General features: G+C 61.5%; 55 protein-coding genes, 1 tRNA gene and 1 other RNA gene. 33 read left to right on the top strand and 24 right to left on the bottom strand.

Features of this window, described 5'->3' with window-relative positions; genetic code table 11:
- The coding region (locus tag ACYP01_RS26685) for a multidrug effflux MFS transporter (RefSeq protein WP_459683127.1) at positions 1-1,021 on the bottom strand (1,021 nt) is incomplete at its 3' end.
- Positions 1,022-1,028: 7 nt separating this feature from the next.
- Positions 1,029-1,880, bottom strand: a complete 852-nt coding sequence (locus tag ACYP01_RS26680) for an alpha/beta fold hydrolase (protein ID WP_459683126.1) — start codon at positions 1,878-1,880, stop codon at positions 1,029-1,031.
- Between the two features lie 101 nt (positions 1,881-1,981).
- Between ACYP01_RS26680 and ACYP01_RS26675 the strand changes: the two genes are divergently transcribed.
- From ACYP01_RS26675 to ACYP01_RS26605, 15 genes are all read left to right on the top strand, one after another.
- Positions 1,982-2,467: a hypothetical protein gene (locus tag ACYP01_RS26675; protein ID WP_459683125.1), complete on the top strand. Its 486-nt coding sequence runs from the start codon at positions 1,982-1,984 to the stop codon at positions 2,465-2,467.
- Entirely contained in the window at positions 2,464-2,862 is a 399-nt protein-coding gene (locus ACYP01_RS26670; RefSeq protein WP_459683124.1) for a hotdog family protein, read from the top strand. The genes ACYP01_RS26675 and ACYP01_RS26670 overlap by 4 nt, the downstream gene beginning before the upstream one ends.
- An 81-nt stretch (positions 2,863-2,943) precedes the next feature.
- On the top strand, positions 2,944-4,233 hold the full coding sequence (locus ACYP01_RS26665) for an aromatic ring-hydroxylating oxygenase subunit alpha (protein WP_007731634.1): 1,290 nt from the start codon (positions 2,944-2,946) through the stop codon (positions 4,231-4,233).
- Positions 4,234-4,355: 122 nt separating this feature from the next.
- Positions 4,356-5,699 carry a M20 family metallopeptidase gene (locus ACYP01_RS26660; protein WP_428691699.1) on the top strand — a complete coding sequence of 448 codons (1,344 nt, stop codon included), beginning with the start codon at positions 4,356-4,358 and terminating at the stop codon, positions 5,697-5,699.
- Positions 5,699-6,655 carry a DODA-type extradiol aromatic ring-opening family dioxygenase gene (locus tag ACYP01_RS26655; protein ID WP_459683123.1) on the top strand — a complete coding sequence of 319 codons (957 nt, stop codon included), beginning with the start codon at positions 5,699-5,701 and terminating at the stop codon, positions 6,653-6,655. The genes ACYP01_RS26660 and ACYP01_RS26655 overlap by 1 nt, the downstream gene beginning before the upstream one ends.
- A gap of 30 nt (positions 6,656-6,685) precedes the next feature.
- Positions 6,686-7,558 (top strand): alpha/beta fold hydrolase, encoded by an 873-nt coding sequence (locus tag ACYP01_RS26650; protein WP_019746500.1) that lies wholly within the window; start codon positions 6,686-6,688, stop codon positions 7,556-7,558.
- Between the two features lie 109 nt (positions 7,559-7,667).
- Positions 7,668-8,624 (top strand): NAD(P)-dependent oxidoreductase, encoded by a 957-nt coding sequence (locus tag ACYP01_RS26645; RefSeq protein WP_459683122.1) that lies wholly within the window; start codon positions 7,668-7,670, stop codon positions 8,622-8,624.
- A gap of 204 nt (positions 8,625-8,828) precedes the next feature.
- On the top strand, positions 8,829-9,812 hold the full coding sequence (locus ACYP01_RS26640) for an ABC transporter substrate-binding protein (protein ID WP_138871460.1): 984 nt from the start codon (positions 8,829-8,831) through the stop codon (positions 9,810-9,812).
- Positions 9,809-10,672 carry an ABC transporter ATP-binding protein gene (locus ACYP01_RS26635; protein ID WP_459683121.1) on the top strand — a complete coding sequence of 288 codons (864 nt, stop codon included), beginning with the start codon at positions 9,809-9,811 and terminating at the stop codon, positions 10,670-10,672. Before ACYP01_RS26640 ends, ACYP01_RS26635 begins: the two co-directional genes overlap by 4 nt.
- The gene (locus tag ACYP01_RS26630; protein WP_138871461.1) at positions 10,669-11,505 is read left to right on the top strand and encodes an ABC transporter permease; all 837 of its coding nucleotides are present in this window, start codon (positions 10,669-10,671) and stop codon (positions 11,503-11,505) included. The genes ACYP01_RS26635 and ACYP01_RS26630 overlap by 4 nt, the downstream gene beginning before the upstream one ends.
- 13 nt (positions 11,506-11,518) lie before the next feature.
- On the top strand, positions 11,519-12,304 hold the full coding sequence (locus tag ACYP01_RS26625; RefSeq protein ID WP_054188628.1) for a class II aldolase/adducin family protein: 786 nt from the start codon (positions 11,519-11,521) through the stop codon (positions 12,302-12,304).
- A gap of 150 nt (positions 12,305-12,454) precedes the next feature.
- Positions 12,455-13,465 carry an NAD(P)/FAD-dependent oxidoreductase gene (locus tag ACYP01_RS26620; protein ID WP_007731607.1) on the top strand — a complete coding sequence of 337 codons (1,011 nt, stop codon included), beginning with the start codon at positions 12,455-12,457 and terminating at the stop codon, positions 13,463-13,465.
- 3 nt (positions 13,466-13,468) lie between these two features.
- Positions 13,469-13,789: a DUF362 domain-containing protein gene (locus ACYP01_RS26615; protein ID WP_459683120.1), complete on the top strand. Its 321-nt coding sequence runs from the start codon at positions 13,469-13,471 to the stop codon at positions 13,787-13,789.
- Positions 13,789-14,613, top strand: coding sequence for an alpha/beta fold hydrolase (locus tag ACYP01_RS26610; RefSeq protein ID WP_063315224.1), 825 nt, complete (start codon positions 13,789-13,791; stop codon positions 14,611-14,613). The genes ACYP01_RS26615 and ACYP01_RS26610 overlap by 1 nt, the downstream gene beginning before the upstream one ends.
- 167 nt (positions 14,614-14,780) lie before the next feature.
- Entirely contained in the window at positions 14,781-15,683 is a 903-nt protein-coding gene (locus tag ACYP01_RS26605; protein WP_007731601.1) for an IclR family transcriptional regulator, read from the top strand.
- An 11-nt stretch (positions 15,684-15,694) separates the two neighbouring features.
- On the opposite strand, the gene ACYP01_RS26600 is transcribed toward ACYP01_RS26605, so the two are convergent.
- The 5 genes from ACYP01_RS26600 to ACYP01_RS26580 all read right to left on the bottom strand — a co-directional run bounded on the left by ACYP01_RS26600 (position 15,695) and on the right by ACYP01_RS26580 (position 22,477).
- A complete protein-coding gene (locus ACYP01_RS26600) occupies positions 15,695-17,218 on the bottom strand; it encodes an AMP-binding protein (protein WP_007731600.1) in 1,524 nt (507 codons plus the stop codon).
- Between the two features lie 15 nt (positions 17,219-17,233).
- Positions 17,234-18,181 (bottom strand): quinone oxidoreductase family protein, encoded by a 948-nt coding sequence (locus ACYP01_RS26595; RefSeq protein ID WP_007731598.1) that lies wholly within the window; start codon positions 18,179-18,181, stop codon positions 17,234-17,236.
- Between the two features lie 50 nt (positions 18,182-18,231).
- Positions 18,232-20,568 carry a CaiB/BaiF CoA-transferase family protein gene (locus ACYP01_RS26590; protein ID WP_228232382.1) on the bottom strand — a complete coding sequence of 779 codons (2,337 nt, stop codon included), beginning with the start codon at positions 20,566-20,568 and terminating at the stop codon, positions 18,232-18,234.
- Between the two features lie 119 nt (positions 20,569-20,687).
- Positions 20,688-21,659 carry an ABC transporter substrate-binding protein gene (locus ACYP01_RS26585; protein ID WP_459683119.1) on the bottom strand — a complete coding sequence of 324 codons (972 nt, stop codon included), beginning with the start codon at positions 21,657-21,659 and terminating at the stop codon, positions 20,688-20,690.
- Positions 21,660-21,685: 26 nt separating this feature from the next.
- Positions 21,686-22,477 (bottom strand): enoyl-CoA hydratase/isomerase family protein, encoded by a 792-nt coding sequence (locus ACYP01_RS26580; protein ID WP_459683118.1) that lies wholly within the window; start codon positions 22,475-22,477, stop codon positions 21,686-21,688.
- A gap of 192 nt (positions 22,478-22,669) precedes the next feature.
- Between ACYP01_RS26580 and tgt the strand changes: the two genes are divergently transcribed.
- Complete coding sequence (gene tgt / locus ACYP01_RS26575; RefSeq protein ID WP_030535742.1) at positions 22,670-23,959, top strand: tRNA guanosine(34) transglycosylase Tgt; 1,290 nt, start codon at positions 22,670-22,672, stop codon at positions 23,957-23,959.
- Here tgt and ACYP01_RS26570 read toward each other — a convergent pair.
- The 3 genes from ACYP01_RS26570 to ACYP01_RS26560 form a co-directional block, all read right to left on the bottom strand.
- Positions 23,950-24,684 carry a queuosine precursor transporter gene (locus ACYP01_RS26570; protein ID WP_030535741.1) on the bottom strand — a complete coding sequence of 245 codons (735 nt, stop codon included), beginning with the start codon at positions 24,682-24,684 and terminating at the stop codon, positions 23,950-23,952. The genes tgt and ACYP01_RS26570 overlap by 10 nt on opposite strands.
- Before the next feature lie 117 nt (positions 24,685-24,801).
- Positions 24,802-25,767, bottom strand: a complete 966-nt coding sequence (locus ACYP01_RS26565; protein WP_223304518.1) for a DUF2189 domain-containing protein — start codon at positions 25,765-25,767, stop codon at positions 24,802-24,804.
- Positions 25,768-25,775: 8 nt separating this feature from the next.
- Positions 25,776-26,495, bottom strand: coding sequence for an RDD family protein (locus tag ACYP01_RS26560; RefSeq protein WP_346772466.1), 720 nt, complete (start codon positions 26,493-26,495; stop codon positions 25,776-25,778).
- Between the two features lie 130 nt (positions 26,496-26,625).
- Between ACYP01_RS26560 and ACYP01_RS26555 the strand changes: the two genes are divergently transcribed.
- Positions 26,626-27,279 (top strand): DUF4190 domain-containing protein, encoded by a 654-nt coding sequence (locus tag ACYP01_RS26555; RefSeq protein WP_047271551.1) that lies wholly within the window; start codon positions 26,626-26,628, stop codon positions 27,277-27,279.
- A 12-nt stretch (positions 27,280-27,291) separates the two neighbouring features.
- Here ACYP01_RS26555 and ACYP01_RS26550 read toward each other — a convergent pair whose 3' ends face one another.
- The 6 genes from ACYP01_RS26550 to ACYP01_RS26525 all read right to left on the bottom strand — a co-directional run bounded on the left by ACYP01_RS26550 (position 27,292) and on the right by ACYP01_RS26525 (position 31,525).
- Complete coding sequence (locus ACYP01_RS26550; protein ID WP_003943863.1) at positions 27,292-28,032, bottom strand: EAL domain-containing protein; 741 nt, start codon at positions 28,030-28,032, stop codon at positions 27,292-27,294.
- 255 nt (positions 28,033-28,287) lie between these two features.
- Positions 28,288-29,184, bottom strand: coding sequence for a tRNA glutamyl-Q(34) synthetase GluQRS (gluQRS, locus tag ACYP01_RS26545; RefSeq protein ID WP_042447725.1), 897 nt, complete (start codon positions 29,182-29,184; stop codon positions 28,288-28,290).
- 1 nt (position 29,185) lies between these two features.
- On the bottom strand, positions 29,186-29,794 hold the full coding sequence (locus tag ACYP01_RS26540) for a TetR/AcrR family transcriptional regulator (RefSeq protein WP_019746515.1): 609 nt from the start codon (positions 29,792-29,794) through the stop codon (positions 29,186-29,188).
- 51 nt (positions 29,795-29,845) lie between these two features.
- Positions 29,846-30,406, bottom strand: a complete 561-nt coding sequence (locus ACYP01_RS26535) for a TIGR03086 family metal-binding protein (RefSeq protein ID WP_003943871.1) — start codon at positions 30,404-30,406, stop codon at positions 29,846-29,848.
- Between the two features lie 51 nt (positions 30,407-30,457).
- Positions 30,458-31,129 (bottom strand): Lrp/AsnC family transcriptional regulator, encoded by a 672-nt coding sequence (locus ACYP01_RS26530; protein WP_459683117.1) that lies wholly within the window; start codon positions 31,127-31,129, stop codon positions 30,458-30,460.
- 9 nt (positions 31,130-31,138) lie between these two features.
- Positions 31,139-31,525: an Lrp/AsnC family transcriptional regulator gene (locus ACYP01_RS26525; protein ID WP_459683116.1), complete on the bottom strand. Its 387-nt coding sequence runs from the start codon at positions 31,523-31,525 to the stop codon at positions 31,139-31,141.
- 111 nt (positions 31,526-31,636) lie between these two features.
- On the opposite strand from ACYP01_RS26525, the gene argE reads away from it, so the two are divergent.
- Complete coding sequence (gene argE / locus ACYP01_RS26520; RefSeq protein ID WP_459683115.1) at positions 31,637-32,824, top strand: acetylornithine deacetylase; 1,188 nt, start codon at positions 31,637-31,639, stop codon at positions 32,822-32,824.
- Between the two features lie 26 nt (positions 32,825-32,850).
- The gene (locus tag ACYP01_RS26515) at positions 32,851-34,140 is read left to right on the top strand and encodes an MFS transporter (RefSeq protein ID WP_030535736.1); all 1,290 of its coding nucleotides are present in this window, start codon (positions 32,851-32,853) and stop codon (positions 34,138-34,140) included.
- Positions 34,141-34,162: 22 nt separating this feature from the next.
- Here the strand turns inward: ACYP01_RS26515 and ACYP01_RS26510 are convergent, their stop codons facing one another.
- Both ACYP01_RS26510 and ACYP01_RS26505 read right to left on the bottom strand, forming a co-directional pair.
- Positions 34,163-34,942 (bottom strand): helix-turn-helix domain-containing protein, encoded by a 780-nt coding sequence (locus tag ACYP01_RS26510; RefSeq protein ID WP_459683114.1) that lies wholly within the window; start codon positions 34,940-34,942, stop codon positions 34,163-34,165.
- Positions 34,943-34,981: 39 nt separating this feature from the next.
- The gene (locus tag ACYP01_RS26505) at positions 34,982-35,653 is read right to left on the bottom strand and encodes a response regulator transcription factor (protein ID WP_007731581.1); all 672 of its coding nucleotides are present in this window, start codon (positions 35,651-35,653) and stop codon (positions 34,982-34,984) included.
- 134 nt (positions 35,654-35,787) lie between these two features.
- Here ACYP01_RS26505 and ACYP01_RS26500 point away from each other — a divergent pair, with 134 nt between their 5' ends.
- Positions 35,788-36,096, top strand: coding sequence for a DUF6191 domain-containing protein (locus tag ACYP01_RS26500; protein ID WP_007731580.1), 309 nt, complete (start codon positions 35,788-35,790; stop codon positions 36,094-36,096).
- A 22-nt stretch (positions 36,097-36,118) separates the two neighbouring features.
- Here the strand turns inward: ACYP01_RS26500 and ACYP01_RS26495 are convergent, their stop codons facing one another.
- From ACYP01_RS26495 to ACYP01_RS26485, 3 genes are all read right to left on the bottom strand, one after another.
- Positions 36,119-36,937 (bottom strand): pentapeptide repeat-containing protein, encoded by an 819-nt coding sequence (locus ACYP01_RS26495; RefSeq protein WP_459683113.1) that lies wholly within the window; start codon positions 36,935-36,937, stop codon positions 36,119-36,121.
- Positions 36,938-37,165: 228 nt separating this feature from the next.
- Positions 37,166-38,293 carry a Fic family protein gene (locus ACYP01_RS26490; protein WP_459683112.1) on the bottom strand — a complete coding sequence of 376 codons (1,128 nt, stop codon included), beginning with the start codon at positions 38,291-38,293 and terminating at the stop codon, positions 37,166-37,168.
- 496 nt (positions 38,294-38,789) lie between these two features.
- Positions 38,790-38,877, bottom strand: a tRNA-Ser gene (locus ACYP01_RS26485).
- Between the two features lie 136 nt (positions 38,878-39,013).
- Between ACYP01_RS26485 and ffs the strand changes: the two genes are divergently transcribed.
- The 4 genes from ffs (at position 39,014) to ACYP01_RS26465 (ending at position 42,501) form a co-directional block, all read left to right on the top strand.
- An RNA gene (ffs, locus tag ACYP01_RS26480) (signal recognition particle sRNA small type) lies at positions 39,014-39,113 on the top strand.
- Positions 39,114-39,154: 41 nt separating this feature from the next.
- Complete coding sequence (locus tag ACYP01_RS26475; protein WP_019746524.1) at positions 39,155-40,447, top strand: aminotransferase class I/II-fold pyridoxal phosphate-dependent enzyme; 1,293 nt, start codon at positions 39,155-39,157, stop codon at positions 40,445-40,447.
- A gap of 98 nt (positions 40,448-40,545) precedes the next feature.
- Positions 40,546-41,901 carry a glycosyltransferase 87 family protein gene (locus ACYP01_RS26470; RefSeq protein ID WP_459683111.1) on the top strand — a complete coding sequence of 452 codons (1,356 nt, stop codon included), beginning with the start codon at positions 40,546-40,548 and terminating at the stop codon, positions 41,899-41,901.
- Between the two features lie 18 nt (positions 41,902-41,919).
- Positions 41,920-42,501: an HhH-GPD-type base excision DNA repair protein gene (locus ACYP01_RS26465; RefSeq protein WP_003943868.1), complete on the top strand. Its 582-nt coding sequence runs from the start codon at positions 41,920-41,922 to the stop codon at positions 42,499-42,501.
- Between the two features lie 7 nt (positions 42,502-42,508).
- Here ACYP01_RS26465 and ACYP01_RS26460 read toward each other — a convergent pair whose 3' ends face one another.
- Positions 42,509-43,417, bottom strand: a complete 909-nt coding sequence (locus tag ACYP01_RS26460) for a LysR family transcriptional regulator (protein WP_003943906.1) — start codon at positions 43,415-43,417, stop codon at positions 42,509-42,511.
- A gap of 101 nt (positions 43,418-43,518) precedes the next feature.
- Here ACYP01_RS26460 and ACYP01_RS26455 point away from each other — a divergent pair, with 101 nt between their 5' ends.
- A complete protein-coding gene (locus ACYP01_RS26455; RefSeq protein ID WP_081305321.1) occupies positions 43,519-44,565 on the top strand; it encodes a YeiH family protein in 1,047 nt (348 codons plus the stop codon).
- Here the strand turns inward: ACYP01_RS26455 and ACYP01_RS26450 are convergent.
- Positions 44,558-45,562 carry an AraC family transcriptional regulator gene (locus ACYP01_RS26450; RefSeq protein WP_007731570.1) on the bottom strand — a complete coding sequence of 335 codons (1,005 nt, stop codon included), beginning with the start codon at positions 45,560-45,562 and terminating at the stop codon, positions 44,558-44,560. The two genes, ACYP01_RS26455 and ACYP01_RS26450, sit on opposite strands and share 8 nt — an antisense overlap.
- Before the next feature lie 200 nt (positions 45,563-45,762).
- On the opposite strand from ACYP01_RS26450, the gene ACYP01_RS26445 reads away from it, so the two are divergent.
- The 7 genes from ACYP01_RS26445 to ACYP01_RS26415 all read left to right on the top strand — a co-directional run bounded on the left by ACYP01_RS26445 (position 45,763) and on the right by ACYP01_RS26415 (position 52,816).
- Positions 45,763-46,737: a quinone oxidoreductase family protein gene (locus tag ACYP01_RS26445; RefSeq protein ID WP_058227143.1), complete on the top strand. Its 975-nt coding sequence runs from the start codon at positions 45,763-45,765 to the stop codon at positions 46,735-46,737.
- A 30-nt stretch (positions 46,738-46,767) separates the two neighbouring features.
- Positions 46,768-47,667: a TauD/TfdA dioxygenase family protein gene (locus ACYP01_RS26440; protein ID WP_007731564.1), complete on the top strand. Its 900-nt coding sequence runs from the start codon at positions 46,768-46,770 to the stop codon at positions 47,665-47,667.
- A 52-nt stretch (positions 47,668-47,719) separates the two neighbouring features.
- Positions 47,720-48,772 (top strand): beta-keto acid cleavage family enzyme, encoded by a 1,053-nt coding sequence (locus ACYP01_RS26435; protein ID WP_003943988.1) that lies wholly within the window; start codon positions 47,720-47,722, stop codon positions 48,770-48,772.
- Positions 48,773-48,869: 97 nt separating this feature from the next.
- Positions 48,870-50,231, top strand: a complete 1,362-nt coding sequence (locus ACYP01_RS26430) for an MFS transporter (protein WP_007731563.1) — start codon at positions 48,870-48,872, stop codon at positions 50,229-50,231.
- Positions 50,231-50,854 (top strand): RBBP9/YdeN family alpha/beta hydrolase, encoded by a 624-nt coding sequence (locus ACYP01_RS26425; RefSeq protein ID WP_125050223.1) that lies wholly within the window; start codon positions 50,231-50,233, stop codon positions 50,852-50,854. The genes ACYP01_RS26430 and ACYP01_RS26425 overlap by 1 nt, the downstream gene beginning before the upstream one ends.
- On the top strand, positions 50,847-52,436 hold the full coding sequence (locus tag ACYP01_RS26420) for a long-chain-fatty-acid--CoA ligase (RefSeq protein WP_459683110.1): 1,590 nt from the start codon (positions 50,847-50,849) through the stop codon (positions 52,434-52,436). The genes ACYP01_RS26425 and ACYP01_RS26420 overlap by 8 nt, the downstream gene beginning before the upstream one ends.
- A gap of 8 nt (positions 52,437-52,444) precedes the next feature.
- Complete coding sequence (locus tag ACYP01_RS26415; RefSeq protein ID WP_003943892.1) at positions 52,445-52,816, top strand: carboxymuconolactone decarboxylase family protein; 372 nt, start codon at positions 52,445-52,447, stop codon at positions 52,814-52,816.
- A gap of 6 nt (positions 52,817-52,822) precedes the next feature.
- Here ACYP01_RS26415 and ACYP01_RS26410 read toward each other — a convergent pair whose 3' ends face one another.
- On the bottom strand, positions 52,823-54,136 hold the full coding sequence (locus tag ACYP01_RS26410) for an ammonium transporter (RefSeq protein WP_003943791.1): 1,314 nt from the start codon (positions 54,134-54,136) through the stop codon (positions 52,823-52,825).
- Positions 54,137-54,298: 162 nt separating this feature from the next.
- Here ACYP01_RS26410 and ACYP01_RS26405 point away from each other — a divergent pair.
- Positions 54,299-54,622 (top strand): AAA family ATPase (locus ACYP01_RS26405; protein ID WP_459683109.1); only part of this gene is annotated, 324 nt, incomplete at its 3' end.

The raw sequence follows: 54,622 nt of genomic DNA, 5'->3' as shown, positions 1-54,622 counted from the left end.
CGGCTTCTCCGTGGCGGGACAGTGCAACCGCCGGTGCGTTGGGCATGACAAAACCCGTTGCGCAGAGCATCAGCAGGATGGGGACGGCAAACCCGACGAAGCCCCACGAGTCGGTGGCGGCAACAACAACAAATGCAGTGCCGACGGCACTACTGCCCCACATCGCCCAGATCGTGATGGAATTCGGCGACCACCGGCCGAGGAGCACGACGTTGAGCTGGGACGAACCGATCAGAACGACGGCACCGCCGGCAAAGGCAAATCCGTATGCGGTGGCGCTCAGTCCGAACTGTTCCTGCATCACGTAGGACGACGCGGCGATGTACGACCACAGAACGCCGCGGCCGAGACCGCACACAAGTACCAACACCATGAAGTGGGCATCACGGCCGAGCGCAATGTAGTTTCGCGCGATGGCGCCGATGCCCTTGCCCGACCGATTCTCGGGTGGAAGTGTCTCCGGAAGCGATACCGCCGCGAGCGCGATCATGGCGATGCCCAGGACGAAGAGAGCGAGAAAGACTCCGCGCCACTGTGTTACGGACATCAGTGCCCCACCGATGGAGGGGGCCAGGATGGGCGCTACGCCCATGACCAACATCAGTCGCGAAAGTACAACCGCCGCATCGTGTCCGGTGAAGAGATCACGAACGATTGCCATCGCGATCACGCCCGTCGCGGCGGCGCCGAAACCTTGAAGGGTTCGCAGCGCAGTGAGGACTTCGATGGACGGAGCAAAGAAGCAGGCCAACGACGCGCCGACGTGAATTACTGTGCCCACGAGCAGGGGACGTCGACGTCCGTAGATGTCGGACAGTGGGCCGATGAGCAACTGGCCGAAAGCCAGACCCAGCAGGGTGCCGGTCAGGGTCAGCTGAACCATCGTGTCCGACGTGCCGAATTCCTGCGTGATCTGCGGCAGCGCAGGAAGATACATGTCGACGGTGAGCGGCCCGAGGGCGGTGAGAATTCCGAGAAGCAGTACCAATCGGATCCGTGCACCGCCCGTCGGGGCGATCACCGTTCGTTCAGTTGTGCTGTTGGTCAAGGAAACCCGAAACTACACTGTAGTAGTCGTATGGTCGCTCTTCCTGAAGATGATGCGACGCCTTGTCCATGATGTAGAGATGGCCATGGGGAATCATCCGCGCCAGCATGAGCGGGTAGTCCGGGGTGAGGAACGCGTCGTGCATGCCCCAGGCGAAGAGCGTCGGCGCCTGGATCTGGCCGAGTTCAGCTGTGAGATCCTGCCAATCGCCACGAGGTGAGTCCGCCGAGGCAGCCAGGGCCATTTCTTCGGGGTCGAGACTTTGCTCGTATCGCATCTGGAGAGTTTCGGTGGGCAACTTCGATCCGTCGAACCATTCGAGACTGGTGATCAAGGTGCGGAGTTTTTCGAGGGTGGGGCCGGTGCCGCCGTAGTAGACGTCGCGGGCGTTGCGGCCACGACGGCCATCCTCGGGGAGCGGCGCGAGTGGTCCGTAGAAGACGGGCATGCTGCCCGTGATCACCAGGGAGCGAACGCGTTCCGGGTACTTTGCCGCAAGATTGAGCGCTATGGTGCCGCCCCACGAGTTGCAGACGAAGTCTGCGCGTTCGATTCCGAGCTCGTCGAGCAGGGCAACCATCTTGGCGGCGTGGAAGTCCCACATGGGGCCGGTGATGGTGCACTTGTCGGACCGACCGTATTGCAGGAGATCAACGAGAATCGCTCGTCGATCCGAGGCGAAGAGCGGTGCCACCGGCCCGAAGTCGGACCACGCAGTGCAGCCGGGGCCGCCTCCGTGCAGGAAAATCGTGGGGTCGCCCTCGCCGAGGTCGTAGTAATGGAATGTGACGCCATCTGCTTTGGCGTACAAGCTCTTCGGTTGATCAGCCATGGCTATACCTGACCTCGAGGTGAGCGGTATGGGAAGTATTGCGGTCCGGCAGGCGAACCCGGTTCGTGGCTGTGAGACTTCCGAATGCCTAGCGTGCTGGCATGAGAACAGAACTCGAGCATGCGCGTGATCGCGCGGAGGCGATGATCGGTACGCGGGAAACGAGAGAGCTGGGAACGGTGCGTCCGGCGGAGTCGGTTGCGTTTGCGGTTGCCGCCGCCGAGACGGACTCCCGGTTTCTCGACCCGGAGCACCCGGCATTTGCCGTCCATCCGATGTATCTGCCTTCGCTTTTGCGAGGACCGCAAGGCGGCTCCGATCGAGAGTACCGAGCAGACGGCATGTTTCGTGACGAAGTGCCGGGCACAGACGGTATCGACGTGCGCTTGATGGCGGGCGGGCAGAGTGTGACGTTTTTGCGACCCGCCCCGTTGGGTGAGGATGTCGTCGTAGGGCGAGTACTCGATACCGTGACGACCAAGGGCCGGGCTCCGGACGAGTTTCTGCTGCTCTCGGTCACCAAGACTTACCGGGGTGCGCAGTCCGGCGCATTTGCCGAGGTCGTCGAGAAGTTCATCGTCCGATGACCGAAACAGTAGTGGTGGGCACGCCGATCGAATCGGTGACCTTGGTCTGCGATCCGGTTCGGATCCTTCGATTCGGGGCGTCGACGCACAATTCGCACCGTATTCACTACGACGCCTCTTATGCGCAGACGGAGGGGTTGTCCGCACCGGTGGTCATGGCCCAGTTGCAGGGCACGCTGTTCTTTCGTGCCGCGTCACACTTTGCCGGTGGATACGAAGGAGTTGTGTCCGTCTCCTGGCAGAATCGTGCGCCCGCGCCTGTCGGAACCACGCTCGAGGTGTCGGGTGAAGTATCCCAAATCGACAGTGACCAACTGACTTTGGCGTTGCGGGAGTATTCGGACGATGGCGTGCTGTGTGCCGTCGGAACCGCTGTGGTGGTCCGGGTCTGCTGAGCGAACCGAATCCGTTGGCGTAGACCGCAATCTCACCCAAGATCTGTTTCATTCAAACGTTCAGTGTCGAGAGGACTTCACATGACTGGTGTCGAGGCGTCGGAAGCCACGTTCGCGCTGCCCGAGCGGCCACGAGCGGCCGGTCGGCAGGATTGGACGGCATGGCCGGGTTACAACGCAGCCGGCAGCGGATACCGCGGTTACTGGTACCCGGTCACGTGGTCGAACCACATCACCAAAGACCCCAAGAGCTTCACCATCTGTGGTGAAAAGCTGGCGATCATCCGCGACGCAGGCAAGGCATATGCCCTGCACGATCGGTGCCCGCACCGCGGCGTTCCGCTGTCCGAGGGCGATCAGCAGTTCCCGGGAACCGTCAGCTGCCCGTACCACGGCTGGACGTACCGGCTCACCGACGGCAAGCTGGCCGCGGTCATCACCGACGGTCCGGATTCCAAGATCTGCGGCAAGCTGAACGTCCAGACCTATGCGATCGAGGAGCGACTCGGTCTGGTGTGGGTGTACATCCCGATCGCCAACGAGCCGGCGCCGTCCATCGACGACCAGTTGCCGCGTGAGCTGGTGGAGAACAAGGGTATCGTCGGTGGTCGGATTCAGCCCCGAGAAGGTAACTGGCGCTTCGCATGTGAGAACGGTTTCGACGAGGGACATGCGAAGTACCTGCACCGCACCGCATTGTGGCGTCTGTTCAAGCCGATGCCGACGTGGAACATCACGAGCATCGTTCCGGAGGGACGCTGGATCTACCGCGTGCAGGAAGAGGTGTACTGGGAGGCGGAATTCCCGGGCGTGGGAACCTGGACGAACAAGCGGTGGTGGAAGAAGAAGCCGGACGAGACGCAGATTTCGCAGATCGGAAACGTCGGCGCCGGTCTGGACGTCAATCCTGTGATCGCAGCTCAGAACTTCCCCGGTTTTGCTTCACTGTCCATGCCGGGTGTCCTGCGCATCGCGTACCCCAAGTTCATTCACTACGAGTTCTACGTCCCGGTGGACGAAGACAACCACAAGTACGTCGGCCTCATGGTCAACTTCGTCTCCGGCGCAGCAAAATTGGGCTTCTACGCCAAGTACCTCGGCGCGATCCGCTGGCTGTTCCACGGTCAGTTCTCGGGTCAGGATGCGTGGATGGTCGAGGTCACCGACGCGCCGCCGGAGAAGCTGTACCGACCGGACGTGTCGCTGACGACGTGGCGAAATCTGGCAGAGGAAGAGTACGCCGAGAAGATCGCCGACGCGGCCAAGCACACCCCCAAGGCGCCGGTCAGGCCCACCCGAGAGCGCCGGACGCCAACGCCCCGCTCGGCCCCTGTCGCCGACGCTCAGATTCCCACCGGCACCAGCGAATAGGAGAGATACATGTTCAAGATTCTGACGGCTGTTGCTATCGGTGCCGCTGTTGCAGTGGCAGTTCCCAAGCTGTGGCAGCTGGCCGGCGAGCGCAGCAATACTCAGGTACATCAGGTCAATCCATGACCACTGCGAGGGCCGATGCTCTCGCAGGCCTAGGCGACGAGCGCCGGGAATGGGTCGAGCGAGCCTACGCCCATGTCGATCGTGCGCGATTGCGGGATCTCGCCACTTCGGTGGTGAACATTCCCAGCCCGACGGGTGACGAAGCACCGCTGGCCCGCCACATCACGGCGGTCCTGGCAGCGTCGGGCATCGAGGCCCACACAATGGATCTCGATGATCGGCAAGCGAACTCGTGGGGAAGGCTCCGCGGTGACGGGTCCGGACCGGACCTGTTGCTGTATGCGCCGATCGACACCGTCACGACGGGCGATCCGGCGGAAGACCTGCCGTGGGTGGGAAACGAGCTGCGAGCGGATCTGACGCCGCACGCTCAGTTCGACGAGAACTACGTGATCGGATTGGGTGCGTCGAACCCCAAAGGCCACGCCGTCTGCATCGTCGCAGCGGCCGAAGCAATTGCCGCAGCGGGTATTCCGCTCCGCGGGGACCTGGTACTCGGATTCGGCGCCGGCGGTATGCCGACCAATGCCCGCCCCGGTGTCGGAAACCCCCGACGCAACACCGGCCAGGGCGTCGGCTGCTCGTTCCTCCTGGAACAGGGAGTGTGGGCGGACTGCGCGTTGATCGCCAAGCCCGGCTGGACAGTTTCCTGGGAAGAAGTGGGACTGGCCTGGTTCGAGATCACGGTGCACGGTCTGCACACCTACGTCGGCTCGCGCCACCGGTTGCCGTACCGCAACGCGATTACCGCAGCCGGCGAGGTGGTCGCCAAGTTGGAGGAATGGTTCCCGAAGTACTCGGCGGCGCATCAGGACGGTTTGGTTGCGCCGCAGGGGATCGTTGCCAACATCCGCGGCGGGTGGGAGCGAACAGCGTCGTTTACCCCCGAGCAGGTGCGCCTTACCGTTGATCTGCGGCTCAGCCCGCGGACGACGCCCACCGCAGCCAAGCGTGAACTCAAAGCTGTCGTGGCGGAGATTGCACAATCGTTGGATCTGCAGATCGACGTCGAACAGGTTCTTGCCATCCCCGGTGAGGGTTCCGACCCTCGAATGTGGTTGCGCCGTGCCGCAGTCGACGCGTGGGAAGCTGCCGAAGGAGAGCCGCATCAGGACTTCTTCGACGCGAGTGGAGCCACCGACGCAAACATCCTGCGCAGCCGCGGCATCCCGACGATTCGGGTGGGTATGCCCAAGGTGGTCGACGCACCGTTCGAGGTGGACTTCGCGATGGGGATGAACACTGTGGATCTGGCTGCGGCGGAGAGATTTACGAAGTATCTGATCCGAGTGGCCCTCGACACCGTCACCCGCTCGCTCGAGGAAGTAGGAATCGACTGATGGCGAAGATAGTTCTGGGTATCGGTGCCTCCCACAGCACCTTGATGAACACCCATTGGGAAGAGACGACGCACAAGGCGGAGGCCGAACGCTTCCGGGACGCGCTGTATCTGAGCCGGGAGAAGATCGCGGCGTCGAAACCCGATGTTGTCTTGATTCTCGGCTCCAACCACTTTCGTGGTTTCTGGCTGGATCTGATTCCGGCGTTCACTCTCGGCGTCGGAGAGTGCATTTCCAGTGGCGAGTCAGGAACACCCAAGGGGCCGCAACGGGTCGACGTGGAGTTCGCCAGGCACCTTGCAAACGAGCTGATCGAAGGTGGCCGGTTCGATCTTGCCTACTCGGCGCGATTGCAGATCGATCATGGTCAGTCTCACGCGATTCAGTACCTTCTCGACGGAATCAACGTTCCGATAGTTCCGTTGGTGGTCAACGTATTCGCACCGCCTCTCCCGACGTTCAAGCGATGTGAGGAAGTGGCGAAGGCCCTGCGCGATGCCGTTGCGTCGTATCCGGCGGATACCCGCGTCGTGGTGATCGCGTCCGGCGGACTGTCTCATCGTCTGCCCTGGCCGGACTGGCGTGATCCGCACGGTGAGGACGAGGATTTCATGGTTCAAGCCTGGCTGGACGGCCGGGAGAACTGGTCCGACTACGACGTCCGGCGACGCCAGATCATCCGCGCAGCCGATGCCGCGATCACTCCGGAGTTCGATGACCGCATTCTTGATCTGTTTGCCAGCGGCAAGGCAAGTGAGCTTGCCGAGTTCACGACGCAGCAGATCGAAGACGAGGCGGGCAACGGTGCGCAGGAGCTGCGGACCTGGCTCATGATGGCCGCGATGCTCGACTACGTTCCGGGTGAACGCCTTGCCTACGAAGCGATTCCCGAGTGGCTCACCGGTATGGGTGTCACGATTCTCGATCCAGCTGGAACGACCAGCGCAACAACATAATCTGCACCTTCAGTAAAGGAAGTTTCTCTGATGACAATCTGGAACGAACTTGCCGGACTCGATTTCGAGTTGACGACCGTCGACGCCGGCGGTGTGCCCACGCGCTCTCTGCAGGCAGGATCCGGTGACGAGGCCGTGATCTTCCTGCACGGCACCAGCGGACACCTCGAGGCATTTGCACGCAATATTGCACCGCACGCCGAGTCTTACCGGGTTCACGCGATCGACATGCTCGGCCATGGTTACACCGGCAAGCCTGACTACCCGTACGAGATTCCGCGCTACGTCGAGCATTTGGTGAACTACCTCGACGCGGTCGGACTGGACCGTGTGCACTTGGTGGGCGAAAGCCTCGGTGGTTGGGTCGCTGCCTACCTGGCCAGCGAGCAGCCCGAACGTGTTCTGTCGCTGCAGTTGCTGGCAGCAGGTGGAACAGTCGCGAACCCGGTAGTCATGGAGCGCATCAAGACGTCGACCGCGAAGGCCGTCCAGAGCGACGACATCGAATTGACCCGCGCACGTATGCAGTTGCTCATGCATGATCCCGCCGATGCAACCGAGGAATTGGTTCAGGCTCGTCACCGGATCTACCATCAGCCTGATTTTGTCGCCAACATCCACAACCTCCTTTCCTTGCAGGAGATGGAGGTTCGCCAGCGGAACCTGCTGCGCCCGGATCGAATGGCACTCATCAAGGCGCCGACTCTTGTGGTCTGGGGTCAGGAAAATCCGTTCGGTGATGTTCCGGAAGCGAAGAAGATGGCCGAGGATATTCCGGGCGCTCAGCTCGAACTCTACTCGGAGTGCGGTCACTGGCCGCAGCACGAGCAGGCAGCGAAGTACAACCCGCTGAGCCTCGAGTTCTTGGCAAAGGCATCAGCCAGCGCGAAGGCAGCTATCTGAGAAGTTCCTGCCAAATATACTGCTGCGTAATGGAGCCGGCCTCTCGATCGGGAGGCCGGCTTCCGCGTTTTCGAAGGTACAGTCATCGTCTTACCGCGAAGGAGTTCTCGTGAAGAAAGTACTTCTGCTGACGGCCGACGCCGATAACGGACTCGGTACCGCAATCCGTGACGCCGTCGGGGGTGAGGCGGAGGTAGTTCGATTACCCGAACGCACCACGGGGGCGCTCCGTGCGGAGTTGCCGACATGCGACGTCGTGGTGGGGGACTGGAGTGGTGATCTGCCACTGGGCAAGGAGGAAGCAGAGCTCGGCCGGAATGTGCTCCTCGTCCAACAGCCCGGTGCCGGAACCAATTTCATCGATGCGGAAGCCTGGCGCGCCGCCGGAGTTCCGGTGGCGAATACCCCCGGTGCAAACGCGAATTCGGTTGCGGAATGGGCAGTGCTCGCGGCAGGTGCGTTGTGCCGCTCCATGTTCTGGGCGCACAACGAGGTTACCGACGGTCGATGGCCACAGGAATCCATCCTGACGCGCGATTGCCGCGATCTGGCGCAGCGCCGGGTCGGCGTCGTAGGTGTCGGTTCGATCGGCCGCCGGTGTGCAGAATTGTTTGCCGCATTCGGTTGCGACGTCTACGTCACCGCGCGTTCGAGACTGCGTGACACTGTGGCTGCGACGTTTGTGTCGCTCGACGAGTTACTACCTCTCGCGGATGTCCTGGTGCTGGCCGTCCCGCTTACGGAATCAACTCGGGGACTGATCAATTCCCATCGAATTGCGCAGTTGCCCACCGGGTCGATCGTGGTCAATGTGGCGCGCGGCGCTGTCGTCGACGACGCGGCATTGGCGCGTGCCTTGCGTTCCAGGCATGTCGGCGGCGCTGCCCTCGACGTGTTCGACGTTGAACCACTACCGATTTCGAGCCCGCTCCGTGGATTCGATTCGACCCTCCTGAGCCCGCACGTCGCCGGCGGCAGCGCCGGAGCGCGTGCGTCGATCTACTCGATGACGGCGCAGAATGTCGCCAGTGCGCTGCGCTCGCAGACAATTCGGTGGACATTGTGATTCGGTGGACATTGTGATCGAAGGCCGTGTTACCGCAGTATTTCGGTCCGCACGTTCCTCCAGGTGCAGTGTTTCGCCGAGGTAAGTTCCTGTCCCCGGTCCGCACGGTGGACCCGGTTGGTTCTCGGGTGTAGGTACGCACGGCTAGGTTTGCTCTCCACGACCCGCAACTGCGGCACAGATCACAAACAAAGGTGTGAGTAGATGGCCTCGCTGTCAAAGTTTGGAAGGACTGCTCTTGTTTCGGCTGCGCTGCTGCTGACCGTTGCAACCGGCGCATGCAGCCGCCCGGCGACGCAAAGCACAGCTGATTCCGCCGGAAGTGGACCACTGCGTATCGCAGTCGGAATCGATGCTTCCTACGCTCCGTTCTTCGTGGCGGATCAGGAAGGCATGTTCGACGCCGCCGGTTTGGACGTCGAACTCGTCCAGTTCGGTCGTGGTGGCGAGGCCGTCGACGCACTCTCGACCGGGCAGGTCCAGATCGCCGGTAGCTCAGATACGACAACGATCGCCCAGTTGCGTCAGAATCCGTCGTTGCGTGCGATGTACTCGTACGAGGCGTCCGGTGACTACATCAAGGTCGTGCTGCGTAACGGTGTCGACTCACCGGCTGCGATCAAGAAGATGGGCATCGTCCCGGGTCTCAGCCAGATTTCGACGGACAAGTACCTCGCTGCCAACTCCATTGCCCCCGGTTCGGTCGAGATGATCTCGGCGACCCCGACGGACATGCCCGCACTGCTCAGCCGCGGCGACATCGACGGGTTTGTCCTGTGGGAGCCGTGGCCGGCCACCGCCCTGGATCAGGGGACCGGCCACGTAGTGGCAGTAACCGGAGACTACGGCTGGTTCTATCATCATTGGGCGATCACGACGGCTCCGTGGTTGTCGGCCAACGAAGAGACAGCGCGAACCGTCGCGAAGGTGCTCGACGAGGCAACGCGCAAGGTCGAGTCGGATCCGGGCGTGGCAGCGTCCGCGACCAAGGCGGCTGTGAACGTCAGCGAGGATCAGACTATTGCCGCGGTGGACGAGATCGACTTCGCCGTGGTGAATCTCGAAGCTGCGGATGTCGAGTCGGCACAGTCGATCGTAGATTTCTACAAGTCGATCGGTGTACTCAGCGAACAGCCGGATCTCGAATCGGCAATGCTTCTGGATTGGTACAAGGATGGTGCACAGTGAGTATCGCAACAAGTAATTCAACGTCTAGCTCGGCAAATAGCGCGGGCGCAGGTGGTCCAGGCAAAAAGAACACCGGTGTTGCCATCGACGTGGTCGACCTCGGAATCAGCTTCGGCGCGGCGGAGATCGTCGCCGGAATCGACATGCACGTGCAGCCAGGTGAATTCGTCTGTCTGCTCGGTCCGAGCGGCTGCGGCAAGTCGACGCTGCTGTCGTCCATGGCCGGCTTCGTGGAACCTAGCGCCGGCGAGATCGTGTGCGACGGAGATGTCGTCGACGGCAGTAACCGCCACGCAGGCATGGTGTTTCAGAGCTCCGAAGCGTTGTTCGAATGGATGACCGTGAGCCAGAACGTGGCCTACGGCCCCAGGATGCGTGGAGCGAACCGCAGCGAGCAGACGAGTATTGCGGCCGAGTATCTCGCGATGGTCGGCTTGCCCCACGCGGGTGCGAAGTTCCCCTCGCAGCTGTCCGGTGGTATGCGGCAACGTGTTCAGATCGCACGAGTTCTTGCCAACCAGCCGTCGTTGGTTCTCATGGACGAGCCGTTCGGTGCGTTGGACGCTCAGACTCGTCAGGTTCTGCAGACCGAACTCGACCGTATCTGGCGGCACACCCGCTGCACCGTGGTGTTCGTGACTCACGATATCGACGAGGCGCTGACGTTGGCTGACCGTGTGATCGTGATGTCGGCCGGCCCGCGGGCCCGGATCAAGAGCGTCTACGAGGTCAATGCGGCTCGTCCGCGAGACCGCAACGATCCCGAGGTGATCGAGCTCTACGAGAAGCTGCGGGACGACATTCGGGCAGAAGTGGTTGCGTCGCTGCGGAACCAAGGCATTGAGGAGGACGAGCTGTGACGGCTGTAGTGACCGGTGGTTCAGCCGGCGTGAGAACAGCGAAGGTGGCGCAGACAAAAAAGCGTTCGTCGGCGCGGCGATCCAAGATTGTCAAAGCGACGCTGATGTATGCAGCCTCAGCGGCAATCGGTTTGGGTATCTGGTCGTTCCTGGCATGGTGGTACGGGCCGACCACCATTGCATCACCGGCCGAAGTATGGTCGGCGGCACAGGAACTGTGGGAGAGCGGCGTTCTGTGGTCGTCGATCACCGCATCGGGTCAGCGAATTCTCATCGGCTGGTTCCTGGGTGTCGTGATCGGTGCTCCCGTCGGAATTCTGATGGGCCGCATTGCCATCGTGCGACAGCTCCTCGATCCGTACATCGAGTTCTTCCGGTTCATTCCTCCTATTGCGTTTGTCACTCTCGCCGTCGTGTGGTTCGGCATCGGTGAGACGTCGAAGGTTGTTCTGATCTTCTACACCTCGGTATTCATCGTCACGGTCAGCACGATTGCCGCGACTGTTGCGATCAGCGAGAACAAACTTCAGGCAGCGGCAAATCTTGGTGCCAACAAACTTCAGATCATGAAGACGGTGGTCCTGCCCTCGTCGATCCCCGGCATCGTCACCGGCGCTCGCCTGGCGATGGGCAACAGCTTCCTCACCATCGTGTCGGCGGAGATCGTCGCCGCCGACCAGGGTATCGGTTCGATGATCTGGCAGGCTCGAAACTACGGCCGGATCGACTGGACGTTCGTCGGCATCATCGTCCTGGGCATCATGGGCTTCATCTTCGACCGGATCCTCCGCATTCTGTCCTCGCGGTACCTCGCCCGTTACGGCGTCAAATAGTCAGGAGCGCAGCATGAATCACCCGCTGAGCATTGCCGAGCAGGCCGGAATTCCGGGACCGCCCGAGTTCACCGATATCGAGAGTGAGCGGCGTCGTCGCAAGACCGCTGTCATCGGCGGGTATCGGATTTTGTCGAAATTCGGTTTGGACGAGGGAATCTCGGGACATATCACCGCCCGAGACCCAGAAGATCCGGAGACTTTCTGGACTGCGCCGTTCGGGCGGCACTTCTCCCAGGTTCAGCCGGAGGAATTGCTGCATGTGGCGTCGGACGGCGCGGTCATTTCCGGAGACGGACCGCTCAACCGAGCAGCGTTTGTCATCCACAGCAAGGTTCACGAGGCTCGTCCCGACGTCATCGGAGCTGTTCACGCTCACGGTTTGAACGGTAAGGCGTTCTCCTCGCTGCACACCCGCCTCACGCCGATCACTCAGGACGCGTGCGCCTTTCACGAGGATCACTCGATCTACGAGGAGTATCACGGGGTGGCGCTGGACGAAGAGGAGGGGATTCGCATCGCGGATGCCCTCGGATCGAACAAGGCCGTGATCCTCACCAACCACGGTCATCTGACCGTCGGAACTTCCGTGGAGAGCGCAGTGTGGTGGTATGTGTCGATGGAGCGGTCGATGCAGGCGGAGTTGACGGCGCGAGCCGCCGGTGATCCGGTTGTCCTGCACGAGAAGATCGCGGCGCAGACCTACGAAGCAGTCGGCACCGAGAAGGTGGGGTGGTTTGCGTACTCGACCATCATCCAGAAGATCGCAGCAGACGAACCCGAGGTATTCGCGCACTGAATTCTTCGCGCACTGAATTCCTGCGAGCATTGGGCCCGTCGACCGAGAGGTCGGCGGGCCCTTTTCGTGTTGTCCCGCAACTGTTACCGAGGTCTGTTGAGCGGACCGGTTTCATTTGCGTGAGTCCGTCGGCGCAATACCGTATCGAGTGTGAACAAAACGTCTTCCACGGCGACCGACAACGAGATCGGCGTCGATATTCTGATCATTGGTGCCGGCCCCGCCGGGCTGTACGGCGCGTACTACGCAGGCTTCCGCGGCCTCTCGGTTGCCGTGATCGATGCCCTTGCGGAACCGGGGGGACAGGTCAGTGCGATGTACCCGGAGAAGGCGATCCTCGACATCGCGGGATTCCCTTCGGTCAAGGGACGCAACCTCATCGAGGGTTTGATGGCGCAGGCTGCCCCGTTCGATCCGGTGTACCTTCTGGGCATGCAGGCTCGTGAGCTGTCGCATGACGACGACGGCCGGGTGCGGATCACCACCAGCACGGGCCAGGTCGTGGTGGCCGGCGCGGTTGTCATCACCGGCGGCATCGGAACCTTCACCCCGCGTCCGTTGGCGAAGGGTTCGGAGTTCATGGATCGGGGGCTGAGTTACTTCGTCCCGGATTTGTCGGCGCACACCGGGAAAGACGTTGTCATCGTCGGTGGCGGCGACAGCGCGTTCGACTGGGCCGTTCACCTGGAACCGATTGCCAAGTCCGTCACCCTGGTTCACCGGCGAGATCGTTTCCGCGCGCACAAATCCACAGTCGCCAAGGTGCAGGAAAGCAGTGTCCAGGTTCTCGTCAACGCCGATGTCTCGGCGGTACGTGGAAACGGGTGGATCGGCGAGGTCGACATCACCCACAAACAAGACAAGAGCACGTCCACGCTGCTCGCTCAATCCGTCATCGCTGCATTGGGATTCACGGCCGACCTCGGTCCGATGATGGAGTGGGGAATCGAGATCGACAATCGCCACATCGCGGTGAACACACGGATGGAGACGAATGTTCCGCGTGTGTATGCCGCCGGGGACATCACGGACTATCCCGGCAAGGTCCGCTTGATCGCCGTCGGTTTCGGCGAGGCCGCGACTGCGGTGAACAACGCTGCGGCAGTGCTGGATCCGGAAGCAGAAATCTTCCCTGGACACTCCACCGAACAGGAGAGCTAGGCAATGGCATTTGTCATCGGTGAAGCATGCATCGACTACACGGACCGATCATGCATGGAAGAATGCCCCGTGGATTGCATCTACGAGGGTGATCGCAAGCTCTACATCAACCCGAACGAATGCATCGATTGCGGCGCTTGCGAATTGGCCTGCCCGGTGGAGGCGATCACCGTCGACCGGAAAGCAGACCCGGATTTCAACGAAGACAACAAGCGCTTCTTCCTCGAGGTCTTGCCTACCCGTAGCGAGCCCGTCGGAAATCCGGGTGGTTCGGCAAAGATCGACATCGTCGGCGTCGATACCCCGATGGTTGCGGCGTTCTGATGGCTGGCGGCCTGCAACTCGGATACGTTGATTCGTCTTTCGGGCAATTGCATTACGCGCAGCAAGGTTCGGGTGAGGCGATTCTCCTGCTTCATCAGGCGCCCCGGTCGTGGGACGAGTTCCGCGAGTTCATTCCACTCCTTGCCGACGACTTCCGCGTTGTCGCGATGGACATGCCGGGGTACGGCAACAGTGCTCCGGTGCCCGGCCCGCAGACCATCGAGACCTATGCGCGAGGCGCGTGGGAATTGCTCGACACCCTGGGCGTCGATCGAGTCACGGTCATCGGTCACCACACCGGTGCGGCAGTGGCGCTCGAGATGGCGGCATCACGCCCCGAGAGGGTGCACGCTGCCGTGCTCTCGTCGTGCCCGTGGACCGACCGCAACTACCGCGAGGGGCACTCGGGACCCGGTGGGATCGACTGCGTCGACCGGGCCGCAGACGGTAGCCATCTGACCAGGCTGTGGGAGATGCGTCGCCCCTACTACCCCGAACCAGGCACCGCACTGCTCGACAGGTTCATCCGAGACGCGCTTGCCTACCGGGTAGATCCGGCGGAGGGGCACAAAGCCTGCGCCCGCTACGTCATGGAGGCGAGAGTCGGTTCGGTGACTGCGCCGGTTTTGCTGATCGGCGCGCAGAAGGATCCCTTCTCGATGCCTAACATTGCGCCGTTGCGTGCACACCTGACGGGTGCGGCAGTGGTGGAAAAGGAGATCGTCGAATCGGGGACCGTCGCACTCGTCGAGGAGCACGCTCCGCAAATTGCATCCGCCGTCCGCATGTTTCTGGAGAATTACGCAGGTAGGCGCCCCGTGTAAACTCTGCGGGACGGGTTCACTGAGCGGACCGTGTGGCGTGCGTCTCATCGTGTCGTCACCATAGTGTCAGTCTCGAAGCACCTGCACCTAACGAGGACCCCGACCGATCTCGGTCGTTGTGGCACTCGGTCTCGGCAGGCTGTCACAGATCGTTCAGGAGGACACTCATGGCCGCTCCACAACAATCCGTCGGGTTCGGATCCGTACTACCCATCGCGTCGGAAACGACCGCTGCATCGCAGCCTGCAGGTGAACTGTCCTCGGTCCTGGGCAAGGCTCGAATGATCTTGGACGCTTTCGACACCGACCACAGTGACCTGTCTCTGACGGAGCTCACCCGGCGCAGTGGGGTCGCGAAAGCGACGGTTCACCGGTTGGCCGGCGAGCTGGTCGAGTGGGGATTGCTCGAGCGCGCGGGTACCAAGTACCGGCTCGGCCTGCGATTGTTCGAGCTGGGCCAATTGGTGCCGCGTCAGCGGATTCTGCGCGACGCGGCGCTGCCGTACATGGAGGACCTACTGCTGGCGACGCAGGAGACGGTTCACTTTGCGGTTCGTGACGGCATCGACGTCCTCTACATCGAGAAGATCATCGGACACCGCGGGCTCAATCAGCAGTCGCGGGTGGCCGGTCGGCTCCCGCTGTACTGCACCGCCACCGGCAAGATCATCCTTGCCTTCTCCCCGCAATCGGTCTTCGACGAGGTAGTCGAGCAGGGTTTCACCGCCTTGACCAGTCGAACGACGATGTCCGTCAGCGTGCTGCGCCAGCAAACCGAGCGGATGCGTAAGGAACAACTCGCGGTGGAGGTCGAGGAGACACGGCTCGGGTACATGAGCGTCGCAGTGCCGGTGTTCAGCGGCCCGCGCACTCTGGCCGGCGCGTTGTCTGTGACAGCGCCGACGGCTCGCCTCAACGTCAGCCGCATCACCGGGGCCCTGCGCACTGCCGGCGCCGGAATCACCCGAAAACTTCATGCCATGAAGTGCACACATTCGCCGAGCGACCCGCTGGCTCTGCGCACGATCTGCAGTCCGGTGATGTGTTCGTTCAACGGTTGCGGCAAGTAGCGAGGCGCGGTCTATCGCCGGGCGCGGAACACGCTCTTCTCGCAGTCCCAGGTGTGTGGGCCGACGCCCCTCTCACGTAGCACTGCTTTCTGTACCTTGCCGGTTTCGGTGAGTGGCAACGTGTCCACGACGTCGATGTACCGGGGAAGTGCAAAGTACGGCAGCTGTTGCTGGGAGAACTCCAGAATCGAAATGGGGTCGAAAGATACTCCGGGGCGCAGTATTACAGTTGCCATGACGTCGTCCTCGGCCAGATCCGACGGTACCGGGAAGACGGCAACCTGACCGACCGACGGATGCAACGCCAGAACGGTTTCCACTTCGGCCCCGGAAATATTTTCACCGCGGCGCCGAATCACGTCTTTGATGCGATCGACAAATCGGAACCAGCCGTCTGCTTCCCGAATCACCCTGTCACCGGTCTGTATCCAACTCTCCGTCGCCGGAATCTCCTCGCCCAGATAGCCCAGTGAACAGGCGCCGGGGATCGTGCTGCGGACCACCAGTTCGCCGGGCTCCCCGTCTGCGGCCGCAGTACCGTCGTTGACGACTGCGGCGTCGTAGCCACTCATCACCCGCCCCATGTACCCGGCCCGCCGATCTCCCGGAAGTGTGCCGATCACGAGATTGGTTTCGGTACTTCCGAATCCGTCCACGAGTTCTACACCGAATCTCTGGGCAAACGGTTCGATCAGATGAGCCGGTGTTGCGGGGGCAAGTGCCACGTGGACGCTGTGCTGTCGGTCTTGCGGCGATGGGTCCGCGTTCATCAACATGGCCACCATCGCACCCAGTAGGTAGTCGACAGTTGCGCCGATCTCGCGAACTTCGCGCCAATGATTGCGGACCGAAAAGCGTTGTCCCAGGAAAAAAGTAGACCCGGCCCAAAGGGACTGAACAAAGGCATTGAGAGCATTGGTGTGAAACAGCGGCAGGCAGTTGTACAGCACATCGTCCCCGGTGAGCCCGAGTGAGGCGCCGACGCCTTTGCCCCACTGCAGGAACTGCGCGTGCGGGCATCGGACGCCTCGGGGCAGACCGGTGGTGCCGGAGGTGAAGAGTATCGCGGCCAGGTCGAGCGGATCGAGGGTCTCGGGCTCACAGCCCGGATGCGAACCGGCAGTGGGGACGCACTGTTCACCCATGACCCACACGGTGCCGTCGAATCCGGCTACAGCGCCTGAGTATTCGGGTGAAACCAGGATCCGTTGTACACCAGCCTGTTCGAGTGCGCTGGCAACACTGTCGGCTCGGAGGGCCGTATTGAGTGGGACGACAACCGCACCGATCCACGCGCATCCGAGAACAAGGTCTGCCAGTTCGATCCTGTTGCCGGACAGTGCCGCCACGCGCTCCCCACGGCCGACACCGTGATTACGGAGATCCGCCCCCATCGACGCTGCACGATCCCGCAATTCGCGGTAGGTGACCGTGATCCCGTCGACGACGAGCGCCGGGTGCTCCGGACGCTCCAAAGCTCGCCTCCGGATCAAATCCGGAAGCGAGCGCGGAATGGCATGTGCGTCGTGGTGCATGGGTAATTGTATCCCTCAGGGTACGACGACGGCCCGGCCGGCAACCTTGCCCTCACCCATCAACTGCAGTGCCGTTGCGATGTCATCCAGCGGAAACTCCTGCACTGCAACGGAAATCTTGCCTTCGATGAGCAGCCGGATCATTTCAGGTGCCAGTTCGGCTTGCCGGGCAGTCTTGCGAATCATGTTGACGGGCAGGATCCGGACATCGCTGAGCAACCAGTTCGGCAAGTCCAGGGTGAGGCTCTTACCCAAGGTATATCCGATCAGGGCAGCCCGGCCACCGGGGACAACACTCGCCAGAAGGTGCGGCAAGCCGTCGCCGCCAAGCGTGTCGATCACGGCGTCGACGGAAGGCTCGGATCCCACCACTCCGGCAAGTTCGTCGCCTTGCCCGACGACGGGACGCACACCCTCCGGAAGCAAGGCAGCCTGATCTTCGCGCGGTACAACACCGATTACCTCGGACGCTCCGGCAAGCAGAGCGAACTGTGCTGCCATCGATCCGACAGCGCCGGATGCTCCGGCGACAACAACTCGTTCGCCGGGAGCGACGGCTGCAATGTCGTTGACGGCAACATAGCCGGTTGTGCTGGGTAGGAAAAAGGTTGCGGCGACGGCCGGCGACAGTGCGGGATCAAAGGGTGTGAACGCCTTGTCTGCCGCTACCAGATACTCAGCCCAGCAACCGTTCTTGAACAGGCCGACTCCGCCGCCTCGGACCAGAAGGCGGGTGCCAGGCTCATAGGTGTCGGATTCGATTACCGTCGCCGCTCCGTCTGTTCCACCGATATGTGGCAGGTTCGGCTTGACTCCGAAGTTTCCGCTCGCGACGGTGATGTCGAGATGGCCGAGCGCGGCAGCGTCGATGCGCACGAGCGTCTGACCGGATTCACGTGTGGGAATGTCGATGTCGTCGATGACCGGTGAAGTGCCGAACTGATGGAGTCGGGCCGCGCGCATTGTGTCTCCTAGTAGCGATCTGTGAATGGATGTACTGAATATGAGTGCGGTCAGGACAGGATCGACTGGTCGCGAAGTCCGGCGATCAGTTCGTCGCTGTATCCGAGCACCGACTCGAGGACGTCGTCGGTGTCCGCGCCCAGCACCGGCGCAGCGCGTCGGATCGAGCCGGGTTCGGAGTTCCGGCGAACGGGGATGCCTTCGTGGAGGAATGTTCCGGCGAGGGGATGTTCCTGTGCCGAATAGAAACTGCGTGCCCGAAGATGTGGATCGCTCTCGACCAGGTCGCGTCCGTCCTGGACGGTGCCGGCCGCGATACCCGCCGATTGCAAGCGTTCCATGACGGTTTCGGGTGACAGAGTCCTGGTCCAGTCGGCGATGGCGTCGTCGATACGTTCGTGATCGGCTTGGCGGCTTTCTGCACTCGCGAAGTCAGGATTGCCGATCCATTTCTCTGCTTCGATGATGCGGCACAATGCATTCCATTCCGTGGTATCGCGAACGGCAATCGAGCACCACCGGTCGCTGCCGAGGCACGGGTACACGCCGTGTGGTGCCAGTTCGTGATGGCTGTTGCCGATCGGATCGGGGGACTGTGACCGGGCGGCTCGGAGAACGCTGGTACCCATGTGCGCTGCCATGGCTTCGAGTTGTGACAGGTCTACGTGCTGTCCCCGGCCGGTCCGGTCGCGGTAGTCGAGGGCTGCCAGCATCGCGACGCCGGCTTGCAGTCCGGCGACGATGTCGCCATGGCCGTAGATGACTCCGACAACGTCATCGGCGTTCCAGCCGGTCAGTGCGGTCAAACCGGTACTTGCCGAAACGATGTCGGCATACGACACCCAGTCCTTGCGAGGACCGGTGTGACCCATCCCGGACATCGACACGTAGATGATGTCCGGTTTGAGCTCCCGGAGTTGTTCGTAGCCGAGCCCCATCTTGTCCATGACCGACGAGCTGAAATTCTCGACCACGACGTCGGAGTTCCTGATCAGGTCGCGCAGTACCGAAAGGCCCTCTGCGGATCGGGTATCGAGTGTGATGCTGCGCTTGTTGCGGTTGACGTCGTTGAAGTACCCGCTGGTGTTCGGATTGTCGTGCGGTCCTCGCGAGAGATGCATGAACGGTGCAAAGCGAGTCGGGTCCGGGCGTCCGATCGATTCGACCTTGATGACATCGGCACCGTGGTCGGCAAGGATTCTGGTGCCGTACGGGCCCGCCAACACCCACGTGAGATCCAGGACGCGGACACCTTCGAGGCTGGGCGTGCTGCCACCGCTGAACTCGTGGGTTTCGTTCACTGCCACAGGCGAGGTGGCCTTCAAGAGTTCCTGATGCTGGCCCAACCGGGCAGCCTCGAGCGTTCCGATGCGCCGGCCTTCGGGGAAAGCGAAGCCGAACCCGAGATCGCGGTAGGTACCGTGATCTCCGGTCACGTCGGTGAAGAAGTCCCGGTCGTTGAGTTGCGGGTTACGCAGCAGTTCTTCGGGCCGGTCGACCGCTGCCCACGGCAACTTGCGTGACTGCGCGCTGACCGCGAATTCTTCCTTCGGCCACTTCGCGATGAAGGCGGACAGAACGTCGAAAATGTGTTCCTGATGCGTCTTTCGGTAGACCGCGTCGGACCACTCCGGTTGATCGAGATCGTCCTGAGCATCGTTGTCGATCAGCCAGGCCAACATGCCGTCCCACATGCGGGGGCTACCGCCGAGGCCGCCACCGACATAACCGTCGGCGGCCTGGAACAGTCCGTGCGGAACGAGCGGATGTACCCGGCCCGGACGTGGCGGGACGCGGTCCTCGTGAATGTAGGCAAGAGTGCCCGCTTCCAGCGCGGCGGCAACACATTCCTGAGCGCTGATCTCCAGCAACGGGTTGTGGCCCTTGGATCGCGAACGCAGTCCGAGAAGCACGCCGATTGCGGCATTGATTCCGGCGAGCTGCTCAGCCTGGAGTTCGGGGAGCAGCAGTGGAGGGTGCTCGGGATCGCCGACCTGGGCCATCATCCCGCCGAGTGCCGCGACGGTCAGATTTGTTGCCTTCCAGTCACTTCGCGGTCCGGTTGTGCCGAAGGGTGTCACTCGTACGTGAACGAGAGATCCTCGGTTGTCGCGTAGAGCGCCGGTCGCGCTGCCGTCGAGCAGGACGTCGGCACTGCGCAGCAGTGCTTCGAAAGCGAGGCGATCGTTGCTGTCGTCGATATCGAGGACAACGGACTTCTTGCCCGCATGCCAATGCAAGTACGAATCACCTTGGGACTCGGTGCGACTGGGGTCGCCGGTGGGTGGTTCTACCAGAATGACCTCGAAACCCAGCCCGACCAGGATGCGCCCGGCGAATCGCGCAAACGGACTGGAAATCTCTACGACCCGTACCGGGGGATGCACCACAACTACTCCGTTTCAATCGAAAGATATCGCCGAACCGACTGGTGTCGAACGTAGTTCTGCGGGCCGGTGGGCGACATGATTTCGGTCTGCCCACCGGACCCGTTCTCACTCTCCGCTCAGGCGGCGTTCTGCTCGACCCATCCCGAGAGCAGGACGGCCGACGGATCGATGTCCGCGGAGATCTTGCCCTGCTCGCGGAAGAATGCAACAAGTTCGTTTGCGCGCTCCACGTCGTCCTCGGTGAATCCGCGTCCACCGAAATCGATTTGGGTCACCCGGTCTGCGGCCTCGGCCGGGTCCATCTGGATAGACGCGGCAATTGCGGTTGCAGCCAGATCCGGATCCGAGTTCACGATTGCCGACGCTTCCGAGATCACCTTGAACACCTTGCCTGCGGTTTCTTCGTTCGCGGACAACCAGTTGTCCGAAGCGATGATCCATTGGGCGTACTTGGCGCCGAAGTCGCCGGTCGTGGCAACAACGCGCCCGCCGGTATTGACACTCTGCGTCACCCAGGGGTCGAAGGACAGGAAGCCGTCGATGTCACCGCGCGCCAGCAAAGCAGGCTGTTCGGGCGGGCTTGTGCTCACGAGTGTGACCGTCGTGGGGTCGATGCCGAGACTGGCCAGGTACTGGTTCGTGAAGTAGAGACCGATGCCGGGGAAGACGCCCATGGTCTTGATCGACTTCGGTTCGACGCCGTTCCTCAGTACAACCTGGAAGTACCGGTCGGATTCCTGAAATACGCCCAGCGCCCGCAGGCTCGGATTGGCGGCCATGACGGACAGTGCCGTCGAGTCGGCATTGCCGGAGAGTTCCGAAGTTCCGGCTACGACGTTCTGGGCGCCCGCCGCCCCGCCTTCCGTCTGGATGACCTGGACGTCGAGGCCGGCGGCCTCGAACATGCCCTCGTGGTCGGCCAGGAAAATCGGGGCGTACGACGGGTCTACACCCACCGCGATCCGTACCAGGCCACCACTTTCGGCGGAGTTGTCGGTAGCGGGGCGGGTGCATCCGCTGACGGCGATCGTCAGGGCGGCGAGAGAAGCGACTGCGCCCACCCATTTCTTCTGAAATTTGTTGAGCATGATGGCCTCTCGGTAAATGGGAGCTGTCAGCGTCCCGTGAAGGTGGGGGACCGCTTGTCGAGGAATGATTGAAGTCCCTCAGCAGCGTCGTCCGTCTTGATCAGGTCGAGCACTGCCTCGAATTCGAGATCCAGCGCTTGATCGAGCGGCAACGACATGCCCTCGTAGACAATGCGTTTGATCATTCCGATGGTGGCAGTGGGTTTCGTCGCGAGTTCGCGTGCGAGGTCAGCGCAATGCGCATCGAGGTCGGCGTCCGCAACGACGGTGTCGACCAGGCCGATATCGAGTGCATGCTCGGCGCTGAGGCGCTTGCCTTCGATCATGAGCACTTTGGCTCGGTGAGCACCGATGAGGCGTGGAAGTCGCTGGCTGCCACCGGCACCCGGAAAAAGCCCAAGTCCGATCTCGGGGAAGCCGATGGTCGCCGACTGCGCCATGATGCGGAAGTCGCAGGCCAACGTCAGTTCTGCTCCGCCGCCGAGTGCGTGCCCGTTGATCTTCGCGACGACAGGTTTGGGAGCCGACTCGAGGATCCGCTGTACGTCGACCCACGGGCGCATCGCGCGCTGAGTTTCTTCCGTCAGCTCGCGCATCACGGTGATGTCCGCACCGGCGACGAAGAACCGTCCAGTGCCCGTCACTACAATGGCGCGGACGGTCTGGTCCGACGCGAGTACCGGCAGTATCTCCAGAAGCTCGGCGATCATGCTGGGGTTGAATGCGTTGGCTGGAGGTTTGTCGATAGTCACGGTGGCAATCGAGTCTGTGACGTCGACGGTGACGAAGTTGTAGGTCTGGCCGGTCTGTCTCGTCAAGTGAGCTCCTGTCAGCGGGTTGGCGGGGTAAACCGGTCGAGCCGGGGGATGTGTAGTGGGAAGTATGGTGGGGACCCTCACGCGGCGGTACCGCTCGGGTTCGGTCAGTAGACCAATGTCGGATGCTGATCGCGTAGGAACTTTCTTCGCTGTGATCACGGCGATATTTGCTCCTGTGACAGGATTGAGCCCGTGACTTCTGCAGTACCGACACCGCCCGAGCCCGTCGTCGACAAGCGTCCCGAGTCGATCTTCACGATAGGGACCAGGCTCGAGGACCGGCTCGGACGCACCGGAACCATCCACACACCGCACGGCGATATCGCGACGCCGTCGTTCGTGGCTGTCGGAACCAAGGCCACGGTCAAGGCCGTGCTGCCCGAGTCCATGAAGGAACTCGGTGCGCAGTCGTTGCTCGCCAATGCGTACCACCTGTACCTGCAGCCGGGCCCCGACATCGTCGACGAGGCCGGGGGGCTGGGCAAGTTCATGAACTGGGACGGCCCCACCTTCACCGACAGCGGCGGCTTCCAGGTGATGTCTCTTGGCGTCGGGTTCAAGAAGGTGCTCGCGATGGAGGCCGTCGGCGTGCAGTCCGACGACGTCATCGCAAAGGGCAAAGAGCGTCTGGCGACGGTCGACGACGAGGGCGTGACGTTCAAATCGCACCTCGACGGCAGCAAGCATCGCTTCACCCCCGAGGTGTCGATGCAGATTCAGCATCAGCTCGGCGCCGACATCATGTTCGCGTTCGACGAGCTCACCACGTTGCTCAACACCCGCGGCTATCAGGAGCGATCGGTCGAGCGCACGCAGGCCTGGGCGATCCGCTGTATCAATGAACACGAGAAGCTCACCGCCGAACGCGCTGACAAGCCCTATCAGGCTCTCTTCGGCGTGATTCAAGGCGCGCAATACGAAGATCTACGTCGTCAAGCCTGCCGCGGACTCGAGTCGATCGAAGGCGAGAACGGATACGGCTTCGACGGCTATGGCATCGGCGGCGCCCTCGAGAAGCAGAACCTCGGAACGATCGTGCGTTGGTGTAACGAGGAACTACCCGAGAACAAGCCGCGTCATATGCTCGGCATCAGTGAACCGGACGACTTCTTCGTCGCAATCGAGAACGGCGCGGACACTTTCGACTGCGTCAACCCGTCGCGTGTTGCTCGCAATGCTGCGATTTACGTCCGCTCCGGCAGGTTCAACATCAACACCAGCCGATTCCGTCGTGACTTCACGCCTATCGACGACGAGTGCGATTGCTACACGTGCGCCAATTACACCCGCGCGTACATCCATCACCTCTTCAAGGCGAAGGAAATGCTCGCGTCGACGCTTTGCACCATCCACAACGAGCGATTCACCGTGAAGTTGGTCGACGACATCCGAGCCAGCATCGAAGGCGGGTATTTCCACGACTTCAAGGCTGACATGCTCGGAAAGTTCTACGCGGCGAAGACGCCTGCACCTCAGGCGTAGGTCGGTTCGCGCTTCTTCACGTATGCGATGACGCGGTAGGTGATCGGCATGACCAGAACCTCGACAAGCGTCTTCCACAGGAAGCCGACCAGCACGTAGTTGATGAAGTCTTCCCATGTGCTGATGCCGATGACACCGGCCGCTATGGAACAGAAGATGAGGGTATCGGCGAATTCGCCGACGACGGTCGAGCCGATCAGCCGCGCCCACAGGTGCTTCTCCTGCATGCGCTTTTTCATCATGACCAGGACCAGGGAGTTCAGCAACTGGCCGACGAGGTAGGCGGCCAAGCCCGCGACCAGTAGCCGGGGAATGACACCGACCACGGTTTCGAGGGCGGCCTGGTTCTCGTAGAACTCTGCCGACGGGAGTTGCACTGCAATCCAGAAGCACGCAGCGGCAAGAATCAGTGCGCCGAAGCCCAGGTAGATCGCGCGTCGGGTCGCTTTGAAGCCGTAGACCTCGCTGAGCACGTCACCGAGGACGTAGGCGAGCGGGAACAAGAAGAATCCACCATCGGTGATGATGGGCAGAATCTGCAAGGGACCGAGCGAGAAGTCGGAATCCGCAAAGAAGGCGACCCCCTTGGTCGCCGCCACGTTCGAGATCAGCAGCGTTGCGGTGAAGAGCGCGACGATCGTCGGGTAATAACCCCGGCTGACGTGCGCAAATTTGGTTTCGTGGGTCGATTCGTCTTGCTGATCCTGAGCTGTCACGTCCGTCATCCAAGCACCACAAGGCGCTCGGATGCGAGTTGGCGACCGTCCAGTTGCGCAGAACACACCGAAGGCCCTGCGGTTTCACGTGGAACCGCAGGGCCTTCGGTGATGCAAACGAACGGATCAGGCAGCTACATGGCCGCCGGTCAGCACGCGGTATGCGTAGGTGCTGGCGATCAACGCGACGGGCGCCGTCACCAGAAGACCGATTCCACACAGCAGCGCACCGACGATGTTGATACCGATCAGAGCGAGCGCCAGCAGGACCAACGTTCCGACGTTCGACGAGGTCAACGCGTAACTCGATTTGATGCCCGAAATCGCATCCTGATTCTTGTCCACGATGAAGGTCAGCGTGTAGTAGAGCAGGAACGCCGCGATGATGCCGGGAATGATGCAGAGAGCCAAACCGACGTAAGTTGCCACTGCTACCAGGAAACCGCCGAGAACAACTGCGCCGATGTTGGTGAATTGGAAGAAGGTGCCGAAAGCCGGCTTGATTCCATCCAATTCGCTCAACGCTCCACGAAGGAATGCGGCTTGGATGATGTAGCCGACGATAGCGGTGACCAATCCACCCACGATCGACAGCGCGCTGAATTCGGTATTGGTGTAGTCGAAACCGTTGAAAGCGCCCTGGATCAGTCCGGCGATCAAGAACGCGATGATCGAGATTCCGATCCAAACCAATGCGTTGTCTTTGAACTTGTTCCAGCCGTAGGTAATTGCCGCACCCACAGAAAGCTGCGGTCCACCGAATCCTGCGCCGTAGTCGTTGGCGGGCGGCGGTGGGAAGTTACCGCCTCCGGGAGGTGGCGGGTATCCACCGGGCGGTGGGTAGTTGCCACCGGGAGGGGGATAGCTTCCACCCTGGGGAGGCGGCGGATATCCACCTGGCGGCGGGTAATTGCCACCTTGAGGAGGTGGGGGGTATCCACCAGGCGGCGGGTAGCTTCCGCCCTGCGGAGGCCCCGCCGGCGGGGGATAGCTCCCAGGAGGAGGCGTTCCCTGCTGGCCGTAGGGATCCTGGGGCGGGAATTGCTTTCCGTCCTCGGGATTCTGGTTGGGGTCGTGCCCACCGGTTGTCATATGCGCACCTAACCCTTGACTACCTGAGTTCCACCAGCGAGCTCGTCATGCTTGCCCTGCTTGGTGGGGCTGTTGTTGATGGTGACCGCGATGACGATGTAGGCGACCAACGCGAGGATTCCGCCGATGATCGGAATGATCGAGAGCAACGTGAAGGCGTTGCGAATCGCAGACTGCTGGACGGAGGGGCGAGGTGCGCCACCCGGACCGTGTACTGAAAGGCCCAGAATCATCTTTCCCAAAGTCCGACCCTGCGTTACTTCCATTGCGATGAAGTAAGCGAAGGTCAGAATTCCCGAGAACAGTCCCGAGACCAGAATCAAGCTGTCGGAGTCACTGACCAATAGAGCCAGAACCGCGGCGATGACGCCGACGATGATGCCGTCGATGATGCGGGCACCGAGTCGAATCCACAGATCGCCCGGCTGAGCACCCGAAGGCAGCCGGTTTCCTCCGCCGTACGCACCTTGGTCGTTGAACTGCGGAGGCGGCGGGAAGTTTCCGCCCTGGGGCGGCGGCGGGTATCCACCGGGAGGCGGGTAGTTGCCACCCTGAGGGGGCGGGAAGTTTCCGCCCTGCGGGGGCGGGTAGCTTCCGCCTTGCGGGGGGCCGGCGGGAGGGGGGTAACTTCCGGGAGGAGGTGTTCCCTGCTGGCCATATGGATCCTGGGGTGGGAATTGCTTCCCGCCTTCTGGATTCTGGTTGGGGTCGTACCCACCGGTTGTCATGTGTTCCCCTCAGTCGTAAATATCGCGCTCGAGTGTGACAGTGGATATGACCCTACTGGGATCAAAGAGCGATGTGGATGACATCTGCTCACTTGGATTCGGAGGTCACCTGTGGTTTAGGCTGCGTTGTATGACGAGTTCCGGGGGCAACAACGACGATTCTTCGAGCGATTACCAGGCAAAACCTGGGTACGGAGAATTTCCGAGCCTGCCTCCTGAGGGGTACGGCGTGTCCCCGTCCGAAACGCAGTCTTCACCTGAAGTTCCCGGATATACCACTCCCAACGAGCAGTACCCGGGTTATCCACCGCCGTCGTACAACCCGCCCGGTAATAACCCCCAGCCGGGCGGAATCGGTGAACCGAACCCGTACCTGCCGCCGCAGAATTTCGGACCGCAGAATCAATATCAGCAGAATCAATATCAGCAATCCGGACAATACGGACAAGCTCAATACGGACAGCCTCAGTACGGCCAACCTCCGAACCCGTACGGTCAACCGAATCAATTCGCGGGTGGGTACGCACCGCCGATGCAGCCGGTCGGCACCAATGGTCTCGCAATTGCATCGCTGGTTGTATCGCTTGCGGGTGGTTGCTTCTACAGTCTCGGCGGAATCGTCGGAATCATTCTGGGAATTGTCGCGCTCAATCAGATCAAGCAGACAGGTCAACAGGGGCGCGGGCTTGCGATAGCCGGAATTGCGGTCGGTGCGGCCTTCTTGGCAATTTTTGCCGTGATTCTCGTGGTCGCACTCATAGCGAGTGCATCGTCGTCGTACTGAAGTGGCGAGCGCTCACACGGGAGTGACGACGGACGACGCAGGAAGTGGCTTGCCGAAGTAATAGCCCTGGCCCATGTCGCAGCCGGCCCGCAAGACGTTGGCTGCGTGTTCCGCGGTTTCGACGCCCTCTGCGATCGAATCAAGCCCTAGCTTTCGAGCGATGTCGGCGATGGACTCCATGACCATGAAGGCACGGTCTCCAGCACGACCCGCTGCGCTGACGGCCCAGGTCAAGGATTGGTCGATCTTGAGAATGTCGAGCGGCAATTCCGACAATGCGGAGAAAGACGCGAAGCCCGCCCCGAAATCATCCAGCGCGATTCGAATTCCCTCGTTGTGCAAGACGTGAAGAGTCTCGGCGGCATGCCGGCCTACGACGCCGAGTTCGGTGACTTCCACGATTATTCTGCTCAGTGGCGTTTGTGAACTGTCGAGCGCTCCGAGGATCTCGTGAGCGGCGTGCGGGGTAGCGAGTTGGCGAGGCGAAAAGTTGACCGCGACCATCATGTGCTCAGGCCACGACGCTGTTTGGGCACAAATCATTTCCAGAGCTTGTAGCCCGATGGGAATGATGAGCCCAGAGGATTCGGCGGAGCGCATGAAATCTTGAGGTTCGATCAACCCTCGCAGCGGATGGCGCCAACGCAAAAGAGCTTCATAGCTGATAATTGCTGACGAGTTCAGATTGACCTGGGGTTGATACAACACCTCGAATTGATGGTCGTCGAGTGCCTCGCGAAGCTCGCGGACCATGCGTATTCCTTTTCGTCCTGAGTCGCCCGTGCCGCACGTGCGTGTCAGCGTGGATGCTGCAAGTGGGTACTGTGGTCGGATTCCAGGTTCAGATCCCGGGCGTGGTTTTGCAGGAACAACTCGCCCTGAATTTCCTTCGCCAGTCTCGACCGTACTTCACTATTCGAGAATTGCCAACGAATAGCTATTGCGGACGGCTTTGTCATATCGGACAATCGTAGTTTTGTTCCGACGAGGCACCGATTGATACGTCACTTACTTCGCCGGGAAAATCCACGGGGTCCGGGGGATCTTGCGAGAGTCGAATCGATCCGCCAATTGGGGTGGTGTGACAACCTCGCCGGGTTCGGCGAGACCGATGCTCGACGCGATCATCGTCAGAACCTGCTCGGTACTGCGTCCGGCCTCGAGTTGATCTGCCAGAGTCACTGCGCCGTCGCGCTTCGCGAGTCGCTTGCCTTCACTGTTCAAGGCAAGAGGAACGTGGGCGTACGACGGTGGTTCGATGTCGAGCAGCTGGGCAAGGTATGCCTGACGTGGAGCCGAGGTCAGGAGGTCGTCGCCGCGAACCACCTGGTCGATGTTCTGTGCACCGTCGTCGACGACAACGGCAAGGTTGTAAGCGGGCACCCCGTCTCCGCGGAGCAGGACGACGTCGTCGACTGGTCCCGTCACCTCGCCGAACAGTTCGTCATGGACGGTGAACGAGTCGATGCCGGCCCGTAGCCTCAGCGCGGGAGATCGGCCACTTGCCGATTTCTCGGCGCGTTCGGCCTCCGAAAGGTTCCGACACGTGCCGGGGTAGGCGCCGTCTGGAGCATGGGGCGCTGACGGTGCCTGCAGGATCTCCTTGCGTGTGCAGAAGCAGGGATAGGTCAGGTCACGCTCGCGCAATTGGTCGATAGCCTTGTGGTACAAGGGAAGACGGTGTGACTGCAATACGACTGGGCCGTCCCACGTGAGGCCGAGCCTGCGCAGATCGTCGAGTTGTCGTTCCATCGCGCCGGGGCGGACACGGTCGAGATCCTCTACCCGAATGAGGAAGTCGCGCCCGCTGGTGCGGGCGAACAGCCAGGCCAGGAGGGCAGTCCGGAGGTTACCCAGATGGAGATCGCCGGACGGGCTCGGCGCGAAGCGTCCTGCTCCTTCCACGTCAGCTGGCGAGCCCGACGGAGGCGAGCGGGTTCTCGGCGTCGTGCAGGGTGAGGCGGATCTGGGTTTCCAAAGCGTGATCGAGGTACTGCGGCGGATACATGGCGGGGCTTCCGAGTGCGTCGAGTGCCAATCCATTGACGGTTGAAAGCAGAAGTGCCGCTCTGGTTTCCGCTTCCGGAGTTCCGATGCCGATCAGAACTGTCGAGATGCCGGTGCGGATTGTGAACAGGGTTGTCCGGCGAATTTCGGAGAGTGACTCACTGGTTGCGGCGCGCACGGCAAACGCGGCGAGCACATGCGCCTCACGCGTGCGTTGCTCGTCGAGGGGCAGGAGTTGCGAGAGCGCCTGGAACAGGGCGGTATGCGGGTCCGCGTCGGCGGACGATTCGGCCAGTCGCGTCAACAATCGATCGACGAGTGTTCGCAGTGCGAATGCGAACATCTCGTCCTTGGTCGAGAAATGATGTTGCACTGCGCCGATCGAGACACCCGCCCGTTTTGCGACCTCGCGAACGCTGGCATTTTCCAGTCCGGATTCCGCGGCGACATCGAACAATGCCGCCGCAAGCAGGTCTGGACTCGTGGAGGATTTTCGGCGTTCCGGCATACCGCGACATTACATGCGTATGGAAGTAATGCCCACGTCAGGGGTGCTTTTTCACGCCTTCCGGCCGAGGAAGGCAAGGAGTTTCGTCGCTTTGTCAGCGTTGTCCGGAACCTGTATTTCCGGGCCGCACACACCGCTCATGCGGATCGACTCGCCCAGGCCCGCGGCGATCTCCGACACCCACTCCACGTCCGCGTCTCGCATCGTCGTATCGGTGCCGGTTGCGGCCGCGAGGTCCCAACCGTGGATGACCAGATCGAAACACAAGAACCCTTCGACCGTGGCCCCGAGGTTGGTCCTGCCGAAGTGCCCGTCGTATTCCAGGGTGGACTTTGCCGGATCGTCCAGAATTTCCTGCATCGAATCGCGGACGGCCGCCCAGGCTGCCGACGGGTCGTCGTCGACCGACGGGCCGGGTGCCAATTCCAGGCCGACTACCTTGACCATGTCTCGTTCGCTGTCGAGCACGTGTCTCACCACGTCGCGGGCGGTCCAGCCCTCGCAGGGGGAAGCGTCGTCCCAGCGGTCGGCGGGTACGGCGTCGATCCGGGCCGTGAATCCGGCGGCCAGATCCCGATAACGCTGGGCGGGGGAGATCTCTGTTGAAGTCATGACAGCAATCCTTCTCCACCGCGGCGCGTCATGATTGATTATTTCGGACATTCACTCGATCTCCGGGGCTTCCGCCCAGATGTCCATCGGTACGACCCCGGCGCTCTTGCCTTCGTCATCGAGAAGTCGGCCCACCCTCTTCATCGATCGCAGCACCACTGACCTGTTCAGCACCACCAGGCCCGGTGCCTCTTGTGCGAGTTGTACTTCGGTAATGGGAGTTTCGCGAAGGGAGTGTGCGGCGATCGCGAGCAGTGTGTTGGCGCGCCCACCGGATATCCGCATGCACACTCGTGTTCCAGGCACTCGTTCCACCAGCGCACGAATCGTCGACCGGTCCGTGGGATCGACATATCCCCACACCCAGGTCACGAGGGGCCAGCCGGACAGCGGTAGAGACACGTCGCAGCGGAACACGATCTGGTTGCGCGACGTCAGTTCGGCAAGTCGCCGCCTGACCGTACTTTCGCTGAGGCCGGTACCGACCGTGAGCTCGGCAATCGAGGATCGACCGTCCTCGCCCAGCTTCAATATCAATTGGCGGTCGACCGCGTCGAAGGTCTTCCCGTGATGGCGCTGATCCGTCGGAGCATATTTGTAGCGCACAGGCCGGTCTGTCATCGTCGCCCGCTGCGCGGCATCGAGTACCTGCAATTTCCAGTCGTCTCCGATCGCGAAGACCTCGGTGACGAGGTGTGCACGCGAACTGACGATCCCGGGCACCGACGCGAGTCAGCGAAGCAGGAAACGCGACAGGAAAGCCATGTCTCTGACCTCGACGAGAAGAGTCAAGTCGCCTGGGCCGCTTGTGTGTTCGACGCTCAGCACGTGCGGCCAGCGGGCAAGTCGTTCTGCAATCGTCAACGCGCTCGAAGTCGTGCAGTCGACTTCGACAAAAGCCAGACACGATTCCGGACGGCCATGGCCGGTTGCCCTGGCAGAGACCCAGGCGGTGCCGGAATCCTGTAACCGCTGCCAGCGGCGAGCCACGGTAACCGGATCTACTTTGAGCGCGTCGCCAACCGTGCGCCACGACGCTCGCGGGTCGAGTTGCAGGCAATTGATCAGGGCGAGGTCGACGTCGTCCAGTACGGCGGAATCCTGCGTTTCTTCGATCATGGTGCAAGTATCGTGCATCTTCATTGTGTCTGGGATCACTTCATTCATGCTCGAAGGGCAGAACGCGGTGGCGAGTGCCCACCGCGTTCATGCTGTGAAAGGAGAAACCAGATGTCATCGACCACGTTGCCCGCTGTTCCGACCGAGAGAAGTCTCGAGTGGGTGCAACGCCTCATGGGAATCGATACGACGAGTGCCGTGAGCAATCGACCGTTGATCGATCTCATTGCGGCGGAACTACGTCGCCATGGGGTCGAGCCGATACTTGTTGCCGATGACGAGGGAACGAAGCTCAACTTGTTGGCAACGTTCACGCCTCCTGACGGAAGTACTGCCGGCGGTGTGATGTTCTCCGGCCATACAGACGTAGTGCCGGTCGACGATCAAGACTGGAGTAGCGACCCTTTCACGCCCGACGTTCGCGACGGAAGCCTGTACGGACGTGGCACGTGCGACATGAAGTCGTTCATCGGGATCGTCGTCGCTGCGATCCCCGACATCGTTGCTCGGCCGCTGGCGAAGCCGATTCACTTTGCATTCTCCTACGACGAGGAAGTCGGCTGCATCGGTGCGGCCGGGTTGGTCGAGGAGGTTGTTTCCCGGAACCTGTGCCCTGATGTGTGCGTCGTCGGAGAGCCGTCGGAGATGCGGGTCATTCGCGCACACAAGTCGATGAACGTCATACGTGTTGATCTGCATGGTGTTTCGGCGCACTCGTCGCTCACTCCGCAAGGAGTCAACGCGATCGAATACGGCGCGGAGTTGATTCGATTCGTCAGAAGCGCGGCCGACGAGCTCCGTGCGTCCGGCCCGTACGACGACGCATTCGACGTGGCCTGGACGACGTGTTCGGTCAATCTCGTATCCGGCGGGATCGCAGTGAACACTGTCCCCGAGGATTGCTCCATCACTTTCGAATTCAGGAGCATCAGCTCAGCTGGCGCCGCAGATTTGCTCGAACGCTTTGCCGCCGAGGCGAATCGGATCGAAAACCTGATGCAGGAAGAAAACCCGTCAGCCTCCGTGACGATGCACGTGTCGGCCTCGGTCCCTCCCCTGGAGACGGATGCGAATGCTTCGGCGGCCGCACTGGTCGAACAATGGGGTGGTCGGGCATCGGACGAAAAGGTCGCGTACGCCACCGAGGCCGGGATGTTCGCGACTATCGGTATCCCCACTGTCGTGTGTGGGCCGGGAAGCATCACTCAGGCGCATGCACCTGACGAGTACGTGACACTTGACCAATTGGCACAGTGCGAGCAGTTCGTTCGGAACGTCATCGCTCACGCCCGCGCCTGACCCACCCTGACCCCCTAAGGAAAACCATGTCCACGGCAACTACGCCAACCTCCGGAACAGTCACCCCGGAACGCCTGGCCGCTGCTCGCAAGGCGGTGATCAGCAGTTCGCTCGGCGCTGCGCTCGAATGGTTCGACGTCATCGTCTACGCATCATTCGCAGTGGTGATCGCCCATAACTTCTTTCCCGGCGGCGACAACACGCTCGGTTTGATACTGACGTTCGCGACGTTCGCGATCTCGTACGTCATCCGGCCGCTTGGCGGGATGGTTCTCGGAAGCTATGCCGACCGTCGCGGGCGCAAGAACGCCTTGACGTTGACGATGATGCTGATGATGATCGGCACGCTCATCATGGCCGTGGCGCCGACGACCTCGATGATCGGACCGTGGGCCGGCGTCGTCATCCTTGTCTCACGTCTCATTCAAGGATTCTCCGCCGGCGGTGAATTCGGTACTGCTACAACCTTCCTCGTGGAGACTGCGCCACACAAGAAGGCGTTCTACTCTTCCTGGCAAGTTGCCAGCCAGGGTGCCTCGGTTTTCCTGGCATCGCTGTTCGGATACGTGCTCAACACCCACCTTTCGCATGAAGCGCTCTACTCGTGGGGCTGGCGCGTTCCGTTCTTCTTCGGCATCATCGTCGGGCCGGTCGGACTCTATATCCGTGCCAAGCTTGACGAAACGGACGATTTCAAGACGAGCGTCCCGGAAAGGGCTCCGCTGAAGACGACGCTGACCAGGCATCTCGGCCGGGTGCTGACCGGTGCCGCAGTAGTGGGCGTCGCGACGATCTCGATCTACCTCATCTTGTACATGCCGACGTTTGCCGTGAAGAACCTCGGAGTTTCCGCCTCGGCCGGCTATCTCGGCGGCATCGTCGCCGGACTGGTCACCTTGATCACCGTGCCGTTGATCGGGCATCTTGCAGACCGGGTCGGACCGGCGAGAGTTATGACCTGGGCCGCCGTTGCGGCAATCGTCTTGGCCTGGCCGCTCTTCAAATTGATGGTCGATCACCCGTCGACTCTGACCCTCGTCCTGGTTGTTTCGGTCCTGGGTGTCATCATGGCGTTTGCCTTCGGTCCCTTGCCCGCCCTGATGAGTTCGCTGTTCCCGGCAGAGATCCGGGCTACCGGAATGTCATTGTCGTACAACCTCGGAGTGACTTTGCTCGGCGGAATCGCGCCGTTGGTCTTGACCTGGTTGATCAGTACAACAGGCTCGCTCGACGCCCCGAGTTACTACTACATGACCGTCGCAGTTCTTTCCCTCGGTGGGCTGTGGTCGGCAAGGACGCTTTTCAGCCAGAAGTGACGGCGGGGGAGCGCGGTCGGGATTACGCGACCGCGTCTCCCTCCGCCAGCGCGACAACGGTATCCGACCCGTGCCAGTCGGGGGCTTGGGTGCGGAGTAGAGCCGCCGGGGTCAGCGACGAGATTCGGCGGCATTCACGGGTCAAGTGGGCCTGATCGCTGAATCCGCAGTGCGCTGCGGATTCAGCGAGTCCCAGCGCGGGTCGACTGCGAGCGAGCGCCATGAAGCGCTGGAGGCGCAGGATCGAGCGCAGCGTTGCCGGGCCGTATCCGAAGGCGTCGTTGCATCGACGTTGGAGTTGGCGCGAAGTCAGTGCCGCCGCGTCGGCGAGAGAGCTGACATTCCACGAATGTTCGGACAGTGCGGTGCGAACTTGGTTGATCACCGGATCGTGACGGAAACTCGAACTTACCCAACTCCGAACAGCGCTTTCGAGGATGGAGACCTGTTCGTGGTCTTCGGAATTTTCCAAGCGGTTCAACAGTATTCGTTCCGTGCGTGCGTCGGTTACATCGCTGAGATCGGCGCGAGAATCCCGAAGCTCGGACGCCGAGGTTCGCAACATCGGCGATGCCGATCCAGGGCGGAATCGAACACCCACGGAGCGTGTTCCGGGCGGAAGAGTGAATGACCATGCAGCGGTTTCGGGGCCACAGACGCGTATGCCGACGCCGCGTATCCACAGCACGTCCATGCAAGCATCGGGCACGAGGAGGTGTTCTCCTTCTGCGCACGCCGTCCAGCCACACACCAGGATGTCGGAGAGATCCGGGGCGACCGATTGTGGTGTGTACCAACCCATGACAAGAGCTTATCGAGCGGCACCGACACGAAGGCGACTTCAGTCGACCGGGCCGAAGCGGTATCCGAATCCCCTGATGGTTTTGATGTACTTCGGTTTCGCGGGATCGGATTCGAGTTTGGACCGCAGGCTGAGAATGGTTGCATCGACTACACGCGTCCTTTCGTGGTCGGAACCCCACACGTTTCGGATCAGGTGATCACGTGAGTACACGCGCCCAGGCTCGGTCGACAGCTCCAGGAGCACCCGCCATTCTGTCCGGCTGAGGACCAGCAGCTTTCCGCCCATCGTCGCCGTCATCGCACGTCGATCGAGGAGCAGGTCACCGTGACGTTGGTGTTTGCCGGGGGCGGGATGTGCGGTTTCACGAAGGATTGCGGTGACCCGAAGATCGAGCGCGTGAGAATCGATCGGGTTCAGCACAAAGTCCGAGACAGCGCGATGTGGTGCTTCGTCGATGTCCTCGTAGGTATCCACCAGCATCATGATCGGCATCGAACTGCGCAAGCGGATCTGCCGTGCGATCTCGTAGCCGTCGATGTCCGGCAACAGGAGATCGATCACGGCGATATCGAAACTGTCGGTGTCCAGGTCATCGAGTAGGCGGCGCCCGGTGCGGACGAGCTGTATCTGGTGCCCGAAATGTATTAATTCGGTACCGAGTGTCTGGGCAAGCTCCGAACGGTCGGTAGCTGCAAGTATCAAGCTCACGTGAAATCCTCCCCCCGAAGGTGTTACTAGTCGTAACAGCTTGCATTGTGGCAGATCATCGACCGCGGGACCAGACATAGGGCGGCCGATCGGAAGTCGAGGGAACCGGGGGCGTTCGTCGCTAGACTTCTTTCATGGGCACTCTGTTCGCGTTGACGCTGCCAGGCTTGCTCGTGCTGCTGGTCCTGTTCGCTTTCGCCGAGACTCTCTGGAACCGGCTCACCGGCGGCCGGGCACTGCCGTGGACTCGGGGACGTACGACTCGTCCGGTCTCGGCCGCGGGCTTCGAAGAGGTTGCTGCCCTGTTTCAGGGGTCCAAGCATCATGAATTCGAACAGCGTCAGAGCGCATTGATGCATCGTGAGGACGGAACGGACGGTGACCCGCCGTGGGTGTCTGTCGATCCGGAAGCTAACAAGGTCGTTCTCCGTCGACGGAGTTGACAGTCGCGAACAGTCGTCTGGCTCAGGCCCAGTGGCCGGGGCGGGTCAGTGAATCGGGCAGCGTGGTAGCCGAATCGCCGATCGCCGCGTTGATCTGGAACTGAGTGAGAAAGATACTGCCGCGGAGTTTTGCGCCGCGAATGTCGGTGCCGCGTAAGTCTGCACCGATCAGATCGGCTCGATCGAGTTCGCAGTCGCGGAGGTCTGCACCGATCAGGTAACTCCCGCGAAAGTTGGCCCCACGTAGATCGGAACCACGAAATTTGGCGCCGATGAGGTCTGCGCCGCGGTGGTCGAGTTTTCGACCCTTCTTGGTTGAGATCGGTGAGCGCACAAGGTTACTCGTCTGCAAGAGCAGTGTGTTGACTGCCGCTCGGTGTGCTGAGACGTCGACGGTTCGAATCTGCGAAGGTGTGCCGTTGGTCAGGCTTTCCGTCTCTGCGAGTGCAGCGTCGAGTTCCTTTCGTATCGAGTGGGTTTGCTTCAGCGAGCGGGCTTCGGCGAGATACCAGAGCAGTTCGTGCAACTGGCGTATGACAGGGAAGGTTTCGAACATGTCTGACGCGGTCTCCGGGGCATCACGCCAGCTGATGCCGTCGTAGGTCTGCTGTGAAACCTTCTGTCCCGCACCGAAACAGTCGTAGACGGTGCAACCGGTGAAGCCCTTCTTTCGCAATCCGGTGTGAATGCCGCAACGGAAATCCTGCTGCAGGTTCTTGCAGGGGTCGCCGGCATTCTTGTTGGTCGCGAAGTCGGAGGACTTGGAAAAGGGGAGTGCGACGCAGCACAGACCGAAGCAACTGCTGCAATCTGCGAGCAGATTGGTCTGGCCGGCAATCACGCGTACTCCCGATGGTTGGGTTGGACGGAAAGTCTGTCCTCGGGTTTGTGAGTCTGTCAAACGAAATTGCGTGGTTCGGCAGCAAGAAGTCCAGCGGCTCCGAGGTCGTATCCCGCGCAATTGCGGGGTACCAATCCGGCAGACGTGATTCTGGACCACGCTCGTGAAGTAGGTCGAAAATCGGGTGGACGGCCCAGCTCGCCTAGCCCATCTGCGACCTGGCGAAAATCACTCCCCATCCAGATCGAGGAGCGATACCCCCCGTGCCGTGAGCCGGAAGCGCAGCGGTCTCTTCGTAACCGTCTCAATGATCCCGGCATCGTCCAGGCGCTGAAGTCGCGGGCGGGCGAACTGGCTGGATCGACCCACCACCTCGACCAGGGTGTTCAACTTGATGGCGCGGTTCGCCTCGAAGCAGTGGGCCTGACCCAGGGTGAACAGGACTGCGCCGATGTGGTTGCTATCAACCGGCGGCGTCGACTCGCGATCGAGTCCCAAGTTCAGCGGAAATTCCTCATCCTCCACCAGAACGCGGATACGCGCCTCGAGTGTGTCGATCTTATGCCGCCTCTCGGAGAGGTCGAGCAGCAGTCGATGTTGCGCCTCGGCGATGATCTCCAGCATATCGATCAGGTAGGGCGTCAGATCTCCGCGGTTCAATGGATTCTCCGCGTCAGAGAATGCTTTGTAGTAACGATCCTTGTTGTCGGCGACGGTCGCCGACAATGCCAGGCTCGCATACGGAGCCAACACCTGTCGAAGGTCCAGCGCGAGAAGGTAGCGTCCGGTTCGGCCGTTGCCGTCGTAGAACGGGTGCGTGTACTCGAAGATGAAGTGCGCGACCACTGCCCTGATCAGTCGTGGAATCGAGTCGTCGCCCCCCTGGCTCAGCATGAGGGTCAGCGCGTCGTCGATCGCTGACTCGGGTACCACACCGGTGTGCACGACCTTGATTCCTGACGTGATCGATACTGGCCCTTGCCGGAACCGCTTCCCATCGGGGGCGTCCTCGTCGCGAATCTCGCCCCGAGTTACCGCGTCGTAGACGTCTCGGATGTCGTCGAGCGTCTGCGGACTCTCGGCCTGGTCGTTGCCGATATTGAGATAGAGCCGCGCCATCTCGGCGAACCGCTTGTTCGCGAGGGGTTGCTCCGCCCACACCATCTCGATTGCCTCGCTGATCTCTTTCCGGGTTGAGCGGACCTGTTCGATCTCGTTCGTTGCCTGGATCTCGTCGATCACCATGCGATGCAGGTAGTGGGTGCGCGCGAGGGCCGGCAGCCCGTTCCACTCAGCCCGGATCTTCGGCTCGAAGCTCATGATCCGTTCGATCAGCGCTGCGACTTCGGGTGTCATCAGTGCGAACGTCGAGTGTTCGCCGATCAGTAGGTCCCAGTGGACGGCGGCGGGAGAATCGCGTCGCGCTCGCTCCTCAGCATCGGCACCAGCACGATCTCGTTGGTGAAAGATCGATTTCAACGTCCTGTACGACATCTGGTCTCTCCCTGTATCCACGCTATATTGCCGCCTTGCTTTCCATGCCTATCTTATCCAGAATGGGATCTGGATAAATAAGACTTGCGGCGCGGGTGTCATTTCATGACCAACGCGGGCTGCAGGAGCAGATGTGGCCATAGCTTCCCGAATCGGGTTCGGGCCATCGGCGGGCCACTCGAAATCACGCAGCAGCATTCCGATTCGGCGCGCTGCGGGATCGAAACCACCACGAGTCGGCAGACCGTCTGAGCTCGCAGAACATCGAGCTGAACCGAGACCCTGTTGCATTACTCGTTGCATGAGGACAGAAAAGAACCCCTGTGAACCGCTTCTCAGCAGTTCACAGGGGTTCCTTTGGCGGAGGATAGGGGATTTGAACCCCTGAGGGCGTTAACCCAACCCGCGTTCCAGGCGAGCGCCATAGGCCACTAGGCGAATCCTCCGTGGAGCAGCATACCCAATTGCGGGCGCGAAGCGTTAAACGGGTACCTGACCTGCGAAGAACCGGTGGAACTCGAGGTTTGCATCTCGGCCCCGGTAGGTGGTGTGCAGCGGCCGGAGAAAGCCGTCTACACTGTTCATTGGATCCCGCGCGGCGCGCATCCTGTGAACTCCCCCAGGGCCGGAAGGCAGCAAGGGTCAACGGGCTCTGCCGGGTGCGCGGGGTCCTCTATTTTTTCACATACCCGACCCCGCCTCGTCGGTGAAAGGCCGCTCCGGATGCCTATCCAAACCCAGATCGGGTTGATGAGCCATGAAGAACTCACCTCCGAGCATGAGAGCCAGAGCGCGAAGTACACGCAGCTCCAGGCGCAGAAGCTCGCACTCGATCTGACCCGCGGTAAGCCTTCCCCGGAACAACTCGACCTTTCCGCAGAGCTGCTGACGCTGCCCGGCGACGGTGATTTCCGTGACGGAAGCGGCACCGACTGCCGTAACTACGGCGGACTCACCGGTCTGCCGGAACTGCGCGCCATCTTCGGCGAGCTGCTGGGTATCCCCGTTGCGAACCTTCTCGCCGGAAACAATGCGAGCCTCGAGATCATGCACGACAACGTCGTGTTCTCACTGCTTCATGGCACACCGGATTCGGCCCGGCCGTGGGCACAGGAAGAGAAGATCAAGTTTCTCTGCCCGGCACCGGGCTACGACCGCCACTTCGCGATCACCGAGTCCCTCGGCATCGAGATGATCGCGGTGCCGATGAACCACGACGGCCCGGATGTCGTCAAGATCGCCGAACTTGTTGCGTCAGATCCGCAGATCAAGGGCATGTGGGCGGTTCCGGTTTACGCGAACCCCACCGGTGCCGTGTACTCCGAAGAAATTGTCCGTACGCTCGCGTCGATGCCGACGGCCGCGCCCGACTTCCGCCTGTACTGGGACAACGCGTACGCCGTACATCCGCTTGTCGGCGAGACTGCGCCTTCCTACGACATTCTCTCGATGGCAGCGGAGGCCGGACACCCCAACCGTCCGCTCGTGTTCGCGTCGACGTCCAAGATCACTTTCGCCGGCGCTGGTGTGAGCTTCTTCGGTAGCTCGGCGGAAAACCTTGCCTGGTACCAGAAGTTCCTGGGCAAGAAGAGCATCGGACCGGACAAGGTCAATCAGCTTCGCCACCTGCGTTTCTTCGGCAATGCCGACGGCGTTCGTGCGCACATGGAGAAGCATCGCGCGTTCCTCGCGCCCAAGTTCGAGCTCGTACTGCGGATCCTCGAGGATCGTCTCGGTGCATCGAAGGTCGCGTCTTGGACCGAGCCGAAGGGCGGATACTTCATCAGCCTCGACGTGGTCGACGGCACGGCCAAGCGGGTCATCGAACTGGCGAAGAACGCGGGTATCGCGCTCACCGCTGCCGGGTCGGCTTTCCCGTACAGCACGGATCCGGATGACCGGAACATCCGGTTGGCCCCGAGCTTCCCGTCCACGGCTGAACTCGAAGTTGCCATGGACGGCGTGGCTACGTGTGTTCTGCTCGCAGCTACCGAATCGCGTCTCTCCGAGATCTGAGTTCTCGAAGCGGCGTGCCCGGTCGGTACTTTTCGGTCTTGTCTTGTACCGTTCGGAGCATCAATTCCCGACATAGGGTGTAAATCCCGGAGGTTGTAGTGACGGGCGCGATCAACGCTTCGGATGGGCCTTCTTTCGAGGCGCACACCGCGAAATCAGAGTCGGTCATCGAAGCTGACATACCGCGACGCACCCTCCGTGTCGGTGTTCTCGGATTCTCTGTACTCGGTGTTCTGGCAGTCGCGTCCGTGCTGATGGTTCTTTTCGCCGTGCCGATGAATACGCGGTACTGGGGGATCTTCGAAAATTTCCTCGATCTCGACGTCTACCGCCACGGCGGCAGCGTTGTGGTTCAGGGCCTTCCGTTGTACGACGGGCCAGTCCTGGACGGAATGATGTTCACGTACACCCCGTTTGCGGCTTTGCTGTTCACGGTGTGGGCGGTGCTCTCGTTCAAACAGGCGATTGTTGTGTGGACGGGTTTGAACATCGCTGCGTTGTTCGCAGTGATCTTGTTGTGCTGGAAGTACCTCGGTTATCGGCTCGACGTGAAGGCGTACGCCGTGAGTGCGTTGGCGACGACGATCTTTCTGTTCATGGAACCGATACGTACGACGCTCTGGCTCGGGCAGATCAACATCTTCCTGCTGCTCTTGATCGTGTGGGACCTCGGTCGGGACGAGAAGAGTCGGCTCCGAGGAATCGGGGCAGGCATCGCCGCCGGCGTGAAGCTCACTCCGGCCTTCTTCTGGGCGTACCTCTTCATCACTCGTCAATGGCGTGCGTTGGTGACGGCCGTCGTGACGTTCGCTGCGACCGTTGCGATCGGCTTCGTCGTGATCTACAACGATGCGTACAAGTACTGGACCGGCACTCTTGTCGACAGCGAACGCGTCGGACCGACGGATGCTCCGAGCAACCAGTCCGTGTCCGGTCTGATCGCTCAGCTCACTCACACTCCGACGCCGTCGCGGGTCCTGGTTCTAGTCTTCAGTGCGCTGGCGGTATGCCTCGGACTCGGTGCCGCGTGGATTGCTCACCGGCACGGCCAGAAATTGCTCGGCCTCACCATGACGGGGTTGACTGCGACCACTGTCTCGCCGTTCTCGTGGGGCCATCACTGGGTGTGGTTCGTCCCGCTGGTCGTCCTCGCCGCGCACTACACGATGGTGTCGAAGAAGCGCTGGGCGTGGGTGGCGCCGTTCGTTTTCCTGCTCCCGGTCTTGAACTGGTCTCACACCTGGTGGGACCCGTCGGTCATTCCGGGTACGGATCGCTTCATCGGAATGGGCCTGTTCATGTTCGTGCCGCCCGAGTATCTGCGGATTCCGACCGTCGGCGTCTACCTCTGGGTCTTCACGCTTGCCGCGGTCTCGACGGTGGTTCTGTTCGGCTGGAAGAAGTGGAAGATTCCGGCCCCGGATGCGTCGGCGCCGGTCACAACTGCCGCCTGACGTGGCAGTATCGGACTCATGGCACTTCAACTGAACCTTGTCGGTGACCCCGAAGCTGATGCTCTCCTCGCCGAGGACCCGTTGGCGTTGTTGATCGGAATGCTTCTCGATCAACAGGTTCCGATGGAAACGGCCTTCCTCGGTCCGAAGAAGCTGGCGGATCGGCTCAGCGGTATCGACGTCAGGCGTATCGCCGACATGGACACCGACGAGTTCATCGCCGTCTGTGCCGAGCCTCCGGCTGTGCACCGATTCCCCAAGTCGATGGGCGAGCGTATCCAGCTCATGTGCCAGTTCATCGTCGAGAACTACGACGGCGACACCGCGGCGATCTGGACTTCGGGAAATCCCGACGGCAAGGAAGTGCTGAAGCGGCTCAAAGCCCTACCCGGTTACGGGGATCAGAAAGCCCGGATCTTCCTGGCGTTGCTCGGAAAACAGATCGGCGTCGAGCCGAAAGGTTGGCGCCAAGCGGCCGGCGACTACGGGCTCGAAGGTTCGAGGCGCTCGATTGCAGACGTGGTCGACGAACAGTCTTTGCTCGAGGTCCGCGAGTTCAAGAAGGCCGCAAAGGCAGCAGCGAAGGCCGACAAGAAGTAAGCCGCTTTCAGGATTTCCGGGACCCGCTCGCACGCACTACTTTCATCAGGTCTCCTGCGGGACCCTCGAGCTGACGCGGGGGACGCCACACTGCGCGCAGGGATCGGTCGAGTTCCAAGCCTTCGACGGCTACCACCCGAAGTTCTCCCTGCTTCACCTGGTCCTCGACGGCCAGCGTGCTCAGTACCGCCGGGCCGACGCCACCGAGCACGCTGGTTCGAATCGCGGCCGAACTACCCAGTTCCAACAACGGTGCACCGCGCTCGTATTCGTGTAACGCCAGGTCGAGAGTCGTTCTGGTTCCCGATCCGGGCTCGCGCACCAGCAGCGGCGTCGCTGCCAGTTCGGCGACGGTCAGCGGCTTTCGTCGACGCGCCCATGGATGATCCGGATGAACGACCACGACCAGCGAGTCACGCGCGACGGTGACGCTGGACAGGCTCTTCGGAACGGTCGGTGACTCGACGAATCCGAGGTCGCACATTCCCACCTCGACAGCCTCGAGGACGCGGGTCGAGTTGTAGACCTGAAGGTGGACGGTGACACCAGGATGTAGTGACCGAAAGATACCGAGCCAGGCCGGAATCAGATGTTCGGCGACGGTCATGCTGGCACACACGGTCAATTCCGCGGATCGTTCGGTCCGCATCCCTTCGGCGACGTCGAGAAGCTGCCTCGAGTTGGCGAGGACGCGGCGCGCCCAGTGGACGATGACGGTCCCCTGCGGAGTCAAAGTCGCCCCCGTCGACCTTCGGTGTATGAGTGGCATCCCGAGCTGCCGCTCGAGGGCTTTGACGGCGCGGCTGGCATTCGGCTGCGCAATGTTTGCTGAACGGCTTGCCGCACTGAGACTTCCGTGATCATCGATGCCGATGAGTAGCTCGAGAGTGGTGAGGTCGGGCCACCGTCTGGTCATGCAAACAGGCTATACCGAACTTCACGTTCATATCGATTTGATATGCCGTGATGGTAGAAATCGCCCTACCGGAGCGATGGTGGCTCAAGGACGCTGGATGAGTGAACCGTGATGTGAAGTCCGTGGCCGAGAAACCCGCAGTCGCACCTTCGTCAGAAGTACGACGGTGGTCCAGTGTGGCTGCATTGGTGCCCGGAGTTGCGTTGTGCGCCTTGGGGGCCACGGTCGCGCTGATAGCCGGTCAGTTCACCTCCGCCGTGAGTCCGTTGCTGATTGCGATCGTGGCGGGTGCGGTGTTGGCGAATACCGTCTCTTTGCCGGCGAAATTCCAACCTGGCCTGGCATTCTCGGCGAAACGGCTACTTCGGGTGGGTATCGCTCTGCTCGGGCTGCAATTGATATTCTCCGACATCGTCGGTTTGGGCTGGGGAGTGATCGCCGTAGTGGTGGCGATTGTGTTCCTCGGTATCGCCGGGACCATGTATGCCGGAAAACTTCTCGGATTGAGTTGGTCGCAGAGAATTCTGATTGCCTGCGGCTTCTCGATCTGTGGCGCTGCCGCCGTGGCTGCTGCGGACGGTGTGGTGAATGCGCGAGAGGAAGAGTTGCTCACCGCTGTTGCGTTGGTGGTGATCTTCGGAACTCTGATGATTCCGACAATCCCACTGTTGGCCAACGCTTTCGGTATGAACGAGGTCGGTGCAGGCATGTGGGCCGGTGGGTCGATCCACGAAGTGGCGCAAGTGGTGGCTGCCGGCAGCGCTCTCGGCGCCACCGCGTTGGGTGTCGCGACCGTGGTGAAACTTGCGCGCGTGTTGATGTTGGCGCCGGTCATGGCATTTCTGAGTATCCGGCAACGCAGGATGGTCGACAGCACTGCCGCCAAGCGTCCCCCGCTGATTCCGTTGTTCGTCGTGGCATTCATCGGCTGCATGGGCTTGCGCTCCACGGGCATCTTGCCGGATGAGCTTCTGGGGCTGGCGAAGACGGTGCAGACGGCGCTGTTGGCGGCCGCGATGTTCGCACTCGGGCTGGGGGTGCGGTTGAGCGTCATTCGTGGAGTTGGCGCCCGGCCATTCGTGCTGGCCGCGATTTCCACTGTGTGGGTGGCAACGATCGCCTACGTCGGAGTCGTGCTGGTCAGCTGATCGAGCGCTGAGTCCGCCACGCGCTCGGGCTCATCGAGAACTGAGTGCGAAACCAGCGCGAGAAACTACCCTGCGTCGAAAACCCGAGGTGCACAGCCACTTCGGTCAACGAATAGCGAGGGTTGGAGACAAATCGTTCCGCGAGGGAGCTTCGAACCGAATTGAGAACGGCCGTGAACGTATCTCCGGATTCGGCGAGATGACGGTGCAGTGTCCGCCGGTCGAATCCGAGACTGCGTGCCACCTGCTCGACAGAGCAGCGGCCGGTCGGAAGCAGAACTTCGATCAATTCCTTGGTGCGGCTGAGGGTATCGGAGGTTTCCGAGGCGGGAAGCGAGTCGAGGAACTGGCGAGCGTACGGCCGGAGTAACTCGTCGGAAAGTTGGTTAGCCGCATCCAGGTCGGCGGCGAAGAAAACGATACCGGTGAACTCGTGATCGAATTCCACCGTCTCGCCGAGGATTCGCCGATGCGTGCTCGTGTCTTTCGGGGCATTGTGCGTGAATCCCACGCTGACCGGTTGCCATCGAGAACCCAGGAAACTCCGCAGGATCTGCAGTGTCGCGCCGACTGCGAGTTCGACGCTCTGTCTGGTGTCGACCGGTTCGCCGACCTCGAGCGAGATTCGCAGGGTGGCGAGTCCGTTGACCTCGTTCAATCGAATGCGTAACGACTCGTTGTACGTGTGCTCGTATCGCATCAATACGTCGAGTGCGCTCCTGACGTCTGGCTCTTCCCTGATGACCAAGCTGAGGGGGCCGAGATTGGACAGTCGACGCAGGCCGGCGAGTAGAAGCCCGAAGTCTTCGTGTCCGGACTCCGCTGCCGATCGCTCCAGGAGCGATGCGATGGAGGCGGCCGGTACCCATTGGTCGGGGTTCGCCAGGCTTGCCGGGCTCAGGCCGACACTTCTCATGAGGGCCACAGCGTCCACGTCCACTGTTCGGCACAGGTCGACGTATCGGTTCAGTGACGCGTAGCGGGCGAGTGGCTTCATAGGTCCCCCTTTACTCGATGTCCCGAAATGTTGTGTTGTGTGTCTCGTCAAGTTAAGCATGTGAGCCGGATCTCACATAGTTTTGTCCACATCAGTTCGGCACGACCACGAAGCCGAGCACCGACTTCTGGAAGTTGTTGCGTGCGAATACTGCTCGACCGTAATCGAGTCGAGCCCGCCCACAGAATTGGAGAGCAATGATGGCAAACGCCATTCGGTTCCACGAGATCGGCACACCGTCCGTCATGCGTTGGGAAGAGATCGAGGTAGGACGACCGGGCGCCGGAGAGGTTCGGGTTCGTCATGAAGCGGTGGGGTTGAACTTCGCCGACACCTACTTTCGAAGTGGCCTCTATCCTGCGCAATTGCCTGCCGGGATGGGCGTCGAGGGCGCGGGTGTGGTCGAAGAGATCGGCGAGGGAGTAGTCGATTTTGCAGTGGGGGACCGTGTGACCTACACCGGCAGTCCGCTGGGTGCGTACGCCACCGAGCGGATCATGGCGTCGTCCGACCTGATCGCGCTACCCGACGGCATCGCCTTCGACACCGCGGCCGCCATGACCATGCGAGGACTGACTGCCGCCTACCTTCTACGTCGCATCTACCCATTGAAAGCGGGAGACACCGTGTTGCTACATGCTGCGGCGGGCGGGGTTGGACTGATCTTCACCCAGTGGGCAAAACTGTTGGGAATCAATGTGATCGGAACGGTGTCGAGCGACGAGAAGGCGAGCGTTGCCCGAGCTCACGGTTGCGATGAAGTCGTCATCTACACCCGCGAGGACGTCGTCGCGCGTGTCAAGGAGATCACCGGGGGCGTCGGCGTGCCGGTTGTCTACGACAGTATCGGGCAATCCACGTTCGACATCTCTCTCGATTGCCTTGCCAGGCGGGGGCTGCTGGTGTGCTTCGGAACGGCGTCCGGACCGACTCCGCCGATTCAGGCAATGCAGTTGGCAGTCAAGGGATCACTCTTCCTCACACGTCCGGCTCTCGCCGATTACATCGCGGATCCCGAAGAACGTGCCGAACTGGCGGGCGAACTGTTCTCACACGTCGAGTCCGGGCGAATCAAGATCGAGATCAACCAGCGGTACCCCCTCGAAGATGCGGTGCGTGCGCACCACGACATGGAGTCCGGTCGCAGTATCGGTTCCTCCGTCTTCTCCGTCTGAACCGAAACAGCACTTCCCAGAGGAATTGTCATGACCAACACCGCAACGCTCACAGAAAACCTTCCCTCGTCGAGGAATACGATCCGCGTCGAGAAATTGACCTGTTCGATCGGGGCAGAGTTGTCCGGGGTGGATCTCGGCGAGGTCGCGCGAGATGATGCACTCTTCGCCGAAATCAAGGCATTGTTGCTCGAACACAAGGTTCTGTTCTTTCGCGACCAGACCTTCTCCAAAGCCGAGCACGTAGAACTTGCCCAGCGATTCGGTGAACTCGAGGATCATCCGGCTCTGGGCAGCGACCCCGACCACCCGGGCCTGGTCCGCATCTACAAGGATCTGGACAGCCCGCCGGAGCATTTCGAGAATGCATATCACTGCGACGCCACCTGGCGCGTTAACCCGCCCATGGGATGTGTATTGCGTTGTGTGGAAACACCTCCTGTCGGCGGCGACACGATTTGGGTGAACATGGCACTCGCCTACGAGAATCTGCCGGCGCGGGTCAAGGAGCAGATCAAGGATCTGCGTGCCAGGCACAGTATCGAGTCGACCTTCGGCGCTCGGATGCCGATCGAACAGCGGCACCAGCTGAAGGAACGCTTTCCCGACGCCGAACATCCCGTGGTACGAACACATCCGGAGACCGGCGAGAAGATTCTCTTCGTCAATTCGTTCGCCACACACCTCGTGAACTATCACACGCCCGAGAACGTCCGCTATGGAATCGATTACGCCCCCGGCGCCGGGAATCTGCTCACTTACCTGGCGAGCCAGGCTCAGATTCCCGAGTACCAGGTTCGGTGGCGTTGGACCGAAAACAGCGTCGCGATCTGGGACAACCGTTCGACACAGCATTACGCGGTGCAGGACTACTGGCCCGCGGTTCGAAAGATGGAGCGCGCCGGAATCATCGGCGACGCACCGTTCTGATCTCTCTTCCCAGCCCCGAAGATAAATTCATTCACTCGATCGGAGTCACGCTATGCATTTCCACGACGATTCACTGTTCCCCGAAACCCAGGACAAGCTTGTCATCACCGTTGCTCCCTACGGACCGGAGTGGGAGCCGGACGATTTTGCAGAAGACCTCCCTCTGTCGATGGACGAGCACGTCCAGCAAGCCGTCGACTGTTTCAACGCCGGTGCCACAGTTCTCCACATCCACGTGCGTGAACTCGACGGCAAGGGCTCGAAGCGTCTGTCGAAGTTCAACGAGCTTCTCGGTCGCTTGCGTGAGGCCGTTCCCGAGATGATTCTGCAGGTCGGCGGGTCGATTTCGTTTGCCCCGGAGGGGGAAGGTGCCGATGCGAAGTGGTTGTCCGACGACGTGCGTCACATGCTGGCGGAATTGGAGCCGGCTCCCGATCAGGTGACGATCGCGATCAACACCAGCCAGATGAACATCATGGAACTGATGACCGACGACGACATCGCGGGTACGTCGATGCAGCGTCCGGAATTGGCCGATACGTATCGGGAAATGACTGTGCCCGCCGGTCCGGAGTGGGTGGCAGAGCACCTGCGCCGGTTGCAGGCCGCTGGAATCCAGCCGCATTTCCAGTTGTCCAGTATTCCGCAGCTCGAAACGGTGGAGCGGTTGATCCGACGCGGCATCTACACGGGTCCGGTCAACCTCACGTGGGTCGCAATCGGCGGCGGCTTCGACGGCCCCAACCCGTACAACATGATGAACTTCGTCCAGCGTGTTCCCGACGGTGCGTGCCTGACGCTGGAAACGCTGATGCGTAGCGTCCTGCCGGTGAACACGATGGCCATCGCGATGGGCTTGCACGCTCGTTGCGGCAACGAGGACACCATCTGGGGCCGCAAGGGCGAGAAGATGACGTCGGTGCAGCAGATCGAGCAGTTGGTGCGCATTGCAGGCGAATTGGGCCGCGAGGTGGCTACCGCGAAGGAAGCTCGGGACATCTACCGGATCGGTGAGACGTATGCCGACACCGACGAGACGTTGGCGAAGCTGGGTTACGCGCCCAACCGCCGGATCGGCCAGCTGGGATTCACGCAGCACGCCTGAGTTCGCACCCTCTCGTACAACAGTTCCGGGGGTACGAACCGCGACGGTTCGTACCCCCGAATCCCCCCGTCTACCTCGAGTACTTCCTAGGAGAGTCATGGGACTGCAAGCTCCCGCCACGCCACGTGTGGACACCGCGCTCGGAATCGGCGGACGACGAAAGTTATACCCGTGGATCGTTTTCGCCCTGGCTTTCGGTCTTCTGCTCTCGGACTACATGTCGAGGCAGGTGCTCAGTGCAGTCTTCCCGATCCTGAAAGCGGACTGGGATCTCTCCGATTCGCACCTCGCCTCCCTGAGCAGCGTGGTGGCATTGATGGTCGGGCTGTTGACGTTCCCGTTGTCGCTGCTCGCGGACCGCTGGGGCCGCGTCAAGAGCTTGATCTTGATGGCGGTGTTGTGGAGTGTCGCGACGTTGCTGTGCGCAATCGCTCAGACCTACGAACAGATGTTGGGCGCCCGGTTCCTGGTCGGTGTCGGTGAAGCGGCGTACGGCAGCGTGGGTATCGCCGTGGTCCTCAGTGTGTTTGCGCCCCGCGTGCACGCAGCTCTTGCAGGTGCCTTCATGGCCGGTGGATCGTTCGGTTCGGTCATCGGTGTGGCAATCGGTGGGTTCATCGCAGTCCAGTTCAGTTGGCGGTGGTCTTTTGCCGCCATGGCGATCTTCGGTCTGATTCTGGTCGCGCTCTTCCGTGCCCTCGTCACCGAGAAGAAGCTCACCGCTTACGCCGTCGAGGCCGCGCCGGATGCCGCCGGGGAAGCGGTGAGACACGACGGTTTTCGTGCGCCGGTGTCCTCGCTGTTCACCAATCCAGCCGTATTATTCGCCTACATCGGTGGTGGTCTCCAGATGTTCACCGCCGCTGTACTTCTGGCGTGGTTGCCGAGCTTCTTCAATCGTTACTACGATTTGGCCCCGGACAAGGCCGGCGTCACGGCTTCCGTGTTCGTCCTCCTGGTCGGAAGCGGGATGGTGGTCTGCGGTTTCATCACAGATAGATTCAGCCGCGACGATTCGGCGCGAAAATGGACCACCGCCATCGTCTACTGCGCCATCTCGTTGGTGACGCTGAGCATCGGGCTCCGGTTGGGCACGGGGACAGCACAACTCGTGTTGCTCGGTATCGGTGCATTCTTCTCCGCCGGTTCGTCGGGGCCGACGGCAGCGATGGTCGCGAACCTTACCCATCACTCGATTCGAGCGTCGGCCATGGGAACGCTCACCGTCGCCAACAACCTTCTCGGGCTGGCGCTCGGTCCCTTCGTTGTCGGCATCCTCGCCGATCACCTGGGTCTTCTCGGCGCTCTACAGCTTTCGCCCTTCGTCTATGTCGTCGCGGCCCTCGCGTTGGTAGCCGGCAAGCGTGCCTATCCCGCCGGGATGAGGCGGCTGGCGACGTTGCAGAATCGGCCCGAGATCCCCGGCGCCACTGAAGTAACAGACGTTCGGAGCTCATGATGAATGAATCAACTACGGTAGTAATGGTTCCCGGTCTGCGGGATCATGTCGAAGATCATTGGCAGACTCACCTCGCGCGCAGGCTCGACAACGTTCTGACGGTTCCTCCCCTCGAGACCGACAAGCTCAGTCGCGATGCGCGGGTTGCGGCATTGAACGAGGTGCTGACAAGTGTCTGCGGGCCGGTGGTCCTGGTCGGGCACAGCGCCGGAGTCATGACAGTTGCTCACTGGGCGAGGGCGCATCATCGAGAGGTTGCGGGCGCACTTCTGGTCACGCCGGCGGATCTCGAACTTCCGCTGCCCGAGTCTTATCCGTCTCTCGAAGATCTCGACCGACACGGGTGGCTACCGATACCGCGTCAGCGTCTGCCGTTTCCGAGCACGGTCGCGGCGAGTCGGAACGATCCGCTCGCCGGGTATCGCCGAGTTGTGGGTTTGGCTGAAGGATGGGGGAGTCGGTTGCTGGATCTGGGTGAGGTCGGACATCTCAATCCGGCGTCCGGATACGGGTATTGGCCGCGGGCGGAATCGTTGGTGCGGGAACTGCTCGAGTCGGTGTCGCGCGCCGCCTCGTCTCATGCCACGGATTCCGAGGCGCAGGAGGAACACAGTCGTGCTTGATCTTGCTGCTCTGCTGGAAGATTCGGCCCGGCGATACCCGGAACGGGATGCGCTGGTTCTCGGGGAAGCGAGGCTGACGGATGCGCAGTTCGACGCCTACGCGAATCGCATCGCCCATCTGCTCGTCTCGCGGGGTGTCGAGCCAGGTGACAAGGTGGCGTTGTCCTGCCCGAACGTTCTCGAGTTCCCGATCGTCTACTACGGCATTCTCAAGGCCGGCGGCGTCGTCGTTCCTCTGAACATTCTGCTCAAGGGGCGCGAAATCGCCTATCACCTGGCTGATTCGGAAGCAAAGCTGTACCTCTGTTTCGAGGGAAGTCCCGAATTGCCGATCGCTGAGTACGCCATCGCCGGGTTCGAGCAGAGCGAGACCTGTTCGGCCCTGATCGTGATCAGCGCCGAGTCGGGTGCACCGTCGTCGATCCTCGGAGTCGAGACTCTAGGCGAAGCACTGGCATCCGTGTCCGGCACGGAAACGCCTGCAGCCGCGGTTGTTCGTGAACCGATGGACACCGCGGTCATTCTCTACACCAGCGGCACGACCGGAAAGCCCAAGGGCGCCGAACTCACTCACTGCAACATGGTCTTGAATGCACTGTCGACCAACCGGTTGTTCGAGAGCGTTCCGTCCATGCATGAGCGTTATCTCCTGACTTTGCCGTTGTTCCACTCGTTCGGCCAGACAGTGACCATGAATGCGGGAATCTGCGTCGGTGCCACCTTGGTGTTGATGCCGCGCTTCGATGCGACCGCGGCACTCGAGATCATGGAACGCGAAAAGATCTCGGTCTTCGCGGGCGTCCCGACCATGTATTGGGGACTGCTCGGCGTGCTGGAGGAGGTAGTGAAATCCGGGGTGGATATCGAGACCGTTGCACAGAACATGCGGTGCGCGATCTCCGGTGGTGCAGCGCTTCCCGTCGAAATCTTGACACAGTTCAGGGAACGCTTCGGTGTTCAGATCCTCGAAGGGTTCGGGTTGTCCGAGACCTCTCCGCTGGCCTTGTTCAGTGACCCGGAGAGCGACCCCCGGCCCGGTTCGATCGGCGTGCCGATCTGGGGCGTCGAAGCGCGGCTTGTCGACGACTCTTGGCACACGATCGCCGGCCCCGATGAAGTGGGGGAGTTGGCCATTCGCGGGCACAACGTCATGAAGGGCTATTTCAACCGACCCGAGGCGACGGCGGAAGTCATGTGCGACGGATGGTTTCGCACCGGGGATTTGGCACGGGTCGATACCGACGGAAATTACTACATCGTCGATCGCGCGAAGGACATGATCGTGCGGGGCGGATTCAACGTCTACCCACGCGAAATCGAAGAGGTTCTGCTCACTCACCCAGCCGTCTCACTCGTCGCCGTCGTCGGGGTGCCGGACTCGAGCCTCGGCGAAGAAGTTGTCGCGTTCGTGATCCGAGAGCCGAGTGAAGAGATCTCCGAATCGGATCTCGTGGAATGGTCGCGAGAACAGATGGCCGCCTACAAATATCCGCGTCGCATCGAGTTCGTGCCGTCGCTGCCGATGACGGCAACCGGAAAGATTCTCAAACGTGAACTGAATCAAGCATTTTCGATGGTCTGAGGAGATCGATGACTGACGTTCGAGCAAATGAAGCATTTCCCGTCACCCAGGCCATGAAGGATTCGGGTGGCTGGAATCCGTTGTGGGACGGACTTTCGGAGCTGGATCCCGAGTGGACCGAGCTGTACATGAAGACAGCGATGCAGCCCTGGAACAGCGGGGTGCTGTCACCTCAGGTGATCCAGTTGCTGTGCATAGCCGTCGATGCGGCGAGCACACACATGTACGCACCCGGCGTACGACGCCATATTCGCGCCGCGCTCGACATGGGAGTGACCCCGAAGGAGATTCTCGAGGTGCTGAAACTGACCACCGTCGTCGGGATTCATTCCTGCAATGTCGGCGTTCCGATCCTGATGGAGGAAATCGCGAACCGGTGAGGGCGGTCAGTCCCGCTCGCGGTTCTCCCGTTCCTCCCGCTGACGCTGGAGGAACGGGCTCGGGTTCTGTCCGCCGATCGGACCGTGGCCGAGGACTCCGTGCTCGTAGGCCGACTCCGCGTGCAGGGCAACGTCGATTCCGCGGGCCTCGTCTTCACGCGAAATGCGGAAGCCGAAGGTCTTGTCGATGAGCTTTCCGAGACCGTAGGTCACACCGAAGGCATAGAGCGCGACCACGACGACGCCGACGAACTGCTTGCCCAACTGCGCGAATCCACCGCCGAAGAACAAACCTTCCGGACCGCCCGTCATCACGGCCGTCGCGAGGAGTCCGATCAGCAACGAGCCGACGATTCCACCGACGAGGTGCACGCCGACGACGTCGAGGGAGTCGTCGTAGCCGAGCTTGTGCTTCCATCCCACGGCGTACGAGCAGACGATGCCGGCGATCAGACCGATGACGAGCGCACCGAACATGTTCACCGTTCCGCACGACGGGGTGATCGCGACCAGACCGGCGACGACGCCCGAAGCTGCGCCGAACGTCGTGGGGTGTCCGTCACGATTCTGCTCGACGAACAGCCAGCCGAGTAGTCCGGTGCAACCGGCGACGAGTGTGTTGAGGAAGATCTGCGAGGCCATACCGTCGGCCGCAAGGGCCGAGCCGGCGTTGAATCCGAACCAACCGAACCAGAGCAGGCCTACGCCGAGCAGGACGAACGGCAGATTGTGCGGACGCATCGACTCGGCCTTGAAACCCATCCGCTGGCCGAGGACCAGTGCCAATGCCAGACCCGACGCTCCGGACACGATTTCGACCACGAGGCCACCGGCGTAGTCGAGTGCGCCCATCTGGGCGAGCCATCCCTGCGGATTCCACACCCAGTGAGCGACGGGGACATAGACGAGCAAGGACCAGATGGGGACGAAGATCATCCAGGCGGAGAACTTCGCGCGGTCGGCGATCGCACCACTGATGAGCGCTGCAGTAAGGATTGCGAACGTCAATTGGAAGGTTGCGAACAACACTTCCGGGACATTCCCGTGCACCGTCGACGGGTCGATGCCCGCCATGCCGATGTGCTCGAGTCCGCCGATGATGCCACCGTGATCGTCGCCGAACACGAGGCTGTAGCCCACGAACAACCACGCAACCGTGACGAGTGCGATCGAGACGAAACTCATCATGATCATGTTGAGTACGCCCGTCGAGCGGACCATGCCGCCGTAGAACAGTGCGAGTCCTGGCGTCATCAGAAGTACGAGTGCAGTACTGACGAGCAACCAGGCAGTCGCTCCGGCATCGATGGTGGCGGGCACAGTTTTCTCCTCACGCACGCGGACCAGCCCGCGTGCACGGAACCCACGATGAGTGCGTGCGGTTTCCTCCGCACTGCGATTGTGTTGCGAACATGTTTCGGGAGAAGTCGGCGTTGCACCCGCACCGGACCACCTGTCGTGGGTCGCCGGTAGTCTTTGCGCGTGGCCCTGTACCGGAAGTATCGACCCGCGTCCTTCGCCGAGGTGGTGGGGCAGGAGCATGTCACCGCACCGCTCAGCACGGCCCTCGACACCGGACGCATCAACCATGCCTACCTGTTTTCCGGCCCGCGCGGCTGCGGAAAGACGTCGTCGGCGCGAATCCTGGCGCGTTCGCTGAACTGTGAGCAGGGACCGACGTCGACGCCGTGCAACGTGTGCGACTCGTGCGTTTCGCTGGGCCCGGGCGGCACAGGCAACCTGGATGTGACGGAACTCGACGCCGCAAGTCACGGTGGCGTCGACGACACCCGAGAACTCCGAGAC

It is taken from the genome of Rhodococcus sp. no. 34 (assembly GCF_054589475.1).
Note: the sequence above shows the minus strand (reverse complement) of the source record. Positions and strands in the feature narration are given on the sequence as shown.

Bases quoted from the DNA above. Each gene is read 5' to 3' on its own strand.
- argE (WP_459683115.1), top strand. From the start codon at position 31,637: ATGTCATCGACCACGTTGCCCGCTGTTCCGACCGAGAGAAGTCTCGAG.
- ACYP01_RS26625 (WP_054188628.1), top strand. From the start codon at position 11,519: ATGAATCACCCGCTGAGCATTGCCGAGCAGGCCGGAATTCCGGGACCG.
- ACYP01_RS26475 (WP_019746524.1), top strand. From the start codon at position 39,155: ATGCCTATCCAAACCCAGATCGGGTTGATGAGCCATGAAGAACTCACC.
- ACYP01_RS26515 (WP_030535736.1), top strand. From the start codon at position 32,851: ATGTCCACGGCAACTACGCCAACCTCCGGAACAGTCACCCCGGAACGC.
- ACYP01_RS26490 (WP_459683112.1), bottom strand. From the start codon at position 38,293: ATGACACCCGAAGTCGCAGCGCTGATCGAACGGATCATGAGCTTCGAG.
- ACYP01_RS26655 (WP_459683123.1), top strand. From the start codon at position 5,699: ATGGCGAAGATAGTTCTGGGTATCGGTGCCTCCCACAGCACCTTGATG.
- ACYP01_RS26560 (WP_346772466.1), bottom strand. From the start codon at position 26,495: ATGACAACCGGTGGGTACGACCCCAACCAGAATCCAGAAGGCGGGAAG.
- ACYP01_RS26670 (WP_459683124.1), top strand. From the start codon at position 2,464: ATGACCGAAACAGTAGTGGTGGGCACGCCGATCGAATCGGTGACCTTG.
- ACYP01_RS26425 (WP_125050223.1), top strand. From the start codon at position 50,231: ATGAATGAATCAACTACGGTAGTAATGGTTCCCGGTCTGCGGGATCAT.
- ACYP01_RS26665 (WP_007731634.1), top strand. From the start codon at position 2,944: ATGACTGGTGTCGAGGCGTCGGAAGCCACGTTCGCGCTGCCCGAGCGG.
- ACYP01_RS26600 (WP_007731600.1), bottom strand. From the start codon at position 17,218: ATGCACCACGACGCACATGCCATTCCGCGCTCGCTTCCGGATTTGATC.
- ACYP01_RS26550 (WP_003943863.1), bottom strand. From the start codon at position 28,032: ATGGTCCGCGAGCTTCGCGAGGCACTCGACGACCATCAATTCGAGGTG.
- ACYP01_RS26570 (WP_030535741.1), bottom strand. From the start codon at position 24,684: ATGACGGACGTGACAGCTCAGGATCAGCAAGACGAATCGACCCACGAA.
- ACYP01_RS26535 (WP_003943871.1), bottom strand. From the start codon at position 30,406: ATGACTTCAACAGAGATCTCCCCCGCCCAGCGTTATCGGGATCTGGCC.
- ACYP01_RS26585 (WP_459683119.1), bottom strand. From the start codon at position 21,659: ATGCTCAACAAATTTCAGAAGAAATGGGTGGGCGCAGTCGCTTCTCTC.
- ACYP01_RS26650 (WP_019746500.1), top strand. From the start codon at position 6,686: ATGACAATCTGGAACGAACTTGCCGGACTCGATTTCGAGTTGACGACC.
- ACYP01_RS26440 (WP_007731564.1), top strand. From the start codon at position 46,768: ATGACCAACACCGCAACGCTCACAGAAAACCTTCCCTCGTCGAGGAAT.
- ACYP01_RS26415 (WP_003943892.1), top strand. From the start codon at position 52,445: ATGACTGACGTTCGAGCAAATGAAGCATTTCCCGTCACCCAGGCCATG.
- ACYP01_RS26540 (WP_019746515.1), bottom strand. From the start codon at position 29,794: ATGCCGGAACGCCGAAAATCCTCCACGAGTCCAGACCTGCTTGCGGCG.
- ACYP01_RS26595 (WP_007731598.1), bottom strand. From the start codon at position 18,181: ATGCGCGCGGCCCGACTCCATCAGTTCGGCACTTCACCGGTCATCGAC.
- ACYP01_RS26525 (WP_459683116.1), bottom strand. From the start codon at position 31,525: ATGATCGAAGAAACGCAGGATTCCGCCGTACTGGACGACGTCGACCTC.
- ACYP01_RS26675 (WP_459683125.1), top strand. From the start codon at position 1,982: ATGAGAACAGAACTCGAGCATGCGCGTGATCGCGCGGAGGCGATGATC.
- ACYP01_RS26615 (WP_459683120.1), top strand. From the start codon at position 13,469: ATGGCATTTGTCATCGGTGAAGCATGCATCGACTACACGGACCGATCA.
- ACYP01_RS26510 (WP_459683114.1), bottom strand. From the start codon at position 34,942: ATGGGTTGGTACACACCACAATCGGTCGCCCCGGATCTCTCCGACATC.
- ACYP01_RS26450 (WP_007731570.1), bottom strand. From the start codon at position 45,562: ATGAAGCCACTCGCCCGCTACGCGTCACTGAACCGATACGTCGACCTG.
- ACYP01_RS26680 (WP_459683126.1), bottom strand. From the start codon at position 1,880: ATGGCTGATCAACCGAAGAGCTTGTACGCCAAAGCAGATGGCGTCACA.
- ACYP01_RS26500 (WP_007731580.1), top strand. From the start codon at position 35,788: ATGGGCACTCTGTTCGCGTTGACGCTGCCAGGCTTGCTCGTGCTGCTG.
- ACYP01_RS26610 (WP_063315224.1), top strand. From the start codon at position 13,789: ATGGCTGGCGGCCTGCAACTCGGATACGTTGATTCGTCTTTCGGGCAA.
- ACYP01_RS26605 (WP_007731601.1), top strand. From the start codon at position 14,781: ATGGCCGCTCCACAACAATCCGTCGGGTTCGGATCCGTACTACCCATC.
- ACYP01_RS26460 (WP_003943906.1), bottom strand. From the start codon at position 43,417: ATGACCAGACGGTGGCCCGACCTCACCACTCTCGAGCTACTCATCGGC.
- ACYP01_RS26555 (WP_047271551.1), top strand. From the start codon at position 26,626: ATGACGAGTTCCGGGGGCAACAACGACGATTCTTCGAGCGATTACCAG.
- ACYP01_RS26465 (WP_003943868.1), top strand. From the start codon at position 41,920: ATGGCACTTCAACTGAACCTTGTCGGTGACCCCGAAGCTGATGCTCTC.
- ACYP01_RS26435 (WP_003943988.1), top strand. From the start codon at position 47,720: ATGCATTTCCACGACGATTCACTGTTCCCCGAAACCCAGGACAAGCTT.
- ACYP01_RS26660 (WP_428691699.1), top strand. From the start codon at position 4,356: ATGACCACTGCGAGGGCCGATGCTCTCGCAGGCCTAGGCGACGAGCGC.
- ACYP01_RS26430 (WP_007731563.1), top strand. From the start codon at position 48,870: ATGGGACTGCAAGCTCCCGCCACGCCACGTGTGGACACCGCGCTCGGA.
- ACYP01_RS26640 (WP_138871460.1), top strand. From the start codon at position 8,829: ATGGCCTCGCTGTCAAAGTTTGGAAGGACTGCTCTTGTTTCGGCTGCG.
- ACYP01_RS26565 (WP_223304518.1), bottom strand. From the start codon at position 25,767: ATGACAACCGGTGGGCACGACCCCAACCAGAATCCCGAGGACGGAAAG.
- ACYP01_RS26445 (WP_058227143.1), top strand. From the start codon at position 45,763: ATGGCAAACGCCATTCGGTTCCACGAGATCGGCACACCGTCCGTCATG.